This window comes from Clostridium akagii DSM 12554, from assembly GCF_000686725.1.
GTDB lineage: Bacteria > Bacillota > Clostridia > Clostridiales > Clostridiaceae > Clostridium_I > Clostridium_I akagii.
The window spans coordinates 56,059-113,729 of record NZ_JMLK01000006.1 but is presented as its reverse complement, the minus strand read 5'-3'; the positions used below and the strand labels follow the sequence as shown (position 1 = coordinate 113,729).

At 30.5% G+C, this 57,671-nt stretch carries 56 protein-coding genes (2 of these 56 only partly in view); 10 read left to right on the top strand and 46 right to left on the bottom strand.

Annotated elements, in window-relative coordinates:
• Nucleotides 1–140, top strand: partial view of an AraC family transcriptional regulator gene (locus tag BR66_RS0100655; protein ID WP_051624037.1) — the 3' end only. 688 nt of this gene lie to the left of the window's left edge; only the last 140 of its 828 coding nucleotides appear in the window; its start codon lies off the left edge, out of view; it ends in the stop codon at nucleotides 138–140.
• A gap of 321 nt (nucleotides 141–461) precedes the next feature.
• Here BR66_RS0100655 and BR66_RS0100650 read toward each other — a convergent pair whose 3' ends face one another.
• The 3 genes from BR66_RS0100650 to BR66_RS22755 are packed head-to-tail and all read right to left on the bottom strand — an operon-like array spanning nucleotide 462 to nucleotide 2,439.
• Nucleotides 462–734 carry an acylphosphatase gene (locus tag BR66_RS0100650; RefSeq protein ID WP_026881178.1) on the bottom strand — a complete coding sequence of 91 codons (273 nt, stop codon included), beginning with the start codon at nucleotides 732–734 and terminating at the stop codon, nucleotides 462–464.
• A 20-nt stretch (nucleotides 735–754) separates the two neighbouring features.
• On the bottom strand, nucleotides 755–1,672 hold the full coding sequence (locus tag BR66_RS0100645; protein WP_026881177.1) for a ketopantoate reductase family protein: 918 nt from the start codon (nucleotides 1,670–1,672) through the stop codon (nucleotides 755–757).
• A 5-nt stretch (nucleotides 1,673–1,677) separates the two neighbouring features.
• Entirely contained in the window at nucleotides 1,678–2,439 is a 762-nt protein-coding gene (locus BR66_RS22755) for an SWIM zinc finger family protein (RefSeq protein WP_035795112.1), read from the bottom strand.
• 354 nt (nucleotides 2,440–2,793) lie between these two features.
• On the opposite strand from BR66_RS22755, the gene BR66_RS0100635 reads away from it, so the two are divergent.
• Both BR66_RS0100635 and BR66_RS22750 read left to right on the top strand, forming a co-directional pair.
• On the top strand, nucleotides 2,794–3,606 hold the full coding sequence (locus BR66_RS0100635; RefSeq protein WP_026881176.1) for an alpha/beta hydrolase: 813 nt from the start codon (nucleotides 2,794–2,796) through the stop codon (nucleotides 3,604–3,606).
• Nucleotides 3,607–3,833: 227 nt separating this feature from the next.
• Nucleotides 3,834–8,186 (top strand): pullulanase X25 domain-containing protein, encoded by a 4,353-nt coding sequence (locus tag BR66_RS22750; RefSeq protein ID WP_051624036.1) that lies wholly within the window; start codon nucleotides 3,834–3,836, stop codon nucleotides 8,184–8,186.
• A gap of 120 nt (nucleotides 8,187–8,306) precedes the next feature.
• Here the strand turns inward: BR66_RS22750 and abc-f (BR66_RS0100625) are convergent, their stop codons facing one another.
• From abc-f (BR66_RS0100625) to BR66_RS0100600, 6 genes are all read right to left on the bottom strand, one after another.
• Nucleotides 8,307–9,944, bottom strand: coding sequence for a ribosomal protection-like ABC-F family protein (gene abc-f, locus BR66_RS0100625; protein WP_026881175.1), 1,638 nt, complete (start codon nucleotides 9,942–9,944; stop codon nucleotides 8,307–8,309).
• 541 nt (nucleotides 9,945–10,485) lie between these two features.
• Nucleotides 10,486–10,839: a PTS sugar transporter subunit IIA gene (locus tag BR66_RS0100620; protein WP_207641211.1), complete on the bottom strand. Its 354-nt coding sequence runs from the start codon at nucleotides 10,837–10,839 to the stop codon at nucleotides 10,486–10,488.
• A gap of 30 nt (nucleotides 10,840–10,869) precedes the next feature.
• On the bottom strand, nucleotides 10,870–12,198 hold the full coding sequence (locus BR66_RS0100615) for a PTS sugar transporter subunit IIC (protein WP_026881173.1): 1,329 nt from the start codon (nucleotides 12,196–12,198) through the stop codon (nucleotides 10,870–10,872).
• A 59-nt stretch (nucleotides 12,199–12,257) separates the two neighbouring features.
• Nucleotides 12,258–12,575, bottom strand: coding sequence for a PTS sugar transporter subunit IIB (locus BR66_RS0100610; RefSeq protein ID WP_026881172.1), 318 nt, complete (start codon nucleotides 12,573–12,575; stop codon nucleotides 12,258–12,260).
• Nucleotides 12,572–12,844, bottom strand: a complete 273-nt coding sequence (locus BR66_RS0100605; RefSeq protein WP_026881171.1) for a hypothetical protein — start codon at nucleotides 12,842–12,844, stop codon at nucleotides 12,572–12,574. Before BR66_RS0100605 ends, BR66_RS0100610 begins: the two co-directional genes overlap by 4 nt.
• Nucleotides 12,845–12,859: 15 nt before the next feature.
• Nucleotides 12,860–14,953, bottom strand: coding sequence for a BglG family transcription antiterminator (locus tag BR66_RS0100600; protein ID WP_026881170.1), 2,094 nt, complete (start codon nucleotides 14,951–14,953; stop codon nucleotides 12,860–12,862).
• Between the two features lie 262 nt (nucleotides 14,954–15,215).
• Between BR66_RS0100600 and BR66_RS0100595 the strand changes: the two genes are divergently transcribed.
• Nucleotides 15,216–17,027 carry a multicopper oxidase family protein gene (locus tag BR66_RS0100595; RefSeq protein ID WP_026881169.1) on the top strand — a complete coding sequence of 604 codons (1,812 nt, stop codon included), beginning with the start codon at nucleotides 15,216–15,218 and terminating at the stop codon, nucleotides 17,025–17,027.
• 91 nt (nucleotides 17,028–17,118) lie between these two features.
• Here BR66_RS0100595 and BR66_RS0100590 read toward each other — a convergent pair whose 3' ends face one another.
• Genes BR66_RS0100590 through BR66_RS0100580 form a run of 3 tightly spaced genes read right to left on the bottom strand, consistent with a single transcriptional unit; the run spans nucleotide 17,119 to nucleotide 19,730 of the window.
• A complete protein-coding gene (locus BR66_RS0100590; RefSeq protein WP_026881168.1) occupies nucleotides 17,119–17,769 on the bottom strand; it encodes a cysteine hydrolase family protein in 651 nt (216 codons plus the stop codon).
• 24 nt (nucleotides 17,770–17,793) lie between these two features.
• Nucleotides 17,794–19,071, bottom strand: a complete 1,278-nt coding sequence (locus BR66_RS22745; RefSeq protein ID WP_035795107.1) for a B12-binding domain-containing radical SAM protein — start codon at nucleotides 19,069–19,071, stop codon at nucleotides 17,794–17,796.
• Nucleotides 19,072–19,118: 47 nt separating this feature from the next.
• On the bottom strand, nucleotides 19,119–19,730 hold the full coding sequence (locus BR66_RS0100580; RefSeq protein ID WP_026881167.1) for a GNAT family N-acetyltransferase: 612 nt from the start codon (nucleotides 19,728–19,730) through the stop codon (nucleotides 19,119–19,121).
• 190 nt (nucleotides 19,731–19,920) lie between these two features.
• Here BR66_RS0100580 and BR66_RS0100575 point away from each other — a divergent pair, with 190 nt between their 5' ends.
• Together BR66_RS0100575 and BR66_RS0100570 are read left to right on the top strand one after the other, a co-directional pair.
• Nucleotides 19,921–20,304, top strand: a complete 384-nt coding sequence (locus BR66_RS0100575; protein WP_026881166.1) for a helix-turn-helix transcriptional regulator — start codon at nucleotides 19,921–19,923, stop codon at nucleotides 20,302–20,304.
• A 35-nt stretch (nucleotides 20,305–20,339) separates the two neighbouring features.
• On the top strand, nucleotides 20,340–20,918 hold the full coding sequence (locus BR66_RS0100570; protein WP_026881165.1) for an ATP-dependent Clp protease proteolytic subunit: 579 nt from the start codon (nucleotides 20,340–20,342) through the stop codon (nucleotides 20,916–20,918).
• A 22-nt stretch (nucleotides 20,919–20,940) separates the two neighbouring features.
• Here the strand turns inward: BR66_RS0100570 and BR66_RS0100565 are convergent, their stop codons facing one another.
• The 8 genes from BR66_RS0100565 to BR66_RS0100530 all read right to left on the bottom strand — a co-directional run bounded on the left by BR66_RS0100565 (nucleotide 20,941) and on the right by BR66_RS0100530 (nucleotide 29,554).
• The gene (locus BR66_RS0100565) at nucleotides 20,941–21,561 is read right to left on the bottom strand and encodes a transglutaminase-like domain-containing protein (RefSeq protein ID WP_242841083.1); all 621 of its coding nucleotides are present in this window, start codon (nucleotides 21,559–21,561) and stop codon (nucleotides 20,941–20,943) included.
• 4 nt (nucleotides 21,562–21,565) lie between these two features.
• Nucleotides 21,566–22,030, bottom strand: coding sequence for a pyridoxamine 5'-phosphate oxidase family protein (locus BR66_RS0100560; RefSeq protein ID WP_026881163.1), 465 nt, complete (start codon nucleotides 22,028–22,030; stop codon nucleotides 21,566–21,568).
• Nucleotides 22,027–23,019, bottom strand: a complete 993-nt coding sequence (locus BR66_RS0100555) for a hypothetical protein (RefSeq protein ID WP_026881162.1) — start codon at nucleotides 23,017–23,019, stop codon at nucleotides 22,027–22,029. The genes BR66_RS0100560 and BR66_RS0100555 overlap by 4 nt, the downstream gene beginning before the upstream one ends.
• A 108-nt stretch (nucleotides 23,020–23,127) precedes the next feature.
• Nucleotides 23,128–25,716 (bottom strand): LuxR C-terminal-related transcriptional regulator, encoded by a 2,589-nt coding sequence (locus tag BR66_RS0100550; protein ID WP_084156235.1) that lies wholly within the window; start codon nucleotides 25,714–25,716, stop codon nucleotides 23,128–23,130.
• Nucleotides 25,717–25,760: 44 nt separating this feature from the next.
• Complete coding sequence (locus tag BR66_RS0100545) at nucleotides 25,761–26,738, bottom strand: ABC transporter permease (RefSeq protein ID WP_026881160.1); 978 nt, start codon at nucleotides 26,736–26,738, stop codon at nucleotides 25,761–25,763.
• Complete coding sequence (locus tag BR66_RS0100540; protein ID WP_026881159.1) at nucleotides 26,735–27,478, bottom strand: ABC transporter permease; 744 nt, start codon at nucleotides 27,476–27,478, stop codon at nucleotides 26,735–26,737. The genes BR66_RS0100545 and BR66_RS0100540 overlap by 4 nt, the downstream gene beginning before the upstream one ends.
• A 13-nt stretch (nucleotides 27,479–27,491) precedes the next feature.
• Nucleotides 27,492–28,430, bottom strand: coding sequence for an ABC transporter ATP-binding protein (locus BR66_RS0100535; protein ID WP_026881158.1), 939 nt, complete (start codon nucleotides 28,428–28,430; stop codon nucleotides 27,492–27,494).
• Nucleotides 28,431–28,582: 152 nt separating this feature from the next.
• Nucleotides 28,583–29,554: a tocopherol cyclase family protein gene (locus tag BR66_RS0100530; RefSeq protein ID WP_035795104.1), complete on the bottom strand. Its 972-nt coding sequence runs from the start codon at nucleotides 29,552–29,554 to the stop codon at nucleotides 28,583–28,585.
• A 128-nt stretch (nucleotides 29,555–29,682) separates the two neighbouring features.
• On the opposite strand from BR66_RS0100530, the gene BR66_RS0100525 reads away from it, so the two are divergent.
• Nucleotides 29,683–30,591 carry an ROK family protein gene (locus BR66_RS0100525; protein WP_026881156.1) on the top strand — a complete coding sequence of 303 codons (909 nt, stop codon included), beginning with the start codon at nucleotides 29,683–29,685 and terminating at the stop codon, nucleotides 30,589–30,591.
• 97 nt (nucleotides 30,592–30,688) lie between these two features.
• Here BR66_RS0100525 and BR66_RS0100520 read toward each other — a convergent pair whose 3' ends face one another.
• The 6 genes from BR66_RS0100520 to BR66_RS0100495 form a co-directional block, all read right to left on the bottom strand.
• On the bottom strand, nucleotides 30,689–31,471 hold the full coding sequence (locus BR66_RS0100520; RefSeq protein WP_026881155.1) for a DeoR/GlpR family DNA-binding transcription regulator: 783 nt from the start codon (nucleotides 31,469–31,471) through the stop codon (nucleotides 30,689–30,691).
• 14 nt (nucleotides 31,472–31,485) lie between these two features.
• Nucleotides 31,486–32,496, bottom strand: a complete 1,011-nt coding sequence (locus BR66_RS0100515) for an ABC transporter ATP-binding protein (RefSeq protein WP_026881154.1) — start codon at nucleotides 32,494–32,496, stop codon at nucleotides 31,486–31,488.
• 10 nt (nucleotides 32,497–32,506) lie between these two features.
• Entirely contained in the window at nucleotides 32,507–33,313 is an 807-nt protein-coding gene (locus tag BR66_RS0100510) for an ABC transporter permease (RefSeq protein WP_026881153.1), read from the bottom strand.
• Nucleotides 33,310–34,155, bottom strand: a complete 846-nt coding sequence (locus BR66_RS0100505) for an ABC transporter permease (RefSeq protein WP_026881152.1) — start codon at nucleotides 34,153–34,155, stop codon at nucleotides 33,310–33,312. Before BR66_RS0100505 ends, BR66_RS0100510 begins: the two co-directional genes overlap by 4 nt.
• Nucleotides 34,156–34,282: 127 nt before the next feature.
• Nucleotides 34,283–35,086 carry an alkaline phosphatase family protein gene (locus BR66_RS0100500; protein ID WP_026881151.1) on the bottom strand — a complete coding sequence of 268 codons (804 nt, stop codon included), beginning with the start codon at nucleotides 35,084–35,086 and terminating at the stop codon, nucleotides 34,283–34,285.
• A 10-nt stretch (nucleotides 35,087–35,096) separates the two neighbouring features.
• The gene (locus tag BR66_RS0100495; RefSeq protein ID WP_026881150.1) at nucleotides 35,097–36,215 is read right to left on the bottom strand and encodes an ABC transporter substrate-binding protein; all 1,119 of its coding nucleotides are present in this window, start codon (nucleotides 36,213–36,215) and stop codon (nucleotides 35,097–35,099) included.
• A 494-nt stretch (nucleotides 36,216–36,709) separates the two neighbouring features.
• Here BR66_RS0100495 and BR66_RS0100490 point away from each other — a divergent pair, with 494 nt between their 5' ends.
• Nucleotides 36,710–38,050 (top strand): glycoside-pentoside-hexuronide (GPH):cation symporter, encoded by a 1,341-nt coding sequence (locus tag BR66_RS0100490; RefSeq protein ID WP_051624035.1) that lies wholly within the window; start codon nucleotides 36,710–36,712, stop codon nucleotides 38,048–38,050.
• A gap of 90 nt (nucleotides 38,051–38,140) precedes the next feature.
• Here the strand turns inward: BR66_RS0100490 and BR66_RS0100485 are convergent, their stop codons facing one another.
• The 6 genes from BR66_RS0100485 to BR66_RS0100455 all read right to left on the bottom strand — a co-directional run bounded on the left by BR66_RS0100485 (nucleotide 38,141) and on the right by BR66_RS0100455 (nucleotide 46,043).
• Nucleotides 38,141–39,172 (bottom strand): hypothetical protein, encoded by a 1,032-nt coding sequence (locus tag BR66_RS0100485; RefSeq protein ID WP_026881148.1) that lies wholly within the window; start codon nucleotides 39,170–39,172, stop codon nucleotides 38,141–38,143.
• Nucleotides 39,172–40,332, bottom strand: a complete 1,161-nt coding sequence (locus BR66_RS0100480; RefSeq protein WP_026881147.1) for a glycosyltransferase family 4 protein — start codon at nucleotides 40,330–40,332, stop codon at nucleotides 39,172–39,174. The genes BR66_RS0100485 and BR66_RS0100480 overlap by 1 nt, the downstream gene beginning before the upstream one ends.
• Nucleotides 40,333–40,389: 57 nt before the next feature.
• Nucleotides 40,390–41,433, bottom strand: a complete 1,044-nt coding sequence (locus BR66_RS0100475) for a nucleotidyltransferase family protein (protein ID WP_026881146.1) — start codon at nucleotides 41,431–41,433, stop codon at nucleotides 40,390–40,392.
• Between the two features lie 75 nt (nucleotides 41,434–41,508).
• Nucleotides 41,509–42,507 carry a glycoside hydrolase family 130 protein gene (locus BR66_RS0100470; protein ID WP_026881145.1) on the bottom strand — a complete coding sequence of 333 codons (999 nt, stop codon included), beginning with the start codon at nucleotides 42,505–42,507 and terminating at the stop codon, nucleotides 41,509–41,511.
• 230 nt (nucleotides 42,508–42,737) lie between these two features.
• Nucleotides 42,738–44,633 carry a ribosomal protection-like ABC-F family protein gene (abc-f, locus tag BR66_RS0100465; protein WP_026881144.1) on the bottom strand — a complete coding sequence of 632 codons (1,896 nt, stop codon included), beginning with the start codon at nucleotides 44,631–44,633 and terminating at the stop codon, nucleotides 42,738–42,740.
• A 453-nt stretch (nucleotides 44,634–45,086) separates the two neighbouring features.
• On the bottom strand, nucleotides 45,087–46,043 hold the full coding sequence (locus BR66_RS0100455) for a YbgA family protein (RefSeq protein ID WP_026881143.1): 957 nt from the start codon (nucleotides 46,041–46,043) through the stop codon (nucleotides 45,087–45,089).
• Between the two features lie 248 nt (nucleotides 46,044–46,291).
• Between BR66_RS0100455 and BR66_RS26580 the strand changes: the two genes are divergently transcribed.
• The gene (locus BR66_RS26580) at nucleotides 46,292–46,417 is read left to right on the top strand and encodes a hypothetical protein (protein WP_278246793.1); all 126 of its coding nucleotides are present in this window, start codon (nucleotides 46,292–46,294) and stop codon (nucleotides 46,415–46,417) included.
• A 127-nt stretch (nucleotides 46,418–46,544) separates the two neighbouring features.
• Here BR66_RS26580 and BR66_RS0100445 read toward each other — a convergent pair whose 3' ends face one another.
• The 13 genes from BR66_RS0100445 to pknB form a co-directional block, all read right to left on the bottom strand.
• A complete protein-coding gene (locus BR66_RS0100445; protein WP_026881142.1) occupies nucleotides 46,545–47,099 on the bottom strand; it encodes a sugar O-acetyltransferase in 555 nt (184 codons plus the stop codon).
• 126 nt (nucleotides 47,100–47,225) lie between these two features.
• Nucleotides 47,226–47,774: a hypothetical protein gene (locus tag BR66_RS0100440; protein ID WP_026881141.1), complete on the bottom strand. Its 549-nt coding sequence runs from the start codon at nucleotides 47,772–47,774 to the stop codon at nucleotides 47,226–47,228.
• Nucleotides 47,775–47,842: 68 nt separating this feature from the next.
• Nucleotides 47,843–49,540 carry a bifunctional diguanylate cyclase/phosphohydrolase gene (locus BR66_RS0100435; RefSeq protein ID WP_026881140.1) on the bottom strand — a complete coding sequence of 566 codons (1,698 nt, stop codon included), beginning with the start codon at nucleotides 49,538–49,540 and terminating at the stop codon, nucleotides 47,843–47,845.
• Nucleotides 49,541–49,604: 64 nt separating this feature from the next.
• Nucleotides 49,605–49,739 carry a cyclic lactone autoinducer peptide gene (locus tag BR66_RS22740; protein WP_035795100.1) on the bottom strand — a complete coding sequence of 45 codons (135 nt, stop codon included), beginning with the start codon at nucleotides 49,737–49,739 and terminating at the stop codon, nucleotides 49,605–49,607.
• A 7-nt stretch (nucleotides 49,740–49,746) separates the two neighbouring features.
• Nucleotides 49,747–50,403 (bottom strand): accessory gene regulator ArgB-like protein, encoded by a 657-nt coding sequence (locus BR66_RS0100425; protein ID WP_084156231.1) that lies wholly within the window; start codon nucleotides 50,401–50,403, stop codon nucleotides 49,747–49,749.
• Nucleotides 50,387–50,872: a hypothetical protein gene (locus BR66_RS0100420; protein ID WP_026881138.1), complete on the bottom strand. Its 486-nt coding sequence runs from the start codon at nucleotides 50,870–50,872 to the stop codon at nucleotides 50,387–50,389. Before BR66_RS0100420 ends, BR66_RS0100425 begins: the two co-directional genes overlap by 17 nt.
• Before the next feature lie 105 nt (nucleotides 50,873–50,977).
• Nucleotides 50,978–51,550: a DUF5317 family protein gene (locus BR66_RS0100415; protein WP_026881137.1), complete on the bottom strand. Its 573-nt coding sequence runs from the start codon at nucleotides 51,548–51,550 to the stop codon at nucleotides 50,978–50,980.
• Nucleotides 51,551–51,871: 321 nt separating this feature from the next.
• The gene (locus BR66_RS0100410) at nucleotides 51,872–52,210 is read right to left on the bottom strand and encodes a hypothetical protein (protein ID WP_026881136.1); all 339 of its coding nucleotides are present in this window, start codon (nucleotides 52,208–52,210) and stop codon (nucleotides 51,872–51,874) included.
• A 12-nt stretch (nucleotides 52,211–52,222) separates the two neighbouring features.
• Entirely contained in the window at nucleotides 52,223–52,621 is a 399-nt protein-coding gene (locus BR66_RS24640) for a YtxH domain-containing protein (RefSeq protein WP_051624034.1), read from the bottom strand.
• A 281-nt stretch (nucleotides 52,622–52,902) separates the two neighbouring features.
• Nucleotides 52,903–53,055, bottom strand: coding sequence for a lmo0937 family membrane protein (locus BR66_RS25460; protein ID WP_156946198.1), 153 nt, complete (start codon nucleotides 53,053–53,055; stop codon nucleotides 52,903–52,905).
• 193 nt (nucleotides 53,056–53,248) lie between these two features.
• The gene (locus BR66_RS0100395; RefSeq protein WP_026881135.1) at nucleotides 53,249–53,611 is read right to left on the bottom strand and encodes a VOC family protein; all 363 of its coding nucleotides are present in this window, start codon (nucleotides 53,609–53,611) and stop codon (nucleotides 53,249–53,251) included.
• Nucleotides 53,612–53,760: 149 nt separating this feature from the next.
• Nucleotides 53,761–55,068 (bottom strand): esterase/lipase family protein, encoded by a 1,308-nt coding sequence (locus BR66_RS0100390; RefSeq protein ID WP_026881134.1) that lies wholly within the window; start codon nucleotides 55,066–55,068, stop codon nucleotides 53,761–53,763.
• A 192-nt stretch (nucleotides 55,069–55,260) separates the two neighbouring features.
• Entirely contained in the window at nucleotides 55,261–56,703 is a 1,443-nt protein-coding gene (gene pknB / locus BR66_RS22730; RefSeq protein WP_051624033.1) for a Stk1 family PASTA domain-containing Ser/Thr kinase, read from the bottom strand.
• Nucleotides 56,704–56,940: 237 nt separating this feature from the next.
• On the opposite strand from pknB, the gene BR66_RS0100380 reads away from it, so the two are divergent.
• The gene (locus BR66_RS0100380) at nucleotides 56,941–57,579 is read left to right on the top strand and encodes a lysoplasmalogenase (protein ID WP_156946197.1); all 639 of its coding nucleotides are present in this window, start codon (nucleotides 56,941–56,943) and stop codon (nucleotides 57,577–57,579) included.
• Nucleotides 57,580–57,637: 58 nt separating this feature from the next.
• Here the strand turns inward: BR66_RS0100380 and BR66_RS0100375 are convergent, their stop codons facing one another.
• Nucleotides 57,638–57,671, bottom strand: partial view of a hypothetical protein gene (locus BR66_RS0100375; RefSeq protein ID WP_026881132.1) — the end only. It continues 212 nt past the right edge of the window; only the last 34 of its 246 coding nucleotides appear in the window; the start codon falls outside the window, past its right edge; the stop codon is at nucleotides 57,638–57,640.

The window sequence follows — 57,671 nt, the reverse complement described above, 5'->3', positions numbered from 1 at the left end:
AACTTCTGAGAAGTTCAAATTTTTATATAGGTGATATTGCTCGCTCCGTTGGTTATAGGGATGTACTACTATTTTCTAAGATATTTAAAAAAATTAATGGAGTTACACCAACTGAATTTAGAAATAATAGAACGCTATAAATCAAATGGATGGTTATATTGTATTTTAATATTTGAGTTTGTTTATTAGTTTGTAAATCCAAAAACTCCCAGAATTATAAATACATAATATGCGTTTAAAGAGAATAATATATGATTTCTTAATAGAAATTGCAACATACCCATGAAAATAACAACCACTCCATATCCTGCAGCAAATAAGAAATTTTGTTTTTTTGTTGATTTGCGACTGGAAAGTTTAAAACTATTTTTCCCTATAAAATTCACTATACCAATTGCCAAGGTTAATATTATAGAGGTGGTTATAAAAAATGATATATTTAATAGTTAAAAACATATCAACTAGTATTTAACTCTAAATGAATTTTCCTTGCCTACTAGTTGAATTTCTCTATAATTTATATCATCCACTCTAATGAATTGATTTCCTTTTTTTATTTTTATTAAAAAGTTATCAGTCGCTTCTTCTGTGCCCTGTGCCTCTATCTGCACACTTCCATCATCACAGTTTTTCACCCAGCCAGTTATTTTAAATGCAGTGGCAGCATATTGCACAAAATATCTGAAACCAACCCCCTGAACCCTTCCATAAACTTGTATAAAATATCTATTCATAAAATAGTCATCACCTTATATTAGTTTTTGTACCCAAAGTTTTTTGCGATTTTTTTATAGTTTGCTGCTGATACCCCATATTCATCAGCTAATCTTACAACTTCAAAAATAAGTCCATCCATTTCTGTCTGTTTACCTGCCTGTAAATCTTTTTGCATAGAAGCAGTGGAATCTGGTTCCATGGCATCTAATATTTGAACATTTGAAGTTAGAAGATCAGCGTCGAATGATAACCCCATGGCAAAAGCAATTGCTTGTATTTCTTTTACCAGCTTAATAAAGGTTTCACGGTATTTAAAATTTTTACGCATTTCTCCGGCGTTTACATTATAAAATGCTCCACATGTGGCAAATGCAGAAACAAAAGAGTACTTTTTAAAAGTATCTTTTACTATACTATCTGAGATAATTCCCTTAATACCACTGTTGGTTAAAACTTCATTGATTTCCAATATTTTGTCATATGGAATAGCTTGATTTTTTCTTTCTCCATATACAACGCGAAGAAACTTTCCCATATGAGTAATTTCGCCTGGTGCAGATACAAAACCAACTATGTATACGCAGCCATCTAAAACATAGGCATCTTTGAATTTTTCATATATCTTATCTCCAATACCAATTCCATTTAATATTGGTATAATTACAGTATCTTTGTGTGATACTCTTTTTAGTAATGGTAATATTCCATCAATTGAATAAGTTTTCACGCATATAAATATAACGTCTGGTCTATCATTATATTCCTCACTAGTAAATGCCTTGACATTTTTAAGTACTAAATCGCCTTTAATTCCAGATTTAAGTTTCAAGCCATTTTCATTTATCGTCTTTAAGTGTTCCCCTCTAGCAATGAATGTTACATCATAACCACTTGAGGCTAAAAAACCTCCGATACTTCCACCTGTTCCACCTGCTCCAATTATTAGAAATTTCATCTTTATCACTCCTTGGTTTCACTTTCCATTTCTGCTCCCATTTCCATTTGAATTCCAAACATTTCAGAAACATCATCTTCCTTAATTACTCTAGAACTTTTTATTTTAGATTTTTCTAGTAGTTTAGTAGATTCCTTATTTACTGCTATAGAAATAAGTTCATCCATATTAATATTTCTAAGTTCGAAAAACAGTGCCGGATTATCATCTAATCTTGCTCCTACCCCATATAAAGCTGAAGCCACGTGCTTACACATATTTGCAGCATCAGGGCAACTGCAGTTTAGTTTAATTTCCTTTGGTGAAGGAAAGAGTCCATTACCCTGACCAGTAAACAATTCCGCAAGTACCTTTGGAAAATTTCCTTCAATTAGTTCCTGAAGCGACGCTATTTTTCCAGCACAATCTTTAATTATGTTTTCCCATACATTCTTTGATAGTGGTCCAATATTTATTTCTATTTTATATGGTTTGCTGCTGCTTCCTTGAACAACAGCCATAATATTTCCTTTACTTATTTCTAAGTCTAGCACCGCTCCACGTCGAACATAACTTCTTCCCCTTACGATACGACTTGAATAATCTGAATAGCTCTCTAGATTTTTATTCCATGCTTCTCCCCACCAGGTTTTTGCCAGTTTTTTGCCATCTATTGTTACAGGTTTAATATTGGGATTTTTCTTTTTTAATTCCTCAATGGTTTTCTGTACATTCTCTCTTTTCTTTTGAGCAGAAACATATTTGGGAAATTCACCATAATTATACATTTATAAACCTCCTCGTTTTCCTTAGGCTGAAATATTTCTCCTAATTCCAAGTGTATTTGAAAGTAGTTCTTTCTTCTTGATTATTTAATATCCTGTGTTCGTCCATCATTCAATATAAATAGTTTCTTTTTAAAACAACCTTCTAATTTTGATTACTCTTCTCTTATTTTATCACATTTTCATGCTTCTAATCTGTTACTTTTTCAATATCAATTATATCAATTATATCAAATAAATTAATTAATTAAAAAATGTTCATAGTTTCAACTTATTTCACCCTCAATGTATAATAAATATATTATAATAGTTTTATATTGAACATTTCAAAAAAACATAGTAAAGAAGGAATATATTATGATAACAGAAACAATAAAATTATGGGATGAATCATCTTATAAAGACACTGGAAATACTCATTTTAAACCAACACTTGATACATATATTTTAGGTGGCGATAAAAAAAGAGGAGCTGTTTTGATTTGCCCTGGAGGTGGATACAACTTTACATCCCCAAGAGAAGCTGAACCTATAGCTCTTCAGTTTAATGCTGCTTCTTATGATGCCTTTGTACTAAATTATAGTGTTAATCCAAATTTGCATCCTAAACCTATTTTGGATTTATCAAAAGCCATGAACATAATACGTGAAAATGCTGATAAATGGAACATAGATAACAATAAAATTGCAGTTTGTGGCTTTTCTGCCGGTGGCCACCTTGCAGCCAGCCTTGGAGTTCACTGGGACAAGTCTTATCTTAATGGTACTCCCAAAATGAATAAACCAAATGCTCTTATTTTAGGCTATCCAGTTATAACATCAGGAGATTATGCCCATAGAGGTTCTTTTAACTGTCTTTTAGGAAAAAATCCAGGTGAATCTGTACTTCTTGATATGTCACTAGAAAAACACGTTTCTTCCATAACTCCTCCTACGTTTTTGTGGCATACATCTAATGATGGATCAGTACCTGTTGAAAACACTCTTCTTTTTGCAAATGCTTTAAGTGAAAATAAAATCCCCTTTGAGCTGCATATTTATCCCGATGGTCCCCATGGACTATCATTGGCAAATGAAGAAACAGAAGAAAATGGAATGGGAGTATTTCCTCATGTAGCTACTTGGATGCAACTATGTATTCAATGGCTAAATTTATTATTTAGTTTATAATTAGTTATTCTACATGGTAAAGCTCATCATCTATCATTTGAAAATATATATGGATATAAGTATTAGAAGTACACTTGTTTTCCGGTGGCTTCTAATACTTTTTACATTAATATTTAATGAACAAATTTTAACCAGATATTTATTGGAACATATTGTAAATTCCCATTAATTAGTGTAATATATTTATCATGCAAACGATTGCAAAATTATAAGGGGGGGATTTATCAATGATGAGAACCAAAAAATTAAAATTTTTAAACTTTATCGTAATATTTTTGCTTTTGTTCAGTTTAATGCCTAATTTTAAAATCCAAGCTGATGAAAATCAAAATTCACCACCAACCAATTCTATGGTTTCACTTGTAGGCGATTTTTTTAAATCACAGAGTTTAGGAACTGATTGGGATGCTAAAAATCAAAGCTCTATAATGAATGAATTTTCAAATGGCTTGTATGAATTAACTGTTGATTTTAAAACATCTGGATCTTTCAATTACAAAGCTGCACTAAATGGATCTCTTGATGAAAACTATGGTGCTAATTTCCAAAAAGGAGGAAATAACATAGCACTAAATGTAACAAAAAAAGAAAAAATTACCTTCAAAGTTAATTTAAAAAACAAAACAATATATGATTCAATTAACAATCCAGCTAGCTTTAAAAATAGTGCAACATTAGTTGGTACACTGGCTCAATCTGATGGTTCAGATTGGAATTTAACTGATACTAGTTACGATTTGAATTACATTGGAGATGGATATAGTACAAAAACCTTCTCTATGAAAAAAGGTGATTACGAGTATAAAGTTGCTTATGATCATAAATGGTCAAATGGAGAAATTGATCATAACATTAAATTTTCTTTGGACAAAGATCAAAATGTAACTTTTATTTCAAATCCAGATTTAAACCTATGCACTAACAGTATTTTATCTCCTAATATCTCTATTATTGGTGATATAAGAAATAAAAATACTGATGCTAACTGGAATGAAAAGCTTCAAGGATTTGATTTCAAACAATTAAATAATACTGGAACATATATTTATAGCGCATTTATCAAAGAAGGAACTTACCAATACAAGGCTACGCTGAATTATTCATGGGATAATCCAATACCCGGTGGTACTACAAACAAATCAATTATAGTCCCCACTGGAGGTAAATATGTTGTATTTGTTTGCGATGTATCTGGGAAAAACTTATACGATTCAATAAATGACGCTGATAAAGTATCAACCGCCTTAGGTCTTAATCCCGCACCACAAACATTGACAAGCCCTGTGATAAATGAAAATGGAACTGTTACATTTTCCTATTCCAATGATACTGCAAAAGAAGTTTATCTTGCTGGTGACTTCACAAATTGGGCAACTAACAAAAAATCTATGACCAAAAATCAAAATGGAGTTTGGTCAGTAACTGTAAGACTGGGCGACAATTCCAGTGCATATGAATATAAATTTATTACCGATGGTAATTATGTTACAGACCCATCAAATCAAAATGTATCTGGTGATGGGAACTCCCTTTTAAATTTTCCAAAATATTCCGGTAGAAAAATTGTGGTCCCAGGTACCATGCAACAAAATGTTGGAGGCACAAATTGGGATGCCACATCTCCTGAAACTACTATGGATTATATTGGAAATGGAATCTACACATTAACTCTTAAGAGTATACCTGCTGGAAGTTATCAATATAAAGTCGCAACAGATGGAACTTGGACTGAAAATTATGGTGAAGGTGCAAAACTAGGTGGAGACAATATAGAAATGGATGTACCCACTACCGAGGATGTTACCTTCTGGTATAATGACGATAGTAATTTAATAGTAGATTCCACCTCCTATAAAAAAGTCGATGTAAAACTTACAGGTACAGGAGTCGCAAACAATACTTTACTAACAGATAGCACATTTACTGGAATTTGCTCTGTGAAAGTCCCTTTGAAACAAGGCGAATATAAAGATTTTAAATTAACGGTTGATGGCAAAGAAGAAGTACCCGTTGGCGATTTAAATCTTACTTCAGACAGAGTAGTCACAATAAGTTATGATCCCAATATTGATATAGTTTTTACTGATCTTTCTGACAAAAAAATAAATACTTCATCACTTTATTTTGACTCAAAACTTTCTGATTACAAACTTCCTTACGGCGCAGTACCTACAGGTACAAATGTAGTTTTTAATTTAAAAGCAGCTAAAGGAGATTTATCTAATGCATACTTAATACTTCAAACTCCAAATGGTACTAAAAAACTTTCAATGTCCTTAAATGGTAGTTTTACGGATGGAAGTGATAAATGGACAGTAAACTATAATCCACCTAGCACGGAAATGGACAAATATTACTTTGTAGTAACTAATGGCTACGATGTAAAAGCCTATGGAGATGACGATGGGTATTTTGGTGCTGGAGCACCTAATGATCTTGGAAAAGTAAAATTATATGACATGAATGTTTATGATAAAGATTTCAAAACCCCTGATTGGTTTAAAAACGCAGTAGTTTATCAGATATTTCCTGATAGATTTTTTAATGGAGATACTTCTAATGATACTGCTTTAAAAACTTCAAGAGGATTTACTAACTATGAATTTTACAATAATTGGTATTCAATTCCAGAAGATCCAACCCTGGAATTCACTTCTAATGGGAAGCCTGACCTTACTTATTTAGGTGCAAAAGGTGATGGCTTATGGTCAAATGAAATATATGGTGGAGATTTAACCGGAGTTCAAAAGAAACTAAATTACCTTCAATCTCTGGGAATAAATACATTATATTTTAATCCTATAAGTCAATCTATATCAAACCATAGATATGATACAACTAATTATAAAACTGTAGACCCTATTTTAGGTTCAATGGATGATTATGTATCACTTGCAAAAGAAGCTCACAAAAGGGGTATGCATATAATACTTGATGGCGTATTCAACCACGTATCAGATGACTCAATTTATTTTGATAGATATGGTAAGTATGTAGCTAAAGGAAAGCCTATAGGCGCATATCAATATTGGTCTAGAGTTTATGCTTTAATGAATTCTGATGCAATGAGTCAAAGTGATGCAGAGGATAAAGTAACTAAAAATTTAGCAGCAGACGGAATAACAGATTTACACTATAAAGATTGGTTTAAAATAGATAATACTAAAGTTACAGCAATTACCGGAGACCCTGAGCATTATTCTTATGAAGGCTGGGATGGTTATGATTCTATGCCTGTTATAGAGGCTTTGAATGGCTCTGAATACAACGTTACAACTTGGGACACAGAAGTTATAGATGGAAAAAATGCTGATTCAACTTATTGGTTAAAGCAAGGCGCTGATGGCTGGCGGCTGGATGCTCAAAATGAAGTTTCTGATGAAACTTGGGGGCATTTTAGAACCGCTGTTAAAGGTGCAAGTAAGGACAATGTAATTATAGGTGAAATTTGGACTGATGCATCAAAATATTTACTTGGAAATATGGATGATTCGGTAATGAATTACAGATTTAGAGATCCTGTGCTAGGCTTTGTTAAAGGTACTGCTGATGATAATACTACTAAATATAGTGCAGCAGACGCTATGAATGCACTTGAAACTATGAGAGAGCAATACCCTAAGGAAGCATTTGATGCTATGCTAAATCTTGTTGATTCTCACGATACCCAAAGAGTAATTTCTGCTCTTGATGGATACCAAAAAGGTGTAAAAGCTATTGCAAAAGATACTACATCCGCTGCTCTTGCAAAAATGAAAATGATACCTCTTATACAAATGACCTATCCTGGTACTCCATGTATTTATTACGGTGATGAAGCTGGAATGCCTGGTGCAGATGACCCTGACAACCGTAGAGGAATGATATGGGGCAATGGGAATAAAGACTTAGTTACGTGGTATGCAACATTGATTGGAATAAGAAAGAACAATGTTGTTCTCGCAACTGGTGATATATCACCAATAAGTGTTCCAGACAGCTATAAATCTGATCTTCTAGCTTATACCCGTGATAATTCAAAAGACCATGCAGTTATTGCTATAAACAGACGAACAGAAGATATAGACTCACTTACACTTGATGTCACTTCTATTCCAGATGGAACAATACTCACGGATGCACTTAATACTAAAGAGAAATATGCTGTAGTTAACGGTAAGGTTACTGTAAATGTTCCTGAGCAATCTGGTGTAATTCTTTTATCCAATTACAAAGCACCTGAACTTAACCTATTAGGGTTAAAGGATATTTATGATCCAAGTTATATTGTTCCTGTTAAAACTGCATCAAATAGTGGCTCCGGAAGTGGTACTACACCTAGCGGCGGAAATACTACTTCTGGTAACACTACTTCTGGTAATACCGCTTCTGGTGGAAATACCAGCGCTAGTAGCACTACTTCTGAGAATACCACTTTTTCTAATAATACCGCCGGAAAGCAATCAAACAAAGTATCAGCAGCTCTTCCAAAAACCGGTTCATTTATTGATACAAGTTTGATAATAGCAGTTGGCGTTATATTTATAATTGCCGGGAGCATATGCTTCTTTATTTATAAGAGGAAAAAACATATAGAATAACAATAACTAAAAAAATCAAGGTGATACTATTTAAAAGTATCGCCTTGATTTTCTAGTTATATTCCAAATTACAATGTGTAAAAGCCCATGATCAACAGATAATTTTCCCAAAAGTTTATATTATTCTATTTCTCTGATTTTTCTCAAAATATCCTTATATTCCTCATCTAATTTTCTAATATTATCGTCCCTTGACGGCATAGAAAGCCTACCTATAATCTCAGATATCTTATTTTCCAAAAGCATTTTTTCATTACTAAATATACTGCTTACTTCCTTGGGTCTATTGATAAAACTCAAGTACTCATGGTAATTTCCTTTGAAGGATTTTACTATTTGATTTTCAATGCACATTATATCTGTTGCAATTTTTTCAACAAATTTCCGGTCATGGGATACAAATAAAATTGTTCCCCCATAATCCTTTAGGACATCTTCTAATGCCTCAATTGAATATAAATCCAGATAATTGGTTGGTTCGTCAAGTATTAACATGTTGCTTCCTTCAAGAATTATCTTTGCAAAGCAAAGTTTTACCCTTTCCCCACCACTTAAAAATGAAACTTTTTTATATACATCATCCCTTTTAAACAAAAGCCTTGATAATATAAGCCTTACAAACTCTTCATTATAAACAGAATTCCTCATAACATTATTGAGTATTGTTTCCTCTTCATCTAGAATGCTTAAATCCTGACTAAAATAGCCTATATTTAGTACTTTTGAAATTTCTATTTTCTCCTCAGCCTTTAGTATCATTTTTATTAAGGTTGTTTTACCACAACCATTGTCACCGATTAAAGCTGTTCTTGTGCCACTAAATATATTAAATTCTGCTTTATTAAATATGACTTTTTTCCCAAATGATTTATCAATGTTTTCTCCATGAATAATAATTTTGGAATGAACCTTATTTAATGCTTCGAAATCTATTTTTGTTCTCTCCGCAATTTCTACCCGTTCTTTTATTTCTATATGCTCAATTCTTGAATATATAGACTTTCTAGTTTTTTCTAGTTTTCCTTTTGCCTTCTGATTGCCCATTTTGCGATGAAGTCTAGCCTCAGAATTTCCCATTCTCTTTGGTACTTGCCTCATTGAAGAAGTTTTATTTGAAATTTCCATAGCTGACTTTTGCAGCTTTTGTTTCTCATTTAAATAATGATCATATTCAAACTTTTTTCTATCTATTTCAAGTTTCTTTTGCTCCATATAATTAGAGTAGTTTCCATCATATGTTTTTGTTTTTCCATTTTCAATTTCAATTATTTTGTTACAAACTCCATCTAAAAGTTCTCTATCATGTGAAACAATCATTATAGCTCCATTAAATTCTAGAAGCATTTCTTGAAACATTTTAATAGCGGAAATATCCAAATTTGATGTTGGCTCATCTGCAAAAAGCATACTACTTCTTTCACTAAAGGCTTCTGCTATTTTTAGCCTAGTTTTTTCTCCCCCACTTAAATTATCCTTATCTTTATCTTTTAAATTAAATTTTCTGTGCAGCTGATTATTTAAAATAGCATGATTTGGTTCTTTAAGTTGGCTAATATAAGCATATTCACCATAATGTTTTATATATCCTTGATCTTTATCCATCTCGCCGCAAAGTATATTAAGCAAAGTACTTTTACCTGCTCCATTAGCTCCAACTATACCTATTTTATCTTCACTATATACCTTTAAATTGTTTATATCTAATATTAATTTATCTCCGAAATATTTTTTCAAATTATTAATTTCCAAATTTAGCATAAAAAAATCCCTCCAATTATTTGGAGAGGATCATATACTTGAATAATTTTACAACATTTAATTCAGCGGTTATTAATTTAGACTTACTAAAATGTAGCAATCAGAAATAGTTCATACCTAAATGCTAGTTTTAATTTATCTCACTTTAACCGTGTTTTAATTAAGTTGCCTTATATAAAAGTATGGTGTAATCCTCTCAAGAACTTTATTTGCATCACAAAAATAAGCGCATCCATATAATTGCACATTTTAAAAATAATTGTGATGTTACTTGCCCTAAAAAGATTACTTACGCATATCACACATACCTTAGCCTTTCAAAATATTTACTCATATTCTAATTATACATGTTCATTATTACCCGGTCAATACAGCTATGATAATTCAATTAAAAAGGTTGTAATAAAAATTATTTTAACAATTTATATCACAACCTTTTTAATATTTGTATTGTAATTAGTATATTTTAGAGTTAAAATTTATACACACAGTATCTATTGGAAATATCCTAAGATAATTTAAAATTATTTAAGGATGTTTCCTATTTTTTTATTAAATTATTTACTTTTTTTTCTAATTCAAACACTTTTTTATATAATTCTATCTCCCTTTTAATCAGATTTTTTTCTGATAGAGCCGTCATAAGCTGATCTTGTGCATGTATTACTAGAAAATTAGGTGTTTCACTATCCATCTTGCCTTGAATTAGCATATTCTGATATTCGTGCCCATCATAAAATTCTTCATCTGCTTCATCTAGGCACTTTTCTGCTAATTCAAAATTTCCTTCTTCAGCAGCATCTATGGCATCATATGCCTTTCCTCTGGCATTTCCACCGTGAAGTACTAGATTAAAAATAATTTTTTCTAAATCCATTTTGTTTTCTTCGCTCACTGTTAAGCCTCCATTCATAAATGATATTTATTATACTGTTTCACCACTATTTGCTTGTATTTCAAGTTCTGCTTGCTTTTCGTTTATTACAAGTTGTTTTTCAAACATTTTAAAGAAAGGCCAGTAAATTAATGCTGAAACAATTAAATTTAAAAGTTGAAGTGCAGCGCCTTGCCAATATCCACCTGTTGCTATAAGTCCACCGAAAAATACTGGAACAGTGAATGGTGGTTGCATTACTATTTTAGGAACAATTCCACTGAAAAATGCAATATAGTTTATAGTTACAGCAGCAACAGGGGCAAGTATAAACGGAATAAACATTATTGGATTAAGCACAAGAGGTGCTCCAAACATTATTGGTTCATTTATATTAAATATTGCTGGTATAAGTTCTATTTTACCAAGACTCTTAAGTTGTTTTGATGCTGAAAATAAAAACATTATTACTAATGGCCATGTTAATCCTGACCCGCCTATATGTGTAAACATATGAAAAAATGGTTCTGTAACAATTCCATGGAGTGGTGTCCCAGCATTACGAGCAGCAGTGTTAGCAGCTAATTGAGCTGTCCAAAATGGATAAGCAACTGAAGATACAACATTCATTCCGTGAATACCAAGTGACCATAAAAGCATCATTAAAACAATTTCAAGTACTGCTGCGGGATAGCTGTTTGATACCGCAACTAGAGGTCTAAATAGATTTAATACTAATTGTGGCAATGTAATTTTTAAATTTGCCCACACGATCCATTCTACTGCCCATGATAAGGTTATCATTACAAAGAATGGTACTAATGCACTAAATGTTCTTACAACATATGGTGGTACACCTGCAGGCATTTTAATAACTAACCCTTTTTGAGTAAACAATCTAACTACAATTGTTGTTAATATTCCTAAGATTATTGCAATAAATAATCCCTGCCCGCCAAGGTAGTTTAAAACGTCACCAAATTTAACCTTTGTAATATCTGAAGCTGGGAAACATACAATAAAGAAACACACAAGGGATAGCATTCCACAGAGTGATTCATCCATATCCCACCTTGAAGCAAGGCTATAGGCTGTACCAAATGCAACAGCTACTGCCATAATTCCAAAACTTAAATTAAATGCAATCATAATATTGCTTTGAATTGGGGTAATTGCATTATTCCATGCATTTACAACTCCCCAGCCAAGTGCTGTAGGTGGGTTTGCAATAATTAAAAATACAGATCCACTAATTATAAGTGGTAGTGCAAAAACACAAAATGCATCACGTATTGATTGTAAGTAAATATTTTGTGCCAATTTCCCAAGGACGGGCATTAACTTTTCTTCCATCCATTTCATAAACTTGTTCTCTTTCATAGCTATTATTCCTCCTAAAATATTTATTATTAGGATACGGGAATTAACCCTTATCTTAATTACATTTTACCTGCGTCTTTTGCAATCTTAATTATTTGATCAAGTACTTTTCCACCATTCATGAATGCAAAAGCTTGCATGTCTACTATCTCCACAGGAATATCGAATTTACTTGCAGCTACTTCCACTTCTTTTTTCAAATGCCGTACCTGTGGTTCTAGTAATGCTACAGAATAATTTGCTGCTTTTTTCTTAAATTCTCCAGTGCCACCTGCATCTACAACTATATCTAAATTTCTCTTTTTAGCCTCATCTGAAGCAGCTTTGGCAAGTGAACTAGAGGTTGCACCCCAACTACATAAAATTATTGCTTTCATTTTAAACTCCTCCTCATTTTCTTATTTTCTATTTTTTTCATAGATATATTTAAATTATTTTGATATTGAATAAGCATTTTTGTAAACCATTTTTGCATCCAAAATAATGCAACTAAAAATACTATTGCAAATATTGATAACTTAATAGCTATTCCAATTTTTCCTGATAAAAACAAATTTCTTATTTGTACAACCCATGGTGAACTTAATAAAATAAAAAATAAAATAATAGGCCCTTTTTTGCTATACAACGAATTCTTATTTCCCAAACTCTCGTCCCCTTTTTAATTAAAAACTCTTATTATATGGAAATATAATTTTGATATAAGAGTTTTTTCTATTATTTTTCTACACTCTTCTCCATTCTTACTTTCATTTAATCTATCAATAAAATCATCTTGTTCAATTATAGTTGCTGATAAATCTCCAATAACTTCCAAGCTACTTTTTTTATTTACTGGTGCTACCATAAGAAAAGCAGTATAGATTAATTCTTTTTCCCCTATTAAATTCACAAGATTTATTGGTGTTTTTAGTTTTCCCACCGTTATCATAGATTGTTTAATATCATCACTTACACAATGATATATAACAAATTTTTTATTTGGCAGTATTATAGTACCTAATCCTTCCCTATTTTGTAGTATGACTTTAATGCCTTTTGATATTTTCCTTTGGATTACCCCAAACTTGATTTGTTCTTCTAATAATTCTTCAATTACGTCATTTACTGTTGTGGCTTGTATTTCCGAAAAAAAAGTGTTTTTTACAATAGTACTTATTTCATTACTGTACGCTTTTACATTTTCCACATTCTCCATTTGTTTTTCAAAAGATTGAGTTCTTTCTTCATTCTCTATAGTTATCTTTATGTTTAGCTCATCCTCAAGTTTTCTAATATCATTTTCAGTAAATAATGGATTTACAACAATAATTCTCTTGTTTCCACGCTTTATTGGTACTGTAGATATTATTAAATCAACAGGGTTTTTATTAATTATTTCATCAATTTTAAGTACTGAGGACACGGCCACTATATTTATCTCTTTGATTTTTTTTATTCTAGCTGCAAGCATTCTTGAAGTTCCTACTCCACTGGCACAAACTAAAAGTACATTATATATAACCATTTTATCCTTGATTCTTTCCATTGCAGCTGCAAAATGCATGCATATATATCCAATCTCGTCATCACTTATTTCTACATTTAGATTTCCCCTAAGCACATTTAAAACATTATTACATCTATTAAATACATCTCCATATTGGCGTTTAATTTCACTAATTAATGGATTTCTTATCTTATAACCAGATTTTAGCCTATAAATCGAATATAAAAGATGCATATTTAAATCTTTTTTGAGAATGGAATCTTCCTCAAATTTTATGTTAAATATCTTTGATGCTTCATCTATTACCTTATCTGTAAGTGAATATAAATATTTTTCACTTAGATTCAGACTATTTCCTCCAACCCTTACTCCTTGAAGATGAACTGTAATATATCCAAGTTCACCCTCTGGAATCTTAATATCTATTTCATTCTCAATATACTTTGCTATAACTTTTGCTACTTTATATTCTTGTGACTTCTTTAATTTTTCCAAAGTAATGTTATCAAAACTTATTTTTTCATTATTTCTAAGTCTCTCAATAGCTAAAGAAAGGTGTATAGATAATTCAATATATAATCTATCATCAATTTTATAATCCATTGTTGACTCTATATTAGAAAGTGATCTCTCAATCAGATAAATAGTTTCATAATCTATTATGTTTAGCAATCTATTGTTAAGTTCTTGAATTCTGTTTTTTTTAACTTTACTTATTTCTTCACTATCATTTTCTATGAATCCAATCAATTGTTCTAAATTATAATTTTTATAGAGTAAATCTACTAATGTGTGCCTAATATTTTTTTCATCACCTTCTATATATATTCCAACACCTGGTTTAGAAATAAGATTTATATGATTTTTTTCCAGCCGTTCTTTTATATCCTTTACATGGTGACTTATTGTTGAACTAGATACATCAAATTTATTTGCAAAATATTGAATTTTAATGGGGTCTTTACATTGTAAAAGCTCTGCCATTATAAAATTTTTTCTATTTTTTGCTTCTGATAGAGACTCAGATCCATACATTGCTAATTTGAGTTCTAATATTTCTTCATTTTTTCCATTCAAACTTAAACCATTTAGTGTATTTTGTACGCTTGTTTTATATTTAGAAATCAACTTATTGATGTTGTCTATTTCTCTATAAATTGTTCTAGTACTTACATTATACGTTTGTGCAAAAGTCTTAACTGTAACGTTTTCATTATTAATTAATCTTTTAACTAAATCTATTTGCCTTGAACTAAACTTATCCATACAAATCACCAACCTAAGATAATTACTAAAATGCCCCCCTTCCATTATCATTATACAATTGTTCATATTTGTAATACAAGGTAAACATGAACATATATTGTCCCAATTTACTTGACACTAATTCATCAATGTACAAACGATTGTTCTATAATTAAAATAATTAAACACATTTTATACATTATGCATACTATATTTTAAGACATCAATTATGTATACTCCTTAATTTTCTTATCCAAAATGTATTATGAGGAGCTTGATGTTTATGTATTCAGAACTTGATCCTATAAAAATACCCAAATATAAAAATCAGCTAGTAATACCACCAGTATACCTTCCAAACGTAATAAAGGATCCCTTCAGCAAAGAAATTATAAGCCACAATTATGTGATTTTTGTAAGTCAATTTAAAGAACAGATTTTGCCCTATGGCTTTCCTCGAACTGTTGTTTTCGGATATGGTGGTAATGTTATAGATAAAAAAACAAATAGAACAATTAATAATTTTCGTAATGCTCCTGGTGCTACCTTTGAAACTATTAGAGGAATACCTGTTAATGTTCAATGGATTAATACCCTTAAAGCATCTAATCCATTACCAGTAGACCCCACAATTCACTGGGCAGATCCAAATAACTTGGGTATGGTAGACGCTGATTCAGTTCCACCTTTTCCACCAGGCCTTGCAAAAGCTCAATTTCCAGTTCCAATTGTTACGCATCTACACGGCATGGAAAATAATTCAGTTAATGATGGACATCCCAGTGCTTGGTTTACTGCTAAAGAAGATAAAGTGGGTCCTGAATTTATAACTTCAATTTATCAGTATCCAAATAAACAACCATCTACCACTCTTTGGTACCATGATCATACCCTGGGAATAACAAGACTTAATGTACTAATGGGTCTTGCAGGATTTTATTTAATCCGAGACAGTGAAAATCCCTTAGACATTCCCGGAAAATTTTTTCCGGATAAAAAATATGAAATCCCAATTGTAATTCAAGATAGGTCTTTTTATACAGATGGTTCCTTTTATTTCCCCACAGAGGGAATAAATCCTGATATTCATCCATATTGGATGCCAGAATTTTTTGGCGATACAATAATGGTGAATGGAAAAATATGGCCAAATTTAAATGTAGATCGATGCCAATATCGCTTTAGATTATTAAATGGCTCAAATGCTAGATTTTATAATTTAACTTTTTCTAATAATATGGAATTTATTCAAATTGGTGGTGATGGAGGTTATTTGCCTAAACCTGCAAAACTAACTTCATTACTACTAGCCCCTGGGGAAAGAGCAGATGTTATTGTAGATTTCTCATATTTGTCTCCAGGAATTAAACTAATTTTAGAAAATCATGCTACTGCACCATTTCCAGATGGTGATGAACCAAATCCAGAAACTGTAGCTCAGATTATGCAATTTACTGTTTCGTGTTTCTATCCTTTAAAATCATATGTAATTCCTGGAAAATTAAACAATATTCCAAAACTTGTGCCTGATACTCCTAAGAGAACCTTAGTTCTATTTGAAGTCATGGGTGAAAATGGTCCTACTGAAGTTCTTCTTAATGGTCAAAATTGGTCTGCTCCTATTTCTGAATGTCCTTTGGTAGGTTCAACTGAAAAATGGGAAATTGTAAATTTAACTGGTGATACTCATCCAATTCACTTGCATCTAGTAAATTTTCTGATTCAATCTAGGCAAGCATTTGAAACTGAACAATACACTGATGATTGGATAAATATTAACGGAATGCCACCACTAGATCATCCAACAATAACTCTACCTGTTGATGATTATCTTATTGAGGAACCTATACTTCCTGATGATAATGAAAAAGGTTTTAAAGATACAGTTAGAGCAAATCCAGGTGAGGTAACCACATTTATAGTACGTTTTGCTCCACAAGATTCGGACCCAGACAAAGTTAAACCAGGAGTTAATCTCTTCCCATTTAACCCTAGCCTTGGTCCAGGATACGTTTGGCACTGCCACATACTTGACCACGAAGATAATGAAATGATGAGGCCTTACAAAGTGATTTTAGATAAAGACCCAATGTGAATAGAGCTATATTTGAGTTTTAGCATATAAAAGCTCGCATCTTTTATTTACACTTAAAAGATGCGAGCAAATTGTTTTATCATTTTTCATCCTAACTATTTATATTTTTCACTACTTCTATGCCATTAATGATCATATTATATAGAGCCATGGCGTTCATTAAATCTCCATTATGCATTTCTGCATCATAAGTTTCAACAGCATTAATAGGAACTATAATTCTTGATTTTTTGTTTTTCATATTAAACCACGTTTTTAATGTTAACCCAAACTGCTGAATGCAAATATCCGTGCAATCTCCAGTAATAATAAAAGTATTTTTATCTCTATTTTCTCCAAGCCATTTTTGAAATTTCTCTTCAAGAAATCCATTGGTACTATTTTTAGTTATAAGTTTATATCCACCTATTTCCTTAATTTCATCAACAATTTCTGATTCCCTAGTTCCTTCCAAGCAGTGCACTGGATAAGCTCCAAATTCTGTTGAATCCTCTGTATGACAATCTGAAAATACTATTTTTTCTATATGGGATTCATCACAAGCCCTAGATAGTTTTACTATTTCCGGTATTATAGCTTCGACCCTACTGCTGTGCAAAGCGCCTTCCCTTACAAACCCATTAATCATATCAACAATAACTAATGTTGTGTTCTTAGCCTGAAAATCCCTCAAACTTACACTTGGAAGTTTATCTAACATATTTGATATTTCTTCTATAGTTTCATTTCCTTTATTTATCATATATATTCTCCTCTTGCTCATATATTAATATTTATTGCTCTTTAAGTAATGATGATACATCAAATTAAGTGGAAGAGTCCAATAAAGTCCTGCTGCAGATTTTGATAACCTTTTTGTTATACTTTTCAAAGAATAGAATCGCTTATTAGCCCAATTAAACCCTTGGATAAGTTCTTCACAAGTCATATTTCTTGGCGTAAAAACCACGTCAGTTCTAGCATTGTATTTACTCCAATCATAAGTTAATATTCTTCTCTCTGCTTCTAACCTTTTGAAAAGTGGTGTTCCTGGATATGGCGTCAGTATATTAAATGTTGCATTTTGCACCCCTGATTTTTCGAGAAAATCTAAAGTTTTTTTGAAAATGTCCTTTCCGTCCTCATCAAAACCAAAAACCACACCTGCTTGTACAGAAATACCATAAGAATGAATTTTTTTTATGATTTCATAATAATCTTCAACCTTATTAAATGATTTGTTTGCACTATTCAAGCTGCTTTGAGATATTGACTCTATTCCCAAAAATAATTGTTTGCAACCACTTTTAGAAGCTAGTTTAAGAAATTCATCATCTTTGCCAGCATTTATACTTGCTTGGCTGCTCCACCATTTTTTATATGGAGTTATTGCTCGAAAAAGTTCCTTTGCATATTCTGCATCTGCAGAAATATTATCATCCCAAAATATTATTATCTTGCCTTTAAAAAAAGCATACTCTTTTGCCGCTTCTTCTACTGGCCTTTTTCTTAATTTATTTTTATACATTATTGAAATTGCACAAAATTCACACTTGTTAGGGCATCCACGTGTAGCAAACATTATTCCATTTGAATGATCCTTTCTATGGAATAGATCTTTTCTTGACATGGGTATGCCATTAAGTTCCGGTGGAATAGTACATACATATTTACTTTTATATTGTTTTCTCTCAAAATCATGTATAAATTGAGGCCAAGTTATCTCTGATTCCCCAACAAAAATCACATCGGCATATTTTTCTGCTTCCTCAGGCATCAACGTAACATGAGGTCCTCCCATGACCACCGTAATGCCATTTTTTCGAAATTTTGTAGCTATATCATAGGCATGTTTTGCACTTGGAGTATGGAATGTTATAGAAACAAGATCATAATATTTGGTATAATCTATATTTTCAACTACTTCATCCACATGTTCAATATCCCAGCCAGGTGGAGTAAGCGCTGCCAAATATGGCATAGTGCACTGCTGAAATCCAATAACTCTAGATTTTCTTATAGCCATCATTTCTTTGGAAGCTGCTGTTACTAATAATAATTTCATTTCCGCACCTACCTTGTTTCATATTTGTCCAATGCAAACCATTCTATTCAAATCTTACTATTCTGTGATTCATTAACCTTCTTAGCATGAATATTAATCTTAGCCTCAATCAATGATTTTATATATTCAGATTTGAACTCCTTAGCCAATATATCCATATAGATTTCATCATACTTGTTTCCACCAATAATTTTAGCTTCCCTTAATCGACCTGCTACTTTAAATCCTACCTTTTCATAACATTTTATGGCCGGATTATTATAAGAATAAACTTTTAGATGTATACTATTTAAATTTAATATATTAAATCCAAAATCCAGTAGCAGGCTTAATGCTTCTGTTCCATAGCCATCACTCCAATAATTTTTGTTGCCAATAAATATTCCTACTTCACCTCTGTGGTTAATATAATCAATGACTGGAAAGCCAATATTACCAATAACTTCATCTTTTTTAATATCTATAATTGCAAAATTAAATTCAACTTTTGTTAACCTTTCTAAAATGTTTTTTTCTGATTCCTCATCTATTAGCTTATACGCAAATATCATTCCCATAGACACTTCCATATCATTTACCCATTCTGTATACTTTAAATAATCATTTTTATCTATTGGGGAAAGATACACCTTACTACCAACTAACTTCCTAAAATACATATTTATTATCTCCTTTTTTATCGTAGAATATTTTACCTTGTATCCAAAACTCACTTATGTATACTATTATAAACCACAGCATTAAACTTTTATATAAATATATGTCATAAAACCAGCAAAAAAAGACAGGATTTATATAATAAGTTAATATATAATATAGAAAAAGGCAAAGGGAGGTAATCATGCTATCATGAATTATGCTATTTGTATTAAAAAATCCATTGATTATATTGAACATAATTTAAAAAATAAAATAGAGCTAAAAGACCTTGCTGAAAATGTTTTTTTATCAAAGTACTATTTTCATAGAGTTTTTCATTCCATTGTAGGTGAACCTGTTGCTGAATATATACGAAAACGAAGGCTCATGGAAGCTGCAAATGAACTAGTCAAGGGTAATGACAAGATTGTGGATATAGCTTTTAAATATCAATTTAACTCACAAGAAGCCTTTACTAAAGCATTTAAACGGATTTATGGAATACCACCAAGTCAATTTAGAAAAAATAATTTAAATATAACTCCAATAGGTTCAAAAAATAAAGTTACGAGTCAGCTTAATTTGGCGGCATAATATTTATATGAAAAATTTTTTATGAGGTGATTTTTATGAGTTATGTACCTATAGTTATTGAACGTACAAATTCTGGTGAACGTTCCTATGACATTTATTCTAGACTACTTAAAGATAGAATAGTGATGCTGAATAGTGAAGTAACAGATGAAAGCGCAAGTTTAATAGTGGCACAGCTATTGTTCCTTGAATCTGATAATCCCGATGCTGACATTAATTTTTATATAAACAGTCCGGGAGGTTCTATTACTGCTGGAATGGCTATATATGACACAATGATATATATAAAATCCCATGTATCTACAATATGCGTTGGGATGGCTGCAAGCATGGGTTCATTTCTACTTGCAGCTGGTGAACATGGAAAAAGATGTGCTCTTCCAAATAGCGAGATTCTTGTGCATCAACCTTCAGTATATGGTGGTTTTAAGGGTCAGGCTACAGACATAAGAATTCATACAGAGTGGCTACTTAAAACTAAAAAAAAGCTAAATAAGATATATGGTGAAAATACAGGTAATTCAATAGAAAAAATAGAACGTGATATGGAACGTGATTTTTTTATGTCTGCTGAGGAAGCTTTAGCCTATGGGATAATAGACAAAATACTTTAGAAATATGCTTTAACCCCTATTTCTATTTTCCTAATTCACTAGGCAGATTATTGAAAAGTTCCTCAACTGTACCATATGAATTCAAAGCATTTATAACATTATTATCTGGTTTTACAAAAATTATTGGTATATCTACTTCTCCAAGTTGGCATCTAACATGGAAGGCTAATTTTTCCTCATTTATAGAAAATTCAGCATTTACGCCTATTTTATTACCTCTTGAATCTAGCCTTATCCATTTTTGTAGTTCTTCTATGTATACAGCATTTAATCCATGTAAAATAAGCCAGGGTTTTGTTTCATCATCAAGAATAAGCTTTTGATAGCAAAAACCTGTTGGGATGCCCAAATAACGCAAGAGTGCCGCTAGCAAGTGAGCTTTAGCAAAACATATTCCCTGTTTCTCCTTTAGAACATCCGATGCTTTGCATGTAACAACATCACCATTTATATCAAAAGAATGTGAAATGTTATCTCTAACGTATTCATATACTTTTTTTGATAATTCTAATTTTGATTTTGTGTTTTCTTTAAGGTTTTCAGCTAACTCCGTTATATTAGTATTGTCAAAATCTATTATTGATGTACATTCCAAATAATCCTCTATATCGTTTGTTTCTAAAATTTGGTTCAAATTGTCCACCTCATTATCTTCTTGCTTTTCCTGTTAGATGTTGTATATTGATTTTAATCACTTTAACCCTGTCTTTTGCCTTCTCTATATACTTTTTGCCTTCATCTAGAAAATCGTGAGAATATTTATCAACAAATTGTAGTAATATAATATCCTTCAAATCATCCGTAACTTGACTTGCAACCCCAGAAGCTATGACGCTTTTATATTTTGTACTAAATTCACTTGGCAAAACTTCCGTACTTGTAACAACGCAAAATGATATCTTGGCATCTCTTTCAATATTTTGAAGCTTATACCCCTCTTTAGCACTATGAAAATATAAAGATTTATTATAATAAACATAATTCAGTGGAACAATATAAGGATACCCATCTTCACCTGTAGTGGCAAGAGTTCCATATTCCCCATTAATTAAAACTTCTTCTATACCATCATTAAAAATTTCCCTATCTTTTCTTCTCATTTCTTTGATCATATTGACATATCCCCCTTATCACTTTTCAAACGACCTCTTACAACACCAATACCAAAACAAATAATTGCAACTACGATTATAGAAATCTGGTCAAGTGGATTATCTATTAAATATTTGAAATAATCAACTGTGACACTGTAAATATCATTTGCTGTAAAACTAAATCCTTGTGATATTATAATTGATCCTATAATTGAAATAGGAACTTGAATAAAACAAATCATTCCTACCAGAATCCTTATAAATACACTAAATGACTCCTCTAAATAATATTTGTTAAAGGCTGAAATGATTAAAAAACATGCAAATATAGGTATTACTATATAATTTTTCTCCAATTTATATATTGAAAGACCATACACCACACTTGTAACAATACACATCATTATAGAAGCAATTATAGCTTTGATTATATTATTAATTGGCTCTTCATAGTCTTCATTTGAATTTACTATTTCTGCTTCATTTTCTATACCCGTTTGATTTATTTGATTTTCTATCGTTAACAACAATCTTTCAACCTCAATATCTTTATATAGTCTAAGTGGTATCTGAAATGAATATGATGGAATGCCACTTATTGAATTAAAACTATTAGAAATACTTCTTTTTCTTCTTTTTAACCTATCTTTTTTAAGCAAAATTGCAATAAAAATATTATTTTTATATTCATATGCTTCAGTACTATTAATCTCACTCCAATAAGCCACTTTAGATTTGAATGGAAGAGAAACTTTTATATATTCTGATGTCATTTCTATATAATAGCTTTTAAGAATTCCTACTGCTATGACCATATAAGCTAAAAAGATACCTGTAATTAACATGAATATTCCAAAAATCGCCCCCATAACAAGATCATCTTTCATGATAATCACAAAAAAGAAAATAGAACAACCTACCATAAGTGAAGAGCAAAATAGATATAAAAAAATTGATTTCAAATTAAAACTTGATTTTTTTAAAAATGGAATATTATATTGTTCCACCTTTTCCCCCCCCTAAAATTTATTAATCTAAAAACATAAAGACTTATTTCTATTATATCTTAATATGGGTATTATGAAATATATTCACTAAATAAAAACTAGTTTAAATTATAAAATTTTATTTTTTTTGGCAGCTTCAATCGCTGAAACTCTGTTGTTGACTTGAAGTTTACTATATATATTAATAATGTGAGATTTAACTGTAGCTAGTGTAATAAATAGATGTTCTGCAATCTCTTTGTTTGATGAACCTTTTGCCATTTCATTTATTACATCAATTTCTCTTTCACTGAGTATAGACTTTGTTTCAATTTTACAAATCCTAATTATTTCTTTATAATGTGCCTCTTCCTCAGAACTCAAGTCCTTATAAAAATCACTTTCATATTGTTTTATAACCTTGGTCACAATTTCACTTTCAAAATAATATGGAAGGAGAATTTTATCTTTATAGCTATAAAATATATCCTCCCTGAATAAATTTATTATTTCACGCTTTTGGCCTTGCACGCCATAAATCATTTTTATTTTGAAAAGAGATGCCTGCACAAGTTTTAGCTTTATTTTGTTTAAACGAGAATATCTTAGAATGTCATCGGTAACCTCCATGGCTCGCTGGGTTTTTCCTTGATAAAACAATATATTAGCATAAAGCAGTTTGCTGTCAAGACTGCGATTAATCTTTTCCATACTTTCATAGTCCACAATAAACCGTTCTACAAACTCACCCGTATATTTATTAATCTTAAAAACATATTTTAAAAGAGGAGCTATATACACAAGATTTGAATATATCATTTCAATGTCCAAAAGTTCATGAACAAGTTTGATTGCGCCCTCTGCATCCCCAGAAATAAATTTGTATTCCGCTAGATTGTATCTGTATCCTCCGTCAATTGAAGACGAAACATTATCCAAATCCGAATTATATTCTGCAGCACTTTTCAGACATTTTTTTGCATTTTCTAGATCCAGCTGTTTCAAATAAAGTCCAGTAATTCCAATATAGAAGCTTGCATTTAGCATAAAAAGACTTTCAGTAGATTTCAGTATTTTATCCATATCTTTATACATAGCTAAACATTTATTGAATTCGCCTTTTTCCTCTAGTATCTGAGATTTAGTACTAAATGCAAAAAACATAATATAGGAATTGCTCTTACTTACTGAATAACTCATAGCTTTTTCGGTGCAATCCAATGACTCATCATATTTACACTGTGCAAGTAAAAAATATGCATTTTTTATTAGTATATAAGCCTTTGTAGCCTCCTTTAATGGTAGCTTGTCAATTTCTTCAATGGTCATAACATCAATCTGATTTATTTTAAAATTTTCTTCTACAAACATATTTGAAAATTCAAAGGCAGGAAAGGTTGCGTCATCTGACATATTATTATCAATCACATCATATAATTCCTTAGCTTTTTCAAATTCCATATTAGCGTAATAATAAAAGAAGCACTGATAAGCAAAATCAGGATTTTTTGTAATCGCTATATCTGGAATCTTATCTACATATGAAAGTAGTGCTACGCTTTGAGGAAGCTCCAAAATAAATTTCATTGCAGAGGCATAATCCTCGGCTTCTATTAATTGATCTATACACTGATTATAGTCGCAAAGTTTTTCTAAAACCTCTGCTGCCCTTATATGAAAACCAATTTGCGTTTCCTTTTTTAAGCCTTTAAATCTTCCAATTAAATATTCTTTTAAAATATTATGATATCTATAAATTCCATTTTTCTCATCAATACATATGATTAATATATTCTTCTGAATTAAACCATCCATTATTTTCTTAAAATTAAGTTTGTCTAAGAGATTAATACATATTTCTTCATTAAAATAAGGCAACATAGATGTTACCACAAGAAATTGCTTTTCTTCAGAATCTAAAAATTCATATATTTCTTTTGTAAGATAATCTCCCACAAGTTTATTTTCAAGTCTTAAGTTTTTGATTTCCATTTCACTTTTTCCATTTGTAGCTGCTGCCACAAGCTGAAGCCCACCAATCCACCCTTCAGAAATATGGTTTATAAAGTCCAGTGTTTCCGGTTTAAGGTTAAGTTTTAAAGTATCCTTTAAAAACTTTATTCCGTCCTCCTTAGAAAGCTTTAATTCATTTTCGTCTATTACAAGGAGTCTACCCTCCATATTCAGTGCGCCTAAATACAAAATGGGCTCATATCTGGTAAGCATGATTAAATGAACATTATCAGAAACATTCCTCAGAAAAAAATCTATGGTGTGGATTAAAAAACTATCAGTTACATAATAAATATCGTCTAATACTATAAATATATCCTCCTTGTTATTGAGACCATTTATTAGAAGTGTGAGTAGCTGTTCTAAATTGCTTTTTTGAAAGTTTGAATCATACAATGACAAAAAAGCTTTCCTATCTTCTCCAAGATATTCTCCTGTAACCTCTATAAAATAATTCCAAAACATAAAAACATTATTACATTTTTCGTCAAGTGATATCCATTTAAAATTTGAAATGTTTTTTTCCTTAGCAAAGGAAGTTATAAGGGTAGTTTTCCCTGCCCCTGCACAACCTTTAACTAAAGTAACATTGTACTCATTTATTTTATCCAGCTTTGAAAATATTTCTTTTCTTATTATATAATCTTTTCTTGGCTGAGGCATTTTTAGTCTCGTGGACATTAAAAGCACTTTATCATTCATCATATCACCTAAATTTTCTTTCTTTATTACTATAATCTTATTTTACTTCAATCTTCCCTAAGTACATAGTCTTTTTTCATCTTTATTATGGAAAATATAAAAAATACTAGTGATATGATTATTACATATAAAAGCTGTGGAAGAATCGACGCAATGTTTTTTCCATTTTCCAGTCCTTGCACAAAACTAAGAAAGTCCTTTTGTGGTAGTATCCATATAACCTTCTCCAATATTTTATTTCCATTTTCAAAAGAATAAAAACTTCCTGCAAGAATTGTTGTGAGCACTACTATTGAAGATCCCATCATATTTGCTGTATCTGATACTTTTACAATTGCGTTTATAAACATTGCAAAAGCTATACCAAAAGATACTATTATTCCAAGTAAGCCTGCGTACTCTAGTAGACTAAAGCCTATATTATATCCAAAAATTTCTTTCATTACAGCTAATATAAAAAATGCAGGCAAAGAGACAATAAAAAAGTTAAATATAAAATTGGATAGCAGATACTTGATAAAATATATAGGTGCCGCTGCTATTCTTTCAATTTGCTTAAGTTCTATATCTTCGGCTAAGGTAAACATAAACAGAACACCTTGCAGTAGAATGAACATTAGAAGATAACCTATAATAGTGGTGCCTATACCTCTAGAATCTTTGCTTTCAGGGTTAAAACCCTTAGGATTTTTTAATACCATTTCTAATGTTTTTCTATAATCTTCGTTTTTTATTGTATCAATAGCATATTTACCATTTCCCTTGTCTATTATAACCCCGTCATATTTGCTAAGTACTAATTCATATTTTTCAGGTTCCTTGTCAAGACGAGTAACATTAGCATATTTAGACTTAAAATTAGATGTTGTGCTTTTGGTTACAATGGCAATATTTGCTTTAGTTTGAACGTTTGAAGTTAAATACACTCCCAAAACAATGGATATCATGGTCATTAATACTGAAATAAGAATATAATATTTTCTAGTGCTTATTCTGCAAAAATCATTTCTAATAAAATTTATCATATATAATCCTCCATTCTATAGAATTTTCCACACAAAAGCAAGGCTGCTATGGACAATACTATTATTATAATTACCGTAGGCAAGTAGTAAGAAAAGTCCTTGTCATATATGACTTTGAAAATATCAGTTACAATCCATTTTACAGGAGAGATATAGCTTATATTTTCTACATTCTTTCCAAATCCACCAAGCTGAAAAAATAGACCTCCAAGAACCGCTGAAATATTTATTACAATACTTAAAATCTGATTTGCAGTATTTTCACTCTTAAAAATACAACAAAACAGTACTCCAAGTATAGATGCCAAAAATTCAAACAAGAGTAATACTAAAATTACAAATAAAACATTTGTCCCTCCAAAATTCACATTTAGAGAAAGATGTAATACTAGAATTACAAGTAGATGACAAATAGAGGAAAATACAAAAGAAGCTAATATTTTAGAAACATACATAAATGATTTTGGCACAGGTGAGTATATTATCCGCATGTTCCCTTGTTTGATTTTTTCCTCCATAAAACTATTTGAAGATATTGTTGCTGAATTGAAAATAACGTAAATCATCATAGATACTCCATAATAGTCATATGCTGTAACACTAATTCCATAACTTCCGCTACTTAAAAAACCAAGAACTAATACAAGAAGAAACGGAAAAAGAGTACCATTAAAAACCCACATAGGGTTAAATATTAGATTTAAAAAATCTCTCTTGAAAATTCGTGAAAATCTGTACATAATATTCCTCCTTTTAATCCCTCAATTTTTTACCAGTTAAGTTTAAAAATACGGTTTCTAAACTAGCAGTTTCACAATTTAAATTGTTAATCTTAACAGAACTGTTTACCAAAATGGCTATAAGTTTATCCAGATTTTCCACCCCAGTTAATGTTGTAATATTCAGCTTGCCCCCTTCTATTTTGGCGTTCTTTACTCCCTCAACATTATAAAATTCTTCTAAATTCACCTTATCTAAATCATCAACTTCAATAACAAACCTCTTATCATTTACTATTTCTTCTTTTAATTTTTCCTTTGTTCCAGAAGCTATTATTTCGCCTTTGTCCATTATAATTATCCTTGTGGATATTTCCTCAACTTCCTCCATATAATGAGTTGTATATATAATTGTAGTACCTTTTTCCCTCATCTTTTTTACTGAACTTAAAATGTAATTTCTAGATTGTGGGTCAATTCCAACTGTAGGCTCATCCATTATGAGTATTTCAGGATGATGTGCAATAGCGCAAGCAATATTAAGCCTTCTCTTCATTCCTCCTGAAAAAGTATTCACCCTATCATTTGCTTTTTCTGTAAGTCCAGCAATTTCAATTGCTTCATCAGTTCTTTCATTAAGTTCTTTTCCTTTTAATCCATAAAGTGATGCAAAAAATCGCAAATTTTGCTGGGCTGTTATATCCTCGTACAGAGAAATCTCTTGTGGTACTATTCCTAGTTGCTGCTTAAATTTTCTATCACCTTTCTCAATTTTTCTTTCCTTGTAAAATATTTCACCTGATTCATAACCTAGAGCCCCTGTAAGAATGTTTATTGTAGTACTTTTTCCAGCTCCATTTGGCCCAAGAAAACAAAGTATTTCCCCCTTTTGTACATTAAATGATATACCTTTGATAACTTTTTTACTCTTATAACTTTTTTCAAGGTTTTTCACACTAATCATTTTTTCCATCTCAAATCATCTCCTCAGTAATTATTGTAACTTTAGAGGGCAAAAATGAAATCAACCTTTCGGTTGATTTCATGGGTTGATTTATATTTTTTTATAAACTAATTCATTGATTAATAAACTTATTAACAACCAAATACCAATGATAAAACCATTTAAAATCCTACCACTTCAATTCCTGCAACAACGCCAATATCTTCGTATATAATTTTATTCTCATTGTTATATAAACAAATTTTCACCTTTCCCGATAATTCCTCTTTGATCTTTTTTACCATATTTCCTTTATGTGGAGCTATTAACTCTCCTGATTGATTTAAAACTGCTTCAATACTTAATTTTACTTGGCTATTTTCTAATACTAAAGTTACGTTATCCTTATCTATATTTTTAATTCTCATTTTGCTACTGTTATAAGTAGCAAACCTGTATTCTTTACCATCTAACACCAAATTACAAATATATCCTCTGAAATTTTTTTTCATAAAAGGTATGTTTGCAACGGAAACAAAAACGCTGGTATTTTTATCTTTAAAAGTATTACATTGCATCCAAATATATTCTTTAGGGAAAGATGTTCCCCAATCTTTCTCCAGGTACCCTTTCCCACTTGTAAAATTTATTTCTTTGTTATTGATTTTTAGCATTCCATCAATTCTATGATTCATGCTTATAATCCCATGATAACATTCCATTTTAGGAATATAAGCAAAAAAGCCCATTATATTTGGCATTAAAATAGATTTTTTTATAGTAGTAAAGGAACCTAATTTTATATTGCCTTGTATATTTACCTTGTCATTAGCCAGATCAATTAAAATCTCTGATTCGGAAAAAACATTTCCTCCAACATTCACTGTGAATGGAGTTTCACTATATTTAAACTCTTTTAGTGGATATTTTATATATCCTGTATTGGTAGTTTTTTTGTTGTTTTTATAAAAGCTCACAAATATATACTGAACAAAACTGTGTGGATCATCATCAAATAAACTAATACCGGGTATAAAACTTATAACATTTTTCTCATCATTTGATATTTGCTTATAATACCAGCCTTCAAAATAATGCTTTTTTTTAAGATCTCCTTGAAATAATATGGGATTTTTAATTTTTTTTAATGTCATATCCATCACCTGCTTTAATAGAATTATACTAATCCATTACACTTGTTGCAATGCCTTTAATATAAATTTATGATAAAATATTGAGGGGATGTTTTTATAAAAAAATCAAAATATGGGGAGTGGTTATAATGAATTTTTTGATATTAGACGTAGGTGGTCAATCTATAAAGTATGCCCTTATGAATGAAAGAGCAGAATTTATTGAAAAGGGGAAAATACCTACCCCAACAGATACAATTGAAAATTTTGTTGATGTTGTTGGTAATATTTTTGATGAGCACAAAAATATTATTCAAGGTATGGGTGTAAGCATGCCTGGGCGTATAGATAGTGACCGTGGTTATCTATACACTGGAGGAGCACTAAAATATAATGACAATACAGAGATGAAGGATATACTTGAAAAACGATGTCCCTTGCCAATTACAATAGAAAATGATGGAAAATGCGCTGCTCTAGCTGAAGCATGGATAGGGAATCTTCGGGATTGCGATGATGCTATGGTTATAGTTATTGGTACTGGAATAGGTGGTGGTGTGATTAAAAATAAAGAATTGCATAAAGGTAAACATTTTATAGCCGGAGAATTTGGTTTTATAAATATGCCTAGCGATAACTCAGGGGATAAATCTGCTGGCATGCTATCATCACAATGTGGTACACCATATTTGTGTAAATCAGTTGCTAGTGCCAAAAATTTGCCCATAGAAAAAGTGGATGGATACAAAGTATTTGAATATGCAAAGAATGGTGATACAGAAGTGCTTAATATCTTGGATGACTATTGTCATAAAATGGCGCTACAAATCTATAACCTACAACATATTTATGATCCAGAAAAATTTGCAATAGGCGGTGGTATAAGTAAACAAAATATTTTCATTGAATATCTTCAAAATAATATTGAAAAATGTGCTAGTGAAATACCCTATTTAATAAAACCTAAAATACTTCGTTGCAAGTTTTTTAATGATTCAAATTTAATCGGATCATTATATAATTATCTTACAAAATTTCATTATCCAACTATAATTTAATCTACTCTAAATAAGCGGTTAATAATATTTAAGTTTTGTGAACGCTATGAAATAAAAAACGTTCACAAAACCTATATAAACATATGTTTACATTCACCTATTTATTTACCCATACTATATTTTTAATTTTCATGTCTTCTTTCCATTGCTCAGGTAACTCACTGTCACATATTATTACATCTGCATTGTCAATATCTGCAACTTTATATAAATTGATAACCCCAATTTTGGAGTTATCAACTAAAACCATTATTTCTTTTGATTTACTCATTATTCTTCTGGATAAGCTTGCTTCTAGCTCATCATAACTTGTTATCCCTTGAACTATGGTTAGTCCTCCGGCTGCAACAAATGCTTTATCAACATACAGATTTTTAAGCATATCCTCCGCTATAGGTCCAGACACAGTCATCTGCTGAGAGTTTATTTCTCCGCCTAAAAATATTATATTACCATTAAAATGTTGCTTGTTTTTTTTCTCTATCAATTCATTCAGTGCAGGAACCGAGTTTGTAACTACAGTAATATTATTTTTTCTGCATATCCATGGCACCATCTTAAGTGTTGTACTTCCAACGTCAAGGGCAATTACATCGTTATCTTCAACAAAATCAGCCGCCAGTTTTCCTATTTTTTCTTTTTCATTTTCGTGTTTTGTGAATCTTTGTAGATATGGAGGTTCTACCCCTGATGATGATATTTTTATGGCGCCACCGTAAACTTTTTTTAATTTTTCATCAATTTCTAATGCCTCTAAATCCCTTCGTATGGTTTCAGATGACACTCCAAACTGCTTAACTAAATCATTTACCTTTACCTTACCATGACTATCCAAAAGCTCTATTATTATTATCTTTCTTTCTTCTGAAAGTAAGGACAAACTAAACACCTCGTTTAATTTAAATTTTTCAGTTCTTCATAAGGTATGTTAATTGAAACATTGCTTCCATTATTATACCATCTATTGTTATGTTTATTCAATATATCCACTGTGTAACTATTTTTATAAGAATTCACAGTGTATCTTATTATATTACCTAGTATTATAGAATCCATAATAGAGCCTTTTAAAGTAATATATCCTTCTTTTAGCTCATTATCAGAAACTTCAATAGCTTCAGGTCTTACAGCAAAAAGATTTCCTTTGATTTCCTTAGGTATTACATCAATAATGTCTTCTCTTGATATAACATTGTAATTTCCCATAAATCTTGCCACAAATTCATTTTTGGGACATGTATAAACCTCCTCAGGAGTACCCTGTTGCTCAATATTCCCTCCATTCATTAAAAATATTTTATCTGAAATCATGAGAGCTTCTTCCTGATCGTGAGTAACAAATATAGTAGTTATATTAAGTTTTTTCTGAATTTCCCGTATTTGAAGTCTTAACATTCTTCTTATCTTAGCATCAAGAGCACTCAAAGGTTCATCCATTAGAAGAAGCTTTGGCTTCATGACTATTGCCCTTGCAAGTGCAACTCTCTGCTGTTGCCCCCCTGAAAGCTGATCAGGATAAGCATTTTCTTTGCCCTGAAGTTCCACAAGAGAAATTATATCCTCCACTGTTTTCTGAATTTCATCCTTTGGAATTTTTTTCATCTTAAGACCGAATGCTATATTATCTTTTACTGTCATATTGGGAAATAAAGAGTATGACTGAAATACCATACTTATATTCCTATCCTTTGGTGCAAGTTTTGTTATATCTTTATCATTTAGGTTTATATCTCCACTGTCCACATCTGAAAGTCCTGCTATAACTCGTAGCAGAGTACTTTTACCACATCCACTTGGACCAAGTAGTGTAACAAGTTCTCCTTCCTCTATATCGATACTAACATTTGACAATACCTTGTTTTTTCCAAAACTTTTTTCCAACTTATCAATTGATAAAAAACTCATATTAATCCCCCTACAAATTTTCTTCTATTTTTCTTTCCTTGCGGCTTGATCCAATTTTCAAAATTATAATGGATAAAATTAAAATCACTACAAAATAACTTATCACAATAGCACTTGTAATGTGTCCACTTTCTGCTCTCTTACTGTACAGATATATCTGTACAGTTTCAAACTGACCTCCTGCAAGTAAATTCGTAAGTACAAACTCACCGAAGAGTATAGAAAATGACAGTAATGCTGATGATATTACTCCTTTTGATATGTTAGGTAGTACAACTCTTATAAAAGCCTGAAATTTTGATGCATGTAGAATTTCAGCAGAGTCCATAAGTTGCTTAGCATTTATGACTCTAAGACTATTCCGTATTGATTGAAATGTGTACGGAAGAACAATTATAAAATAAGCACCTACAAGTATCCATATAGTTCCTGTAAGCATAAAAGGTTTTTTAGAATAGAAATTCAGAAGACCAACAGCAAATACCACACCAGGTATTGCAAAAGGTATTGTTGTTATTATATTAAGATATTTTTCAAGTCTAGGTTTATATACAACTACTGAAAATACTGTAGGTATCATAATCACAAGACTTAAAACTACAGTTATAGTACAGACTAAAAGTGAACGTGCAGCAGAACTAATAAACCTTGGGTCTTTGAAAATTGTGCTGTACCAAGTAAGGCTTAACCCTTCTGGCAAAATTGTAGCCTCCCATTTTGAAGCTATGGAAAACACAAAAGTAGCAAGAAGAGGAATAAATAAAAAAGCCAATATAACGATTATTATAATGTAATGTACTATCAAATTTTTTTTCATATTGTCCTCTCCTTCCTTATTAATTTAACATTTATAATATTAACAATAGTGAGTATAAGTCCAAGTATTACTGCAAGTGCACTTGCCTGCATAGGATTCATAAATATGTCACCTGAAACAAGAGCTCCTATTCTAAGTGGCATTAGGTTTATACTTCCATTAGTAAGTGCAAGTGCTGTAGCATAAGCACCCATAGCATTAGCAAACATTATGTTAAAAGTACCTATCATACTTGGAAGAAGTACTGTTATTCCAATATTTTTCCAGAATTGAAATGAAGATGCTCCAAGTATTGAGGCTGCATCTTTCCATTCCTCCTTTATAGCATCAAAAGCTGGATACATAAGTAGAATTCCAAGTGGAATCTGAAAATATATATATACAAGCTGAAGTCCCGATATCGAATATAAGTTGAAACTACTGGCTAAGTTAATACCAAATTTTTTAAATATAAGAGTGAAAACTCCATTATTGCCAAGTATTATTATAAATGCGAAAGCCAGTGGTACACCTGAAAAGTTTGATGTCATATTTGACATAGTTATTATCTTTTCACGTACCCTAGTTGAAAATTTAGATATAGAATTAGCTCCAATAGTAGCTATTATAATACCTACAATACTTGATTCTAGTGAAATAAGTATGCTGTTTTTTATACTCTGGTAATAAAATGGGTTTTTTAAAGCATTGGAATACTGAGCTAATGAGAACCCTTGCCCAGTATTATCTTGAAAGCTGCTAGTTATAACTGAATAAAGAGGTACAAATTCAAAACCAACTATTATTAAAACAAAAATTATCAAAATAATTATAACGGGACTATTATCCCTTAATCTATTCATATTTTTCCTCCCTTATAGGTGATAATTTAATAAAGGCATCTTGAAAAAATAGCAAGCCATTATGCCACCTATATTTTCCTTCAGATGCCTAAAACCGCTTTGCAAAAAAATTTGCAAAGCGTAAATATTATAGTATACATTTCTCCATTTTTTCAGAAGGCTCAATACCAAGTAATTTACATACAATTGGTGCTACCTGAAGCTGAGGAAGATGGTCCCTAAAATTTTCTGTGTTACTCTTTGATCCAATAATCCATAAAGGTACTTGTCTTTCAGAGTCATCTATTCCTCCATGTAAACCCAAATCGTGCATACCGTGATCTGCAGTTACTATTATTTTATAACCAAGTTTCTCCCAAGTTGGTATGAACATCCCTAATATAAAATCTATGCGCAGAGCACTTTCATAATATTCCTTGGAATTCCCCCCAAATTTATGACCTGCATAGTCTACACCCATGGGATGTATAAGAAGAAAATCAGGATCATGTTCATTTCTTAAAACCTCAGCATCCAGAAAAAGGTGGCTATCTGGATATGTATCTTCAAAATAAAATTTTCCATATTGTATATTTTTAGTTTCATCTTTTTGCTCTCTGTCTTTAACATAATTAAATGGTGAAGAATTATACAATTCGCTTATCCAATAATAGGCTGCAGCTGCGGTTTTAAGCCCATTTTTTTTTGCTAAATCAAATATGCTTTCTTCTGTAGAACGCCTTACTATAAGATTATTTGTAATATTATTTTCATAACAAGGAGTTCCTGTAAGAAGAACTTCATACAAAGGTCTTGAAAGCGTTGGTAGCTCGGCTTTAACCTTACAGAAAAAAGCTTTTTTATTTTCAGCAAGATGCATCATGTATCCCATTCTTTTTGATGCTGCGAAGTTTAGTGCATCAACAATTATAAATATTACTTTATTACTCACCTGAATTCACCTACTTAACATAAATTAATACTTTTTCCTGCCATAGCTGTGGTAAATTTTGCATTGTTTGTGTCCATGCAGTTGTATCTTTTACAGGTTTTGCATTTTTGTAATCAGAAGTAGGAAGTGTCTTAGCTTTAACATCAGCAGGAAGCTTAACGTTACTTCTTATTGGTCTTGCATATCCTCTTGCAAGATTTATCTGGCCTGCATCGCTGAATATATACTCTCTTGCAAGTTTTGCTGCTGCTGGATCAGGAGCATATTTATTTATTATAGTGGAATATCCACTTACCACTGCACCATCATTAGGTATTGTAACTGTAAAGCTATCTTTTCCAAGTTTGTCCCTTAAAGCTAAAGCGTTAAAGTCCCATAAAACACCAACTTGAACTTCACCTTTTTCAAGATTTGCTGCATTACTATCATTTGTAAGAAGTCTTCCTTCCTTAGCAAGTTTAGCAAAGAAGTCTATAGCGGGCTCAATGTTCTTTTCACTTCCACCAAAGGCATACGCAGCAGATAAAACTACATTCTGAGATGAAGCCGCTTTAGTAACATCACCTACAGAAACTTTATAATTACCTTTTTCTACATCTTTCCAAGTTTTAGGAGCATTACTAACAAGCTTAGTATCTGTTATAAAAGACATGGTTCCCTGATAAGCTACCATCCAGTTTCCATCTTTATCTTTAGCCCAACTTGGAACTTGATCCCAATAAGATGTTTTATATGGCTGTGTAACACCTTTTTCAACTGCAATAGGCGCAAACATAGCTCCTACATCACCTATATCAGCAGTAGGATTATTTGCTTCTGCTGTAAATTTGCTAATTTCTTCTGCACTAGACATGTCTGTGTCATTATGCTGTATTCCATATTTTGTTGTTATACCGCTCCATGTATCTTTCCAATCTGCCCAATCATCAGGCATTCCTACGCTTACAACTTTCCCCTCTTTTTTAGCTGTAGCAGCTAACGATTTTAATGATTCCTGTTTTTCAGCCTTGATTTTATTAGCGGAATCCGAAGCCGATGCCGAAGCTGCCCCACACGCTGTTAAACTCATTAATAAAGTTATAGACGCAACAGAAATAATTATCCCCTTAACAAAAATATTTTTATTCATAATTTAATACCTCCTATATTTGACTCTAGTTGGTATTTTATATGAAAAATGTTAAATCCACATTATGTTCTGGTTAGTTTTATGTTGAATTGAGGTTTTTTGTTGCACTACAAATATTAATATTTTTAATTCATTTATGGGATATTTGTAAATGTGCATTTCCCAATAAGTTGTGCTACCTATTGGGAAAATTCGAAACAATTAAAATATTCAAAGATACATTGAATCTAGAATAAATTGTGTTATACTACAATATAAATATCTTAAATGAAAACTCATACGATATAATTATTTATGCATTAGGAAAAGCTTTACAAAAATTCAGCTATGATTATAAGTCTATTTGGTTACCATTAATTTTTCTAGATTATATAATTGAATTGAGATTAAAGTTGTTCACGTTAACATATGAAATTTTAAACTTTAAAACTAATGAATTATAATTTGTAAACTCATTTATAAATTATAATATTAACAATCGGAGGAAGACTAAAATGAAGAAATTAACTTTCAGAGAAAAAATCACTTACGGTTTTGGTGATCTAGGAAATGGCTTTATGTTTGATATGGGACAATTATATTTACTTAAATTTTATACTGATGTTGCAGGTATACCCCCTGTTGTTGCTGGAGGTATCTTTCTATTTACAAAATTCTTTGATGCTATTGCTGATCCTATAGTTGGTACATTAATTGATGCAAGAAAAGGAACAACAGCATCAGGAAAATATAGACCAGTTATGATGATTTCTTGTATATTCCTTGCCATTATATCTGTATTTGTATTTTTAGCCCCAAATTTCTCTCTTAGGGGTAAAATCATATATGCATATGCAACATACATGATTTGGGGAGTTGCTTATTCTTGCACTAACATTCCTTATGGTACATTAGCTTCTACTATGACTCAGGATCCTCAAGAAAGAACCACCCTGGCCGCATCACGACAACTTGGTAGTACTCTAGCATTATTAATATCAGGGGTATTCGTTATCCCTATGATTTCAAAATTTCCTAACCAAAATATTGGATATCCAGTTGCCATTGCCGTCATGGCATTTCTTGGTGTAGGTGCATTTTATACAACTTTTAAAAATTGTAAAGAACATGTACCCGTAGTTAAGGGCAAAGTGGAAAAAATGTCTTTAAAGGGTATATCAAAAACAATATTTACTAATAAACCACTACTAGTGCTGATTTTGATGACAATATTTTCAATTTCAGCTTTTAACCTTAGATCAGCAATGCTAATATATTTCTGTCAGTATAATCTTGGTAATACCATATTGATGGCATATATAAGTTTTATAAGTGTAGGATGCTCACTTTTAGGTGTAGTTGCTATGCCTATATTATCAAAGAGATTTGGTAAAAAAAACACAGTAATAATTGGTTTTGCAATAAGCATTATTGCTGATTTAATAAATTTTATAATTCCATTGCATTTAGTCTCATTTGTAATACTGCAAAGTGTGGCATATTTCGGACTTAGTATTCCAAATGGAATGACTTGGGCACTTGTTTCTGATGCTATAGATTATGGTGAATGGAAAACGGGAGAAAAAAGAGGTGCTATAACTTATTCAGTATTTAATTTTTCAAGAAAAATAGCTCAGTCAATAGCTGGTTTTGCATGTGGTATTGGATTGTCATTAACAGGATATATACCAAAAATAAAGCAAACATCAGGTGCATTACTAGGTATAAAAGGTTTGTTACTTTTATATCCAGCTGTTGCTCTCTGCGTTGCAATGATTGTAATTATTGCATTATATAATTTATCAGATAAAAGATATCTTGAAATAGCGCAAGATTTAAGGGAAAGAAACGCATAATAGATTCATAATTATTTCTAGTATATAAAAATTAGTCACTACAGTGAGTCCTTCCCCCTGTAGTGACTAATTTTTTATGCTTATGCAAAACTATAATTTTATTGTAGCTGCCATCATTACAGCCATTCCATAAGAAACAATACTTTCTGATCCTTGGTTTAGATTTAGCCCATTTTCGGTTATTCCATCATAACAAGCACCGGTTTCTTCATTAATGAGAGACAGTTGTTTTGAATTTTCACCTTTATACCATTTAAAACATTTTAATGCATTATGAAGACACTTTTTATTTTTAGTTACCTTATAGTATTCCATATACAAATAAAGCATTTCGCAGGCCTCTATTGGCTGTTCATCATAAGCAGCTACTTCCTTGCCCTTAATTAACCATCCGTTGCAACCTATTGGTTTAAAAAAATCAGGTTTCATAACTATGCCTTCAAGAAATTCCATGCTTTCTTTAGCAGTTTCCAAATAACATTTTTTGCCTAAACTCTTATATGCACAAATCAACGCCCTAGGAAAAAAAGCATTACCATAGGTTATAGAGTCTTCAAACCAATGCCAGTTTTCAGATCTATTTAATCTATACTGCTCAACTAATGACATTGCTAGGTTTTTAATATGAGTAAAGGTTTCTTCTGAATCCTCTAAAAGGCTTAAACCAACTATGGTATAAGCTTTTGCTCTAGTATAAGTAATGGCTTCTATATTTTTACTTGCTTCTTTTAATATAAAAGTACAGGTATTTTTAATGTTTTGTGGCACAGCAGCACTTGATACTGTACGGGATAAGGCCCAAATACACCTTCCAAAACAATCTTCTGAACCTTGGGTTTCCAAAAATTCTCTTTGATAACTCATAAAGTTCTTAAACATACCTTTTTCATTAAGTGCATAATGAACAAAAGATAAATACGTATAAATTAGTTTCAAATATTTTTTTTCATTGAATTTTTCATAAAGCATAACTGCTAGTATAAGTGCTCTAGCGTTATCATCCGTTGTATAACCATGATTTCGATCTGGAATACCATACTTGCTATGCTGAAAAATTCCTACATCATCTGTAAATGCAAACAAGTAATTTATGAATTCCATGTTTTTATTTTCTTTAGACATCAAACCGCCCCTATTTCTTCGTTTACCATTACTGTTTTCATAAATACATTTATATAATTTTTAGCAACAATATCCCAATACATAGTTTTTCCAAGATTAATAGTATTTTTTTCCATCCTTGCTTTTTCATCTGGATTATCTAAAATATATTTCATACATCTAAAAATAGAATCGGGATTTTTAAATTCAGCAAGTAGTCCTCTGTCTTCTGATAGCATCTCTTGTGCATAAAGATATGGTGTTGAAATGATAGCTCTACCATATCCTACAGCATAAGCTAGTGTGCCACTTACAGCTTGATCTTTTGACAAATAAGGTGTCATATAAACATCGGACATTTGTAAATATTGTATAATCTCATCTTTTGATAGATATTTATTTATGAACTTAACATTTTTCTCAAGATTATATTTTATAACAAGTGCTTGGAGCTTTTCTCTATATGACTCATCTTTTTGATCAGGATGGGTTTGTCCAAGAACTAAATACAGAATATCGCTACTTACGGCACATATTTCTGCTATGGCTTCAATAGCATATTCTATACCTTTTCCCGGACTTAATAGACCAAACGTACTTATTAGTTGTTTATCTCCATATCCAAATTTATCTTTTAAAGTTTGCCTTGAAGGAACTTCTTTTTTAGGAACACCGTGATGGATAACTTCAATTTTAATTGGAGAAACTCCATATATATTTTTCAATAATTTACTGGTGTTTTTTGCCATTGTGATAATTTTCACACTTTTTTCGCTCAAAGTTTTGATTATTAATTTTTGTTTGTCATTTGGTTCTGTTAAAATAGTATGGAGTGTTGTCATTACTGGAATTTCTATGTTATTAACTAAATCTAAAATATAGTCACCATAATCTCCACCATAAATACCATATTCATGTTCTATTATTAATAGATCAATCTTTGAATGATTCAATTTTTCTGCAAGTTCCAAGTAGTCACCTTGGTTATTTTGATTAATCTCATATATCACTTTATCACTATATTCTCGGTGTTCAGAGTTATTTACAGCAATAACATTAGTTTCTACTAAAGCAATTTCATCAATAGCTCTTACAAGATCCTGTGTAAATGTAGCGAGTCCACACTGTCTTGGTGGCCACGTACTTAAAAAAGCAACATTTAAAAATTTATTGTTTTGCATATAATATTCCCCCTTTGAAAATATTTATCTTAAGAATTTAGCTTAAATACATTAAAATTAAAGTGCAATATTCTTTTTTGCTAATTCAGTTTCAACAACCTTAGTATTTGTAACACTCTTACATACCATATAATCAGAACTGAGAATTATACTTGAAAATGTTGAATTGTTTTGAATACTCATTTTATCTGAAACAATAGAATCAATGATTACATTGCTTATTCCAACCCTGCAACCATTACCAATTACAGTATTGGGTCCAATAGTGGAATAGGCTCCAATTTTAGCATTTTCACCAATATACACAGGTGCAATAATTTTAGCTGTAGCATGTATTATTGTATTTTCACCTATAAATATTTCCTTATTTTCCTCATTAAACTCTGGTAAAGAGCATGTCCTATTTAATATGTCTTGATGGATTTTATTGTATTTTTCAACCGTGCCTATATCCATCCAATATGCATCGCTTCTATAAACTGCAACCTTATAGCCTTTCTCAAGTAATAAGGGAAATATTTTTCTTTCAATGGATACTACCTCTGACTCAGGTATTTCATTTAAAATATTTGGCTCAAAAATATATATACCAGCATTAATGTAATTTGACTTTATCTCTGAAGGCTCTGGTTTTTCAGTGAAAGATTCCGCATAGAGGTTTTCATCGTATTCAATAACTCCATAAGCAGAAGGATCCTCAACCTGTGTTACTGCAATTGTGACTGCCGCAGATTTTTCTTTATGAAATTTTATCATATCTGAAATATTAATATCGCAGAATATATCAGCATTAAATATAATAAAAGTCTCATTAAAGAATCCTTCCGCATATTTAATTGCACCACCTGTGCCTAAAGGAACATCTTCACATATATATTGTATTTTTATTCCGAATTTTGCACCGTCACCAAAATATTTTTCTATTTTATCTGCCTTATAACATGTGCTAAGTATAATTTCATCTACACCATATTCTTTAAATTTTAATATGTTTCTTTCTAAAAGTGGTTTTGTCATTATAGGTACTAAAGGTTTTGGTAAATTGTCAGTCAATGGTTTTAATCTAGTCCCCATTCCACCAGCAAGAAATAATGCTTTCATAATTTTTCCTCCTTAATAATCATATTTTTTAAAGTACACTTCCTATATAGAAGTGTACTTATTATGGAGTAATTTTTATCTTAAATTATCTTCACTAGGTTCCGGACAATGTTCTATATATTGAAGCAAATCACACAGATTTGCAGTTGCAAGACAAATACAAGAATCCGCTCCGCCATAATACATGTTTACTATTCCAGTATTCTCGTCTAAAATCCATCCACAAGGAAATACTACATCAGCAACATCTCCAAATTTTTCATAAGGTTCTTCTGGTCCAAAAATCCATTCATTACTTCTTTTTAAAACTATTGATGGGTCTTCTAAATCTAGTAGTGCAAGACCTAATCTGTAAATCGCACCAGCCGCAGTGGTTTTAACTCCATGATAAAGAATTAACCAACCTGCATCAGTTTCAAGTGGTTGTGCTGAAAGACCAATTTTATTTGCATCCCAGCATCCTCCTTCACGAGCATTCAAAAGAATATGATGATCACCCCAGCTTTTAAGATCTGGAGAACTTGAAGTCCAGATATGTGCCTTATGCCCAGGAGACACCGGTCTATGTATTAATATATAATTACCGTTAATTTTTCTTGGAAAAAGTGCGGAGTCTTTATCATCAGGAGGCATTATAGGACCCTGTTTTTCAAAATTCACAAAATCGCTAGTAAGAGCAAGTGAAACCAGTGGCCCTGCTCTAGAAAATGAAGTATAAGTAACTGCCCATTTTTCAAGGTTTGACATCCAAGTTATTCTTGGGTCTTCTATTCCCCATCTTTCTTCTGGATGTATACTTGGTTCTCCTTGTATTGTTGGCCCTTTATCAAATATCCAATTTGATACTCCATCTTTACTTATTGATTTTGCCAAATGTGAAAACCCTTTTCGGTCCTCTACTCTTGAAAGTAATAGCGTACTGCCATTAAATATAGTTGCTGCTGGATTAAATATTGTATGCGCAGGATATGGCAAATCTTTTGCAGTTATAAGGGGATTATTTGGATTCCTTTTGAAAAGCTCTGGATATGATTTGTCATTTGAATTTAATAATGTTGGTTTACAAGTTATCATAGTAAAAAAAGCCCCCTTAACTAATTATTAAATGTGACATTTAAATCAGTTGGTGCCTTACTACATACACTATATTTAATTAAAATAGCATCTTCACAATTGAGTACTATCTGTATATAGTGTATCAGAAATCCGATATTTTAGCAACCGATAATAAAATTAATTGTTTCTTACATTTAGTTATAATATATGGTAATTTATATATTATAACTATGGATTATGTAAAAAATCTAATCTTCTATAACCATCCACTTTTCAATAAGTATATCTAATTGTTCTTGTGTTTTAACCCTTTCATTCTCTAGCTCTAACAATTTATCATATTCGCTTCCATTATTATTCATCTGCCTGACCAAATCTTTTAACCTTTCTTCAAGCTCTTTTACTTGATCTTCTAAGATATCAGCCCCTACTGCCATATTGTATAATGCTTTTTTTTCAACATTTTTTCCCTTTTTAGATTTTATCTCCTTTTCTATATCAGGTGTTACCGTTTTATTTTTTTTAAATTGATTTTTCTTTTCTTTGTAATATTCGTAATTGCCTTGATAATTCACTATGGTTTTGTTTTCTATTTCACATATTCTCTCCGCAAGTTTATTTATGAAAAACCTATCATGAGATATAAATAAAATAGTTCCACTAAACTCCATTAACGCTTCTTCCAGATTTTCTCTAGAATCTATATCTAAATGATTTGTAGGCTCATCAAGTATTAGTAGATTTATGTCATTTTGGATCAATTTACATAGCTTAAGCCTACTTTTTTCCCCTCCAGAAAGATTTTTAATCTTTTTAAAAACACTTTCACCATAAAATAAAAACTTGGCTAAAATCCCTCTTGCTGGTCCTTCTAAAATGTTCATACCCTCTCTAAAAGCATCAATCACCGTTAATTCTTCATTGCTAAAACTTATATTTTGAGCAAGATATCCTATTTTAGTATTAGTGCCTAGTTTTGCTTCACCATAATCGCCTTGAACTTCTCCTAAAAGTATTTTTAAAATAGTTGATTTGCCACTTCCATTATCCCCAATTAGAGCAGTACGTTCACCATATCTAATATTTAAATTTAAATTTTCTAATACCTTTTTATGTTCAAAATTTTTATATAATCCTTTAATATTCACTACATCTTTACCCGACATATCAGTATCTCCAAAATTTAATTGGATTTTGGCTTTATCGGTAACAGGTTTATCAACCCTTTGAATTTTGTCTAACCGTTTTTGCATACTTGCAGCTCTTTTAAAAAATTTTTCATTATCTGCCTGAATTGCCCATTGCCTCAGCTGTTTTATAGCTTTTTCCATAGCCTTTATTTTTTTCTGCTGATCTTTATATGCCTCAAATTGTTCAAAAACTCTTCTTTGCTTTTCTTTAACATAATAAGAATAATTGCCCTCATATAAGGAGGTCTCTCCCTCCTCAATTTCAACTATTTTTGTAACTACTCTATCTAGAAAATACCTATCATGGGAGATAATTATTACTGTTCCTTTATAAGCTTTAAGATATCCTTCTAGCCATTCTATAGATGACATGTCTAAATGGTTTGAAGGTTCATCAAGAAGAAGTATATCTGGGCTTTCTAGCAATATTTTTCCTAATATCACCATGGTTTTTTCACCACCACTTAAACTTATAAAATCTGTATTTAAAAACTCATTATCAAATTTCAAACCAGTACAAACCTTGCTCATCTTCTCCTCAATTTCATAGCCACCCTTTGCCTCGTAGAGTTCACTAAGTTCACCATATTTTTTCAGTACATTCTGTAATTCTTCTCCAACCAAACTAGTTATCTCTAATTCTAATTTTTTTAATTGTCTATTTATGCGGTATTGGGCTTCGAAAGCAATACTTAAAACATCCGTTACTTTAAACTGCTGGGGATAAGTTGGTATTTGATCTAAATATCCTAGTGTTGAATTTTTTCTAATAAAAATATCTCCATTGTCCTGTTTTTCAATACCTGCTATAATTTTAAAAACTGTAGTTTTACCAGTACCATTTCGTCCTATTAATCCTACTCGTTCTCCATCTTGAACTTCAAAGGTAATATTAGTGAAGATTTTACTACTACCAAAATATTTTTCTATTTCTTTTAACGCTAATTCTATCATTATTAATTTCTCCTCAACTTTCACTCTTTTTTATAAAACAATAAAACCCAGTAGCTATTGCCTACCCGGGTTTATTGTTTTGAAATTAGATCTATCATTTGTAATTAATTATTAAACGATAAATCATAAAAACCTAGGCAGATAATCCTTACCTAGGTTACAAATAACATAATTATATTGTATTTAAGGCAAAGCTAACTCATTTTTTTTAGTACAATATTCAATTTTGCATAGACCTGTCCCGTAAAATTAAGAATTACATATGTAATTCCAAATATTGACATTGGTAATCTATCTAAAATTATATTCACTAAAAAAACCTTAGTCACAATTTTCACCTCAATGATTTTTGATTTACCTCATTAATTTTACCATATAATTGATTTATTAGCAATTATATTTTGTATTTTCCCCTGTGAAACGAATATTTACGCAGCAGTTTATTTAAAATCCTTATTTTCCTGAATCACTTAAATCCATCAAATCTTCAGGATATGGATCCCAAATGCTCTGCTCTAATAAATAGGATTGCTCATATTTAATTGCATAAGATTTTAATAGATTTATAGGTACACTTAAAGGCATTTTTCCTATTTTATATTTTTGAAAAGTTCCTAAAATAAATTTTTTTTCATTAACAGATAATTTATCAGAAAAATATCCTAAAATGTGCATTAATGAATTTATATAATTACTAAACCTTGGAATTCTTATAAATGCATATCCAAGATGATTTTTATAATCATCTATAATTTCATCAATGGATCGTTTATTATGATTTCCCACTATATTGCCAAGAAGTTTTTGTTCCTTTTGACTATATGCCATAAGCAAATACTTGTTATCAGATTGAAATTTAACTAATGTGGCCATAGACTTTGCTTTTTGAACTTCACGGAACTTAAACATTATGTATATCTTTGTAAGAAAATGTTCTCTTACTCTAAAGTTAGTTAATCTGCCTTCCTCTTCAATAGCTAAAAGAGGGTATTTTTTCATCACTTGTGAAGCGAAAATACCAACACCTTTAATAGCACCAGTAGTTTTTTCTTTTCCAAGGTATAGCTTTACATCCTTTATACCACAAGATGGTGAACGCCCCTTAAGTATAAAACCATCTACTTCTTCAAAGGAATCTAAACATTTTATAGAATATTCATCCATTTGTTTTGTATACTCTTTACCTGTTGCAGGTTGATACAGAATAATTTTATCTTTTTCTAATACTAGCCTAAGTGTATCTCTTGGTATTCCAAGACCAATCTCCACTTCTGGGCAAACCGTTTTATATTCCACATAATCTTTTAGCTTATCAACAAATTTGTCCGGAATCATCTGACCATTATAGCGACAAGGACTAAATCCTAAGCACCTACTAACAGCAATCTGTGGTTTATCAATATTCTGCATAAATTTTATCCTCCTTCAAAGTAAATAGAAAAAACAACTGTACTAATCATTTAACTAGACAGTTGTTATTATACTCTTCATTATAATATTTTTATACAAAACAATATTATTTTATAATTTAAGATCCGCAATTATTATTCCTAAAATTCAAATCTTGTTTTCATATAAATTTATAATACATACTTATTTAATATTTGCTAAAACTATAAAAGTTAAAGAAGTAAAATTTATCTATAAGGAGATTTTGTATGACTAAAAGTAAGAAGGAAAAAGAAAAGCAAAACAAAGGTCCAAGTAACAATAAAGGCAATAGCCAGAGCATGAATACTCTCCAAACTACTGCTTCGCATAAAAATCCTGACCCCAAAACATGATAAATTTCCAGAAAATATCAATGACTGCTTCTTCACGTTAATTCGTAGTCGCAGTCTTTTTTATTATAGAAAAAAGACTTTCACTTTTTTTAACAGTGAAAGTCTAAGTTAATCAATTTATATTAATCTAATCAATATGTTTTATTACTTTACAAGGGTTACCAACAGCAACCACATTAGCCGGAATATTTTTTGTAACCACACTACCTGATCCTATTACACTATTATCGCCAATAGATACACCAGGGTTTATTATAGCTCCACCACCGACCCATACATTGTTTCCTATAGTTACTGCCTTTGTATAATCAGCATTTTTAGGTCTTAACTTGGGATTGATTAAATGTGTTGCCGTAAATATGCTTACATTAGGAGCAAACAAAACATTGTCCCCAATTTTTACAAGTCCATCATCCAAAACCAAAAAATTAAAATTAGCATAAAAGCTATCTCCAATTTCAATATTGGTACCATAATCACAATGAAAAGGAGGTTCTATTTCAAAATTTATACCTATTTTCCCAAATAATTTTTCAAGAATATTTTTTCTTTCCTCTACTGCTTCAGGGTCCGTGTCATTATATATTTTTGTAAGATGTCTAGCTTTATTTCTTAAAAGTATTAATCCTTCGTCATAAGCATTATATACTTCACCGTTTATCATTTTTTGTTTTTCGCTCATTTTTTTATACACTTCCTAGGCTTTTATACGCTTTTCATATTTAATTAATTACCTGTTAATACGCATTATTCTTTTAAGTATAGCATAGTACTACAAGTAATATTATTTTATTTTTATTAATAATCACTAATCATTTTTTTCTTTTCCCTTTTGTATAACTATATTCATTGCAGCTAACCATTGGTCAACTAGATTAATGGTTAAAGCTATGCTACTAATTGGATTAGCTTCAGTACTGTTTAAAAGTAGTATATCTATATACGGACAAGACAAATCATTTAGATTTATTCTAATTCCTAATTTTTTAACATATTCCTCTTTATTAGTATTATCATCTAAAGACTCAAGTATGTTTTTAACTGTACTTGTTTTTTCATCCTTTATTAGCTGGCAGCTTAAAACATCTTTATAGTTAAACGTCCTGTGAGAAAAATTTTTTATATCAGATTTTTTCCAAACTAGATAGTTTATACATTTTTTATTGTCATCAATAAAAAAATACCCACTATCACCATATCCCGGAATATTAATACTTTTTGTTACTGTCAAGTTATTATCGGAAATAAAACTTTGTACTAATTTATCACTATTTTTAATAGATTTGGTCTTAGACCTAGATAAACTATAAGGTAATAATGCTAAACATATAATAATAAGAATAATTAAATATACCACGTTATCTCCTCCTTTTATTTTCTGGCATATGCCAGAAGGTTAAAAATATACAATGATTTATATGTGCCCTAGCTTATTAATTCAACTGAGTTTTTGCTTTCCATAATAACTTCTATAAAAGCATTTACAATATCACCATCAAACTGAGTACCACTGAATCTTTTAAGTTCAGCTAATGCATCTTCATAGGTTTTTCTTTTATTATATGGTCTGTTAGATGTCATGGCATCAAAACAATCCACTACAGTTAACATTCTAACAATATAGGGTATGTTTTCTCCTTTTAAATTAGCAGGATACCCATTACCATCATATCTTTCATGGTGATGTAATATTAGGGGAATAAGTTTTTTAAGTGATTCCACATGTTTTATAATGTCTACTCCATTTTGTGAATGTTGTTTCATTATATCCCACTCTTCTCGGGTCAATGGCATATTTTTGTTTAGTATTTCCTTAGGTATATTTATTTTTCCAATATCATGCATATAAGCACCATATATTAAATTCTTTTTATCATTCTCATTAAGTTTAAGTTTATCTGCCAATAATCTACTATAGACAACTACCCTTTCAACATGTCCATATGTGTATTTATCTTTAGCATTAATAACACTAATTAAAGTTTTTATAGATGTAATTGTATCTATATGCTCATCTTCTGTATCAATTTTTAATTCATCTAATATAGACGTATAAGTTTCGACCCGATTTTTATCAAAGAACTTAGCTCTATAAAGTGCATCATCCGCACTTTTCACAAGTTCAATATCATTTTTAGCTTTATCTGGATAAATAGATATTCCTATTGAAACAGTCAATTTACCATTAGGCTGATTCTCTTCACCATAAAAATATGTTTTTTCTATTTTAATTCTTACTTCCTCTGCTAAGCTGACAGCATGTTCTTCCGAAGTATTTGGAAGAACTATTGCAAATTCTTCTCCACCGTATCGCGCCACAACGTCATCTTGTCTAAAGCTATTTTTTAATATAGAGCCTATAGTTTTAAGTACCTCATCACCATTTTGATGCCCATAAAGATCATTATAACTCTTAAAATAATCTATATCCATGAATATCATTGAAACTTGTTTATTTTCTTTTTCGCACCGATGCATTATCTCTCCTAATGCATCATAAAAAAACCTATGATTATATACACCTGTTAGTCCATCTTCATTTGCTAAACTCTCAAGTTTTTTAATGTGCTGATTTTCAGTTTTTACATAGTATCCCAATATCCATGCTGTGAGCATAAAAACCCCAGCTAAAATTAAATCATTTTCAAAATATTGATTAACTAGTGAATTTGGTGAATATACAATATCTAAGGCTAAAATAAAAAATGAGGCGATAGAAGCAATCATCATCCCCTGTTTCATACCAGCCTGTATTGTAGATATTATTATTATAAATAAAAATAAATATTTGTAATTACTTGTATTTGCCCCTGTAAAAAATATAACAATTATAAATATTAAAACAAATACAGCGTTCTCTATTAGTTTTAATAAGTTGTTGCATTTTAAACTAGTTCTTTTAATTACTAAAAATTCCAATAATATATATATTGATAATAATATAGGTATTACACATAAAAATATTATTAATCCATAATAAGAATGTGGTGCGTTTTTTATTATACTGTTTTTATTAAACATATATTTTAAAAATATTATTCCCGAAAACAGTAAAGAACATAATTTTACAATTGATAATATTTCATGGATTTTTTTCTCATTATTCTCTTCTAACTTGCCCATTTTTTTCACTACCTCATTAAATTCAGCGTACAAAGTAAGGAGGTGTTTCACCCCCCTTATCCCATTATTCTTCTATTAAACATTTTGGTTCTTCAGGTTGATACAGGAACCAAGCACATGCTGAAGATGCAACAGACGTTGCTACAATAGTTGCTACTGCTGCAATTATTGTTATTAATCTTTTCTTTGATTTTTTCATATTATTCTCACCTCCTTATACTAAATAATATGTTATTTAATAAGGTATCTATTTTAAGTATTGTTAATTTCCCTTGATACGTAATTGTAAATACTTGCCATAACGCTCCAAAATAAACACAAGTCGCATATACAAGCGACCTTTTTTCTCCATTAATTGCAAATAGCGTAATAAGCAAGACCACAACAGCTAAATATATACTCAAAACTATTAATGAACCTTTTTTCATACGCTTTCTTTTTTCTTTACTTTTTATAGTTTTTTTCATATTACCTACTGGTGATAATTTATAAATCAAATAGTATGATAGTATGAAAGCTGTAAATCCCAAAATTATCACTAAATTTAAAGTCCCAAATGCCCCTATTAAAAACGATATAAAAACCGCTGGTACAACGCATACAATTATACCTATAAGATTGCAAATAGGAATTGAGCTTGCATGCACCCCTCCAGAATATTTTCTAAGTATTGCTGCAGTAAATGATATTATTAGTGCCTCAATAACAACGTTAAACAACAATGCAAATAAAAATACAAGGCCTATAGAAAGAATTGCCTGAAACAGTGAAAACATTCCATAAGCTATTACTTCTCTATTATCATTATTTAATTTCAATTCTTTCGAAATACTATTAGCAATATTATTAACTAATCTCTCCATTAAAAGTATCCCTCAATTCTTTTCTTCTACTCATGATTATGTAGTATGTTGTAACAAAAAACGCAAAAATTAGCAATGACGGAATCCCCAATACTATTTTTAGTGTAGGTTCCTTAAATACATAATTAACATCTACTTTAAAGACATACTGTATTATAAATATATTAATAGCCTCGCATATACATTCAAGTGTTATTGCAATGATGCTTGCTTTTATGGCTTTAACTATGTCAATCTTATTTATATTTACAATTAATACAATAATGGCAATTAACCCTAGTATCATATTAACACCATATTGAATGGGAAGAAATCTTATAAAATAAATTGTAATAACTAAAAATATACTTGATATTATATACTTTTTTATATTAACCGCAGTTTTTGAAAATGCATACACTGCAAAAATAATTAAAAATTCTTCCGGTATACCTCTAAAAAAAAACTCTAACAGCGTCAATTTTAACATTATTTCTTCTCCTATAATGAATTTTGCGTATTTTTGAACTTATTAGTAACTGTGTCTTTAATATTATATAAATATTAATATAATTCCGTTTAAATAAAAATAATATCATAAATTGCCACTAAATTTTTTTTCTCCGACTACACTTGTCTTGTTAATAGCTTTTATAGTATTAAATATAATAATAAGAACAAAAACTCTTATGCATATATCTCCAATACTCATAATACTGTAACCAACATCAAATATATCAGTTAAAAGCTTAAATTTAGTTGCTGAATTTCCTAAAACATGTATATCATTAACTTTCATAAAGGAATCCGGTTTTGCATAGCCTGTCCAATAGGACAGTGTTGGGAAAACCGGCATTTTACCGTTGTTAGCTGCTATTACCATATTATTTAAAGTGCTTCCAATAAAAATAAATATTGAACCTATAATAGCGCTAATATTGAGTTCATACTTGATAATCAAAATCAAAAATGTCAAAAGATAAAGATAATGAAAGATATTTGCATATTTTATAAAGTTGTAGTTTCCATTAAATAACATTATGTCTAAAATTACATATATTATTGCACATACTAACACAGGATATATTTCCCATGACCTAAAAATAGGTTTTATTTTATAACCTCTTATTATTGAAAGAACAAGTGCTAAAAGTAAAGTTTCAATCATATGTGCTCCTTGCATCCTACATTAAAATATCATGTTGTAATATTTTAAGATGTTTTCTATTTTTTTGATTAATTATATTATAATCTAATTTTATATAATATTCTACAAAAAGTTAAAAAGTGGCTATTTTATGACACTATATCAAGTTTTACATTTTCTAAGTAAATAAAAATCCAGAAATATTTTTATCATTTCATAACGGATTTTCACTTAATTATATTTAAATCCTAGCATTATATTTGTTCAAAAAAGGCTTAAGAAACAAGGGTCTGACCCCTTAAATTCTTAAACCTAATTATTTTTGGGTTAATCATATACTTGCTATTTTTTTGCGAATACTGTTTTGACTATTTTAAGTACGTCCATAAAAATATCCGTATAATCCTGAATATGTTCCTTTGTTTCTATAACAGTTGCAGTTGTTTCAGTAAAAACTTCTCCAACTGCTTTTAAATCATCACTTAAATCTAAGAAGTTATCTGTTGCCTTAGGAAGTGAAACTAACGTTTCCTCAATATTCTTTTCATTTCTTTCTATTAGTCCGTCCACCCTTGATATAAACTTAAATAGTTTTATTAACACCATAATAAGAATTACCAATGCTACTGAACCTAAAATAAAAAGAATAGCAAAACATAAACTAAATAAACTTATATACATCATCTTTCCCCACTATTCTTCAGTTTTAGTTTTACCTATAACTTCAACTTCATTTTTTTCATCAATAACAGATTTAGCTTCACTATTATTCTTTTCCGCTTTTTTATCTGATAAATATTTAGCTATTTTTTCTTTTGCTGAAACCACATTATTTTTAGTTTCAACAACTTTATTATCTAAATTTTCTTTAATATCTGTTGTCTTGCTTATTGCATTTTCCCCAAGTTCTTTTGCCGTTTTAGCAATATCATCTCTTGTTTCTTTCCCTGCCTTGGGTGCCAGAAGAACCCCTCCAACTACTCCAGTTACAATTCCTGCAAATGCTCCAACAGTAATTTTCTTTACCATTTTAGCTCTATGTTTTTTTTGTCTTTCCAACATCTTTTTCTCTAACATTTCTCTTATTTTCATTACTAGCCCTCCTGATAATCTTTAGTCAATTTAATAATGTAGCTTACAGTGTAACATAAATCGCCATATTTTTCATCTTTCATTTGAATACTAGCAATTATAACTCCTTACCTTTCCATTATTCCTTTGATATAAATTTGCCACTACATCTTAGTCCACTTCAACATGTTTAGACCTATATAAATCAAAAAACTAAACTGAGAACCAAATTATGGCTCTCAGTTTAGTTTTAACTTTTAGTACTCTATTGGATGCTAAAAACTTTTTTCAATAAATATTTTCTAGTTCCTTTTTTTCCCGGTAAAAAAATCAACAAGAAATACGATAACTGCCAAAACTATCAACAGATTTATCAAACCTCCACCAATTTTAAGTAAAAATCCTAATAGCCAAAAAAATACTATTATTCCACCTAGCCAACGTAAAAATCCCATATATATCACTCCTCTCAGCACATACTATAAAAACTTTCGTCATACCTCTTTACATTTCATATAATATATTTAATTTAACTACTTCACATTATCTATGCATTTTACCATTTACACAATTACATTTCAACTAACTTAATTAATCCCATGTTACTTAAAATAATTTTGTGCCAGATTATTAATATTGATTATTTACTTAAATATTCTCTACAAACTGGATTTTTAAACCATTTGGATCTAATATGTAGAAAAATTTCATGTGAGGATTGGGCTGAAATGGTCCACTTTGAATATCTATACCCTTTTCTTTAACAAAAGTCATCATTTTATCCACTGAATTTACTTCAAATCCAAACGAAATATCATGTCCTAAATCTACTTGTTTTAAATCCTCATCACAAATCAATTCAATTTTTGTTTCATCATCCCCTATGAATGCAATTTCCACACCTGATCCTGAATTAAATCTGCTATTAATAGTTAACCCAACCACCTCATTGTAAAACTTCAAAGATTCTTCTAAATTTTTAACCATTAATGTACTCCAACAAAATTTCATTTTTTTCCTCCCTAGGTAAATATGGTTGTTCTAGCATAAACTAACTTGATTATATCACTTAAAAACTTTAAAAGCATTAACCCATGACCACAGAAACTATAAAATCCAAATATGCGTAGATTTGGAGGTAAATCTACGCATATCTTATATTATTTTGGAAGATTTGCTAACATTTTTGCCAAATCACTATATTTATTTTCAAGATATTTACGAGTTTCAGGATGACTTAGACTAACCACTTCTATGTGATCAATGTTATCAATTTGACCTAAATAGTTCCATATACCCTTTTGTGGGGTCCCATTATAATTAACCATTTTATCATTTGAACCAACTTTTGGATAAGTTGCAGATACAAGACTTACTATTCCGTCATTTTCCCACCAACTGTTGTCAATTGGAACATCACCTGATATATTATTTATATATGAACCCATAAAATACGAACTCCTTAAAAGAAGAGGATTCATATTTAAATTTGGAATTTCATAAGGAGTTAATAAACCTTTGTGGGTATCTTCACAAGCAAGTGAAAAATAATAAATATCATTTTGGGCCTTAACCCATGAATTTAGTTCTTTAGCCCCTTCAGGTGCTAGGTCCCATACACTGAGATCTTTAGTCTGCTTCCATATATTACTTGTAATTACCCTTTGGTAATAGCTCTGATAGGATTCATTCGGCTCCTTTTTTAGCCCCCATTGATCCAGTCTGAAATCAAAAACTGGATTATCAGAATTAATAATACCTCCTTGTACTGCCATTGCCGCAAAAAAATCGTGGGCAATAGGCTCTATACTATCCTGTTCATGGGCTTCTTGACTTCCATCATGGGGTGTAGCGATAGTTGTTATACTGTCAACCCAGTGATGTCCACCTGTAAAAAGAGGACTAATCTTACCTGATGGGGTATTAAGTATTTCATCACGGTCTCCATTTTCAAGTAATTGGGCAAGAACTCTTACCGTTTGTCCACCCATACTGTGACCAATAAGATGTACTTTTTCAATTTCATTTGAACTATCTATACTACCAAACTCCGGATACACGCCTGGATAAGTTCGACCATACCTGCTATGTCCATACTTTTTTGAATGAACTTCCCCATAGTCAACAGTGCCACCCTTTATATATGCATATAATTCACATGCTCTATCCCAGTTGCTAGATACAGACCCTATGGTTGGCGTATAAACTGTATAACCATGAGTAGTTAAAATCTGTTTTAAACTTTCAGATCCACCCCAATAATTTATTCCATAAAGTTCATCGTCTCCCCATCCGAAAAGCCCATGTACCATAATTATGGGATACTTATTACTATAACTTGGAATACTTGTTGACTGATTATCAAGTTCTGCTGCATTAATTGGCTTACAATACTCAAAAGAAACAAATACGATGAAACAGAACATTAATAAAAAAGTGATTAACCTCTTGTTCTTTGATGTTTTCAAATTAACACTCCCTTAATATTTATTACATCATAAATATTAACATTAATAGAAGTATTAGTAACTATACAAAACCTGATATTTGTAAACAAATTGTGTTTTTTTAATTTTCTTTTGATTTTAATATACTCTTCACTATTCATAATTACACGACTTACATAGTTAGAAGTTATTTCTTCATTTACGTGTTTAGGTCTATCTGAATTTTTCAGGACCTTTTACATGATTTTCTATGTCCTTATGTATTTTATCCTTTAATTTTGGTATAGTAACAGGAACAACCTTTTGTCCTTGGCTTATAACTAAATCAACATTAACCCCTTTAGCATAAGATGTATTTGCATCCGGTGATTGCCCTATAACTGAGCCTTTTGGGATGCTGTCACTATATTGACTTGTAATATTTCCAATTAAGAATCCATTGTTAGTTATAGTTTTTTCTGCAATATCTTTTGTAATTCCTATAAGCGAAGGAACAAGTTTTTTGCTGTCCAAAGGTGTTTTTTTAATTTCTTTTGTTAAACCGGCTTTTGTCACTGTGTTGGTTTTACTTGTAGGAAAACTTTTAGATATATATTTTCCTATTACACCAATCGTAATCATAACTAACAAAATTGTTACTATAATTATTATTTTCTTTTTATTTTTACTGGTAGCTTTATTTTCTGGTAGTATTTTTTTATTTTTTTTAACTGCTAAATTGTCCTTAAAAGTATTTTTACTCATGACCCTTGTACAATCCTGTTTTGTATCAGAAACTACTGTATCCATAAGTTTCGTAGCACCATTTGGCCTATTATTTAACTTCCGACTAAAATCAAATTCTTCTTTAATTGTACTTATAGCCTGAATCATTTCATCCGCTGATTGGTATCTATTATTATTTTCTTTTTCCACCGCTTTTAGAATTACTTGATTTATAGTTTTTGGTAAATCAGTGATGATTTCTTTTGGCTCAACAATAGATTGTTTAATGTGCATCATAGCTATGGAAATAGGACTTTCTGCATCAAATGGCACTTTGCCTGTCACCATTTCATACATCACAATACCTAATGAATATATATCTGTTCTACAATCTACAACAAAACCTTTCGCTTGTTCAGGAGAGAAATAATATACAGAACCCATAATTGTTTTAGAATTTGTCATTGTATGAGACTCTGATACTTTGGCTATTCCAAAATCCATTACCTTAACTATATTATCCTCTGTAATCATAATATTATCTGGTTTTATATCTCTATGGATTATATTGTTTTTATGAGCACATTGAAGTGCTTTTGCCACTTGAAGCGATATGTCTATAGTTTTATAAGCGTTAAGTTTAACATTTTCCTTTATTACTTGCTTTAATGTTTTTCCACTAATATATTCCATAACAATAAAATTAATAGAATTTTCTTCACCAACATCATAAACATTGACTATGTTAGGATGTGACACGCTTGCTACAGCGCTAGCTTCTCTTTTAAATCTAGCAACAAAATTTTCATCCATGCTAAACTCTGATTTTAATATTTTTACAGCCACAAATCTATTTAATAAATGACATTTTGCCTTATAAACATCTCCCATGCCACCCTCACCAATTTTTTCCAATAGTTCATATCTATTTAAAAGTAAAGTTCCTATCATATTTGTTTGTCCTCCTATGAAAATCAATAACCTATATATTATATCATAGTAAATACCTAATAATATTAACTCATATATAATTGATTATTAGTTATATTATGTTAAAATGAATTGATTATATAAAATATCTTATATTATTACTATAATCTATAAATAAATCACAAAAGAAAGCGAGATGTTTTTATAATTCAAAATATATCAATTAAATCGAATAAATTGTCATTAAAATGGGTGCTATTGTTTCAAACAGTCCTTTTCTTAATTGGTATGATTATTGATAATTTTAAGGACCTTAATAGATATACTGCAGTATCTATTAGTTTTATATACCTTTTAACTGCATTATACATATGGCTAGAAAAGAAAAACACATATAACAGATTTGTATCAATAGCTGTAGTATTTTGTTTTACAGGAGATATGCTATTATCTAAATTCATTCCAGGTGGAACCATGATTGGCATGGGCGCGTTTGCAATTGCTCATATATTATTCATAATAGCTTATGTAAATACCATTCATGATAACAACGGTAAAGTTATGAACTTTGGATTTTGCGTTGCTACAATAATATATTACTTATATTTTTTAATCCTATGGAATATATTTTTAAGGAATACACCTAGTGGTGAATTATTCAGTTTTGCCAGCTTAATATATGGATTGATTATAGGAACTATGGCCTCAGTGGCAGTATCCTTATATATTAATGGTAAAAAATACATAAAAACTGCCCTAGGAGCTTTTATATTTTTTCTATCAGATAGTTTAATAGCTGTGACCCAGACAACTATTGTATCTAATTCCGAAATTATAATATGGATTACATATGTGCTTGCATTATATGGAATAATTTATAGTAATAACTCTCAATAATTTTACATAAAAAAAAGCACTCTTACAAAAAGATGTGCTTTTTTTACTGCTTAAATATTTAACCAGTAAATTGTTCAATATACTTAATAGAA

What these genes read in the sequence shown, in the direction of transcription:
- BR66_RS0100580 (WP_026881167.1), bottom strand. Translation starts at nt 19,730, where the DNA reads ATGTATTTTAGGAAGTTAGTTGGTAGTAAGGTGTATCTTTCCCCAATA.
- BR66_RS22745 (WP_035795107.1), bottom strand. Translation starts at nt 19,071, where the DNA reads ATGAAATTATTATTAGTAACAGCAGCTTCCAAAGAAATGATGGCTATA.
- BR66_RS0100535 (WP_026881158.1), bottom strand. Translation starts at nt 28,430, where the DNA reads ATGGAAAAAATGATTAGTGTGAAAAACCTTGAAAAAAGTTATAAGAGT.
- BR66_RS0100415 (WP_026881137.1), bottom strand. Translation starts at nt 51,550, where the DNA reads ATGATTGAAACTTTACTTTTAGCACTTGTTCTTTCAATAATAAGAGGT.
- BR66_RS0100505 (WP_026881152.1), bottom strand. Translation starts at nt 34,155, where the DNA reads ATGAATAGATTAAGGGATAATAGTCCCGTTATAATTATTTTGATAATT.
- BR66_RS26580 (WP_278246793.1), top strand. Translation starts at nt 46,292, where the DNA reads ATGACTAAAAGTAAGAAGGAAAAAGAAAAGCAAAACAAAGGTCCAAGT.
- BR66_RS0100635 (WP_026881176.1), top strand. Translation starts at nt 2,794, where the DNA reads ATGATAACAGAAACAATAAAATTATGGGATGAATCATCTTATAAAGAC.
- BR66_RS0100395 (WP_026881135.1), bottom strand. Translation starts at nt 53,611, where the DNA reads ATGAAATTTTGTTGGAGTACATTAATGGTTAAAAATTTAGAAGAATCT.
- BR66_RS0100590 (WP_026881168.1), bottom strand. Translation starts at nt 17,769, where the DNA reads ATGATAAATAAAGGAAATGAAACTATAGAAGAAATATCAAATATGTTA.
- BR66_RS0100425 (WP_084156231.1), bottom strand. Translation starts at nt 50,403, where the DNA reads ATGGAGAGATTAGTTAATAATATTGCTAATAGTATTTCGAAAGAATTG.
- BR66_RS0100480 (WP_026881147.1), bottom strand. Translation starts at nt 40,332, where the DNA reads ATGCAAAACAATAAATTTTTAAATGTTGCTTTTTTAAGTACGTGGCCA.
- BR66_RS0100545 (WP_026881160.1), bottom strand. Translation starts at nt 26,738, where the DNA reads ATGATAAATTTTATTAGAAATGATTTTTGCAGAATAAGCACTAGAAAA.
- BR66_RS0100420 (WP_026881138.1), bottom strand. Translation starts at nt 50,872, where the DNA reads ATGTTAAAATTGACGCTGTTAGAGTTTTTTTTTAGAGGTATACCGGAA.
- BR66_RS22755 (WP_035795112.1), bottom strand. Translation starts at nt 2,439, where the DNA reads ATGTATAATTATGGTGAATTTCCCAAATATGTTTCTGCTCAAAAGAAA.
- BR66_RS0100435 (WP_026881140.1), bottom strand. Translation starts at nt 49,540, where the DNA reads ATGGGCAAGTTAGAAGAGAATAATGAGAAAAAAATCCATGAAATATTA.
- BR66_RS22750 (WP_051624036.1), top strand. Translation starts at nt 3,834, where the DNA reads ATGATGAGAACCAAAAAATTAAAATTTTTAAACTTTATCGTAATATTT.
- BR66_RS0100510 (WP_026881153.1), bottom strand. Translation starts at nt 33,313, where the DNA reads ATGAAAAAAAATTTGATAGTACATTACATTATAATAATCGTTATATTG.
- BR66_RS25460 (WP_156946198.1), bottom strand. Translation starts at nt 53,055, where the DNA reads ATGGGATTTTTACGTTGGCTAGGTGGAATAATAGTATTTTTTTGGCTA.
- abc-f (WP_026881175.1), bottom strand. Translation starts at nt 9,944, where the DNA reads ATGCTAAATTTGGAAATTAATAATTTGAAAAAATATTTCGGAGATAAA.
- BR66_RS0100595 (WP_026881169.1), top strand. Translation starts at nt 15,216, where the DNA reads ATGTATTCAGAACTTGATCCTATAAAAATACCCAAATATAAAAATCAG.
- BR66_RS0100650 (WP_026881178.1), bottom strand. Translation starts at nt 734, where the DNA reads ATGAATAGATATTTTATACAAGTTTATGGAAGGGTTCAGGGGGTTGGT.
- BR66_RS0100475 (WP_026881146.1), bottom strand. Translation starts at nt 41,433, where the DNA reads ATGAAAGCATTATTTCTTGCTGGTGGAATGGGGACTAGATTAAAACCA.
- pknB (WP_051624033.1), bottom strand. Translation starts at nt 56,703, where the DNA reads ATGATAGGAACTTTACTTTTAAATAGATATGAACTATTGGAAAAAATT.
- BR66_RS0100600 (WP_026881170.1), bottom strand. Translation starts at nt 14,953, where the DNA reads ATGGATAAGTTTAGTTCAAGGCAAATAGATTTAGTTAAAAGATTAATT.
- BR66_RS0100515 (WP_026881154.1), bottom strand. Translation starts at nt 32,496, where the DNA reads ATGAGTTTTTTATCAATTGATAAGTTGGAAAAAAGTTTTGGAAAAAAC.
- BR66_RS0100455 (WP_026881143.1), bottom strand. Translation starts at nt 46,043, where the DNA reads ATGCAGAATATTGATAAACCACAGATTGCTGTTAGTAGGTGCTTAGGA.
- BR66_RS0100470 (WP_026881145.1), bottom strand. Translation starts at nt 42,507, where the DNA reads ATGATAACTTGTAAACCAACATTATTAAATTCAAATGACAAATCATAT.
- BR66_RS0100495 (WP_026881150.1), bottom strand. Translation starts at nt 36,215, where the DNA reads ATGAATAAAAATATTTTTGTTAAGGGGATAATTATTTCTGTTGCGTCT.
- BR66_RS0100490 (WP_051624035.1), top strand. Translation starts at nt 36,710, where the DNA reads ATGAAGAAATTAACTTTCAGAGAAAAAATCACTTACGGTTTTGGTGAT.
- abc-f (WP_026881144.1), bottom strand. Translation starts at nt 44,633, where the DNA reads ATGATAGAATTAGCGTTAAAAGAAATAGAAAAATATTTTGGTAGTAGT.
- BR66_RS0100645 (WP_026881177.1), bottom strand. Translation starts at nt 1,672, where the DNA reads ATGAAATTTCTAATAATTGGAGCAGGTGGAACAGGTGGAAGTATCGGA.
- BR66_RS0100570 (WP_026881165.1), top strand. Translation starts at nt 20,340, where the DNA reads ATGAGTTATGTACCTATAGTTATTGAACGTACAAATTCTGGTGAACGT.
- BR66_RS0100550 (WP_084156235.1), bottom strand. Translation starts at nt 25,716, where the DNA reads ATGATGAATGATAAAGTGCTTTTAATGTCCACGAGACTAAAAATGCCT.
- BR66_RS0100485 (WP_026881148.1), bottom strand. Translation starts at nt 39,172, where the DNA reads ATGTCTAAAGAAAATAAAAACATGGAATTCATAAATTACTTGTTTGCA.
- BR66_RS22740 (WP_035795100.1), bottom strand. Translation starts at nt 49,739, where the DNA reads ATGAAAAAATCAAAGAAAAGATTAATAACAATAATTGCAGCAGTAGCA.
- BR66_RS0100615 (WP_026881173.1), bottom strand. Translation starts at nt 12,198, where the DNA reads ATGAAAGAGAACAAGTTTATGAAATGGATGGAAGAAAAGTTAATGCCC.
- BR66_RS0100410 (WP_026881136.1), bottom strand. Translation starts at nt 52,210, where the DNA reads ATGTATATAAGTTTATTTAGTTTATGTTTTGCTATTCTTTTTATTTTA.
- BR66_RS0100610 (WP_026881172.1), bottom strand. Translation starts at nt 12,575, where the DNA reads ATGAAAGCAATAATTTTATGTAGTTGGGGTGCAACCTCTAGTTCACTT.
- BR66_RS0100525 (WP_026881156.1), top strand. Translation starts at nt 29,683, where the DNA reads ATGAATTTTTTGATATTAGACGTAGGTGGTCAATCTATAAAGTATGCC.
- BR66_RS24640 (WP_051624034.1), bottom strand. Translation starts at nt 52,621, where the DNA reads ATGAAAATAAGAGAAATGTTAGAGAAAAAGATGTTGGAAAGACAAAAA.
- BR66_RS0100575 (WP_026881166.1), top strand. Translation starts at nt 19,921, where the DNA reads ATGAATTATGCTATTTGTATTAAAAAATCCATTGATTATATTGAACAT.
- BR66_RS0100560 (WP_026881163.1), bottom strand. Translation starts at nt 22,030, where the DNA reads ATGATCAAAGAAATGAGAAGAAAAGATAGGGAAATTTTTAATGATGGT.
- BR66_RS0100445 (WP_026881142.1), bottom strand. Translation starts at nt 47,099, where the DNA reads ATGAGCGAAAAACAAAAAATGATAAACGGTGAAGTATATAATGCTTAT.
- BR66_RS0100540 (WP_026881159.1), bottom strand. Translation starts at nt 27,478, where the DNA reads ATGTACAGATTTTCACGAATTTTCAAGAGAGATTTTTTAAATCTAATA.
- BR66_RS0100530 (WP_035795104.1), bottom strand. Translation starts at nt 29,554, where the DNA reads ATGACATTAAAAAAAATTAAAAATCCCATATTATTTCAAGGAGATCTT.